General features: G+C 74.8%; 51 protein-coding genes (2 of these 51 cut by a window edge). 28 read left to right on the top strand and 23 right to left on the bottom strand.

Features of this window, described 5'->3' with window-relative positions; translation table 11 throughout:
• From ACIPXM_RS16065 to ACIPXM_RS16055, 3 genes are all read left to right on the top strand, one after another.
• Nucleotides 1-817: the 3' portion of an electron transfer flavoprotein subunit alpha/FixB family protein gene (locus ACIPXM_RS16065; protein ID WP_401655531.1), read on the top strand. Its footprint begins 146 nt before the window's first position; only the last 817 of its 963 coding nucleotides appear in the window; its start codon lies off the left edge, out of view; it ends in the stop codon at nucleotides 815-817.
• Nucleotides 818-969: 152 nt separating this feature from the next.
• The gene (locus ACIPXM_RS16060) at nucleotides 970-2,259 is read left to right on the top strand and encodes a DUF6986 family protein (protein ID WP_401655530.1); all 1,290 of its coding nucleotides are present in this window, start codon (nucleotides 970-972) and stop codon (nucleotides 2,257-2,259) included.
• 103 nt (nucleotides 2,260-2,362) lie between these two features.
• Nucleotides 2,363-4,354: a protein kinase gene (locus tag ACIPXM_RS16055; protein ID WP_401655529.1), complete on the top strand. Its 1,992-nt coding sequence runs from the start codon at nucleotides 2,363-2,365 to the stop codon at nucleotides 4,352-4,354.
• Between the two features lie 6 nt (nucleotides 4,355-4,360).
• Here ACIPXM_RS16055 and ACIPXM_RS16050 read toward each other — a convergent pair whose 3' ends face one another.
• Nucleotides 4,361-5,350, bottom strand: a complete 990-nt coding sequence (locus ACIPXM_RS16050; RefSeq protein WP_401655562.1) for a LacI family DNA-binding transcriptional regulator — start codon at nucleotides 5,348-5,350, stop codon at nucleotides 4,361-4,363.
• Nucleotides 5,351-5,630: 280 nt separating this feature from the next.
• Here ACIPXM_RS16050 and ACIPXM_RS16045 point away from each other — a divergent pair, with 280 nt between their 5' ends.
• Nucleotides 5,631-6,632, top strand: a complete 1,002-nt coding sequence (locus ACIPXM_RS16045) for an ROK family protein (RefSeq protein WP_401655527.1) — start codon at nucleotides 5,631-5,633, stop codon at nucleotides 6,630-6,632.
• An 88-nt stretch (nucleotides 6,633-6,720) separates the two neighbouring features.
• Here the strand turns inward: ACIPXM_RS16045 and ACIPXM_RS16040 are convergent, their stop codons facing one another.
• On the bottom strand, nucleotides 6,721-6,900 hold the full coding sequence (locus tag ACIPXM_RS16040) for a hypothetical protein (protein ID WP_401655526.1): 180 nt from the start codon (nucleotides 6,898-6,900) through the stop codon (nucleotides 6,721-6,723).
• 157 nt (nucleotides 6,901-7,057) lie between these two features.
• Between ACIPXM_RS16040 and ACIPXM_RS16035 the strand changes: the two genes are divergently transcribed.
• Entirely contained in the window at nucleotides 7,058-8,185 is a 1,128-nt protein-coding gene (locus ACIPXM_RS16035) for an NUDIX domain-containing protein (RefSeq protein ID WP_401655525.1), read from the top strand.
• A 15-nt stretch (nucleotides 8,186-8,200) separates the two neighbouring features.
• Here ACIPXM_RS16035 and ACIPXM_RS16030 read toward each other — a convergent pair whose 3' ends face one another.
• The 3 genes from ACIPXM_RS16030 to ACIPXM_RS16020 form a co-directional block, all read right to left on the bottom strand.
• Nucleotides 8,201-8,839 (bottom strand): hypothetical protein, encoded by a 639-nt coding sequence (locus ACIPXM_RS16030; RefSeq protein ID WP_401655524.1) that lies wholly within the window; start codon nucleotides 8,837-8,839, stop codon nucleotides 8,201-8,203.
• 38 nt (nucleotides 8,840-8,877) lie between these two features.
• Entirely contained in the window at nucleotides 8,878-9,582 is a 705-nt protein-coding gene (locus ACIPXM_RS16025; RefSeq protein WP_401655523.1) for an MBL fold metallo-hydrolase, read from the bottom strand.
• Between the two features lie 119 nt (nucleotides 9,583-9,701).
• Entirely contained in the window at nucleotides 9,702-11,069 is a 1,368-nt protein-coding gene (locus ACIPXM_RS16020) for a dipeptidase (protein WP_401655522.1), read from the bottom strand.
• Between the two features lie 202 nt (nucleotides 11,070-11,271).
• Here ACIPXM_RS16020 and ACIPXM_RS16015 point away from each other — a divergent pair, with 202 nt between their 5' ends.
• A complete protein-coding gene (locus ACIPXM_RS16015; RefSeq protein ID WP_401655521.1) occupies nucleotides 11,272-12,705 on the top strand; it encodes a geranylgeranyl reductase family protein in 1,434 nt (477 codons plus the stop codon).
• Between the two features lie 153 nt (nucleotides 12,706-12,858).
• On the opposite strand, the gene ACIPXM_RS16010 is transcribed toward ACIPXM_RS16015, so the two are convergent.
• Complete coding sequence (locus ACIPXM_RS16010; RefSeq protein WP_401655519.1) at nucleotides 12,859-13,368, bottom strand: nitroreductase family deazaflavin-dependent oxidoreductase; 510 nt, start codon at nucleotides 13,366-13,368, stop codon at nucleotides 12,859-12,861.
• A gap of 193 nt (nucleotides 13,369-13,561) precedes the next feature.
• Here ACIPXM_RS16010 and ACIPXM_RS16005 point away from each other — a divergent pair, with 193 nt between their 5' ends.
• From ACIPXM_RS16005 to ACIPXM_RS15995, 3 genes are all read left to right on the top strand, one after another.
• Nucleotides 13,562-14,266, top strand: a complete 705-nt coding sequence (locus ACIPXM_RS16005) for a TetR/AcrR family transcriptional regulator (RefSeq protein WP_401655518.1) — start codon at nucleotides 13,562-13,564, stop codon at nucleotides 14,264-14,266.
• Between the two features lie 164 nt (nucleotides 14,267-14,430).
• Nucleotides 14,431-15,684 (top strand): sensor histidine kinase, encoded by a 1,254-nt coding sequence (locus tag ACIPXM_RS16000; RefSeq protein WP_401655517.1) that lies wholly within the window; start codon nucleotides 14,431-14,433, stop codon nucleotides 15,682-15,684.
• A gap of 53 nt (nucleotides 15,685-15,737) precedes the next feature.
• Nucleotides 15,738-16,418: a response regulator gene (locus ACIPXM_RS15995; RefSeq protein ID WP_401655561.1), complete on the top strand. Its 681-nt coding sequence runs from the start codon at nucleotides 15,738-15,740 to the stop codon at nucleotides 16,416-16,418.
• A gap of 52 nt (nucleotides 16,419-16,470) precedes the next feature.
• Here the strand turns inward: ACIPXM_RS15995 and ACIPXM_RS15990 are convergent, their stop codons facing one another.
• Nucleotides 16,471-17,685, bottom strand: a complete 1,215-nt coding sequence (locus ACIPXM_RS15990; RefSeq protein WP_401655516.1) for an MFS transporter — start codon at nucleotides 17,683-17,685, stop codon at nucleotides 16,471-16,473.
• A gap of 113 nt (nucleotides 17,686-17,798) precedes the next feature.
• Between ACIPXM_RS15990 and ACIPXM_RS15985 the strand changes: the two genes are divergently transcribed.
• The 3 genes from ACIPXM_RS15985 to cpt all read left to right on the top strand — a co-directional run bounded on the left by ACIPXM_RS15985 (nucleotide 17,799) and on the right by cpt (nucleotide 20,490).
• Complete coding sequence (locus tag ACIPXM_RS15985) at nucleotides 17,799-19,031, top strand: ROK family protein (RefSeq protein WP_401655515.1); 1,233 nt, start codon at nucleotides 17,799-17,801, stop codon at nucleotides 19,029-19,031.
• 11 nt (nucleotides 19,032-19,042) lie between these two features.
• Complete coding sequence (locus ACIPXM_RS15980) at nucleotides 19,043-19,876, top strand: SAM-dependent methyltransferase (RefSeq protein ID WP_401655514.1); 834 nt, start codon at nucleotides 19,043-19,045, stop codon at nucleotides 19,874-19,876.
• A gap of 92 nt (nucleotides 19,877-19,968) precedes the next feature.
• Nucleotides 19,969-20,490 carry a chloramphenicol phosphotransferase CPT gene (gene cpt, locus ACIPXM_RS15975; protein WP_401655559.1) on the top strand — a complete coding sequence of 174 codons (522 nt, stop codon included), beginning with the start codon at nucleotides 19,969-19,971 and terminating at the stop codon, nucleotides 20,488-20,490.
• Nucleotide 20,491: 1 nt separating this feature from the next.
• Here the strand turns inward: cpt and ACIPXM_RS15970 are convergent, their stop codons facing one another.
• Nucleotides 20,492-21,112 (bottom strand): DUF4865 family protein, encoded by a 621-nt coding sequence (locus ACIPXM_RS15970; protein WP_401655513.1) that lies wholly within the window; start codon nucleotides 21,110-21,112, stop codon nucleotides 20,492-20,494.
• A 49-nt stretch (nucleotides 21,113-21,161) separates the two neighbouring features.
• Nucleotides 21,162-21,791: a TetR/AcrR family transcriptional regulator gene (locus ACIPXM_RS15965; protein WP_401655511.1), complete on the bottom strand. Its 630-nt coding sequence runs from the start codon at nucleotides 21,789-21,791 to the stop codon at nucleotides 21,162-21,164.
• Between the two features lie 233 nt (nucleotides 21,792-22,024).
• On the opposite strand from ACIPXM_RS15965, the gene ACIPXM_RS15960 reads away from it, so the two are divergent.
• The 3 genes from ACIPXM_RS15960 to ACIPXM_RS15950 are packed head-to-tail and all read left to right on the top strand — an operon-like array spanning nucleotide 22,025 to nucleotide 25,706.
• Nucleotides 22,025-22,372 (top strand): SHOCT domain-containing protein, encoded by a 348-nt coding sequence (locus tag ACIPXM_RS15960; protein WP_401655510.1) that lies wholly within the window; start codon nucleotides 22,025-22,027, stop codon nucleotides 22,370-22,372.
• Nucleotides 22,372-23,145, top strand: coding sequence for an ABC transporter ATP-binding protein (locus ACIPXM_RS15955; RefSeq protein WP_401655509.1), 774 nt, complete (start codon nucleotides 22,372-22,374; stop codon nucleotides 23,143-23,145). Before ACIPXM_RS15960 ends, ACIPXM_RS15955 begins: the two co-directional genes overlap by 1 nt.
• Nucleotides 23,142-25,706 carry an FtsX-like permease family protein gene (locus tag ACIPXM_RS15950; RefSeq protein WP_401655508.1) on the top strand — a complete coding sequence of 855 codons (2,565 nt, stop codon included), beginning with the start codon at nucleotides 23,142-23,144 and terminating at the stop codon, nucleotides 25,704-25,706. Before ACIPXM_RS15955 ends, ACIPXM_RS15950 begins: the two co-directional genes overlap by 4 nt.
• 310 nt (nucleotides 25,707-26,016) lie before the next feature.
• Here the strand turns inward: ACIPXM_RS15950 and ACIPXM_RS15945 are convergent, their stop codons facing one another.
• Nucleotides 26,017-26,538: an ATP-binding protein gene (locus ACIPXM_RS15945; protein WP_401655507.1), complete on the bottom strand. Its 522-nt coding sequence runs from the start codon at nucleotides 26,536-26,538 to the stop codon at nucleotides 26,017-26,019.
• Nucleotides 26,539-26,738: 200 nt separating this feature from the next.
• Complete coding sequence (locus tag ACIPXM_RS15940; protein WP_401655506.1) at nucleotides 26,739-27,017, bottom strand: hypothetical protein; 279 nt, start codon at nucleotides 27,015-27,017, stop codon at nucleotides 26,739-26,741.
• A gap of 210 nt (nucleotides 27,018-27,227) precedes the next feature.
• Between ACIPXM_RS15940 and ACIPXM_RS15935 the strand changes: the two genes are divergently transcribed.
• Nucleotides 27,228-28,346 (top strand): PLP-dependent cysteine synthase family protein, encoded by a 1,119-nt coding sequence (locus ACIPXM_RS15935; protein ID WP_401655505.1) that lies wholly within the window; start codon nucleotides 27,228-27,230, stop codon nucleotides 28,344-28,346.
• Here ACIPXM_RS15935 and ACIPXM_RS15930 read toward each other — a convergent pair.
• The 3 genes from ACIPXM_RS15930 to ACIPXM_RS15920 all read right to left on the bottom strand — a co-directional run bounded on the left by ACIPXM_RS15930 (nucleotide 28,306) and on the right by ACIPXM_RS15920 (nucleotide 30,221).
• Nucleotides 28,306-28,806: an SRPBCC family protein gene (locus ACIPXM_RS15930; RefSeq protein ID WP_401655504.1), complete on the bottom strand. Its 501-nt coding sequence runs from the start codon at nucleotides 28,804-28,806 to the stop codon at nucleotides 28,306-28,308. The genes ACIPXM_RS15935 and ACIPXM_RS15930 overlap by 41 nt on opposite strands.
• A gap of 66 nt (nucleotides 28,807-28,872) precedes the next feature.
• Entirely contained in the window at nucleotides 28,873-29,331 is a 459-nt protein-coding gene (locus ACIPXM_RS15925) for an SRPBCC family protein (RefSeq protein ID WP_401655503.1), read from the bottom strand.
• A complete protein-coding gene (locus ACIPXM_RS15920) occupies nucleotides 29,328-30,221 on the bottom strand; it encodes a DeoR/GlpR family DNA-binding transcription regulator (RefSeq protein WP_401655502.1) in 894 nt (297 codons plus the stop codon). The genes ACIPXM_RS15925 and ACIPXM_RS15920 overlap by 4 nt, the downstream gene beginning before the upstream one ends.
• Before the next feature lie 222 nt (nucleotides 30,222-30,443).
• Here ACIPXM_RS15920 and ACIPXM_RS15915 point away from each other — a divergent pair, with 222 nt between their 5' ends.
• On the top strand, nucleotides 30,444-32,894 hold the full coding sequence (locus ACIPXM_RS15915) for a hypothetical protein (protein WP_401655501.1): 2,451 nt from the start codon (nucleotides 30,444-30,446) through the stop codon (nucleotides 32,892-32,894).
• On the opposite strand, the gene ACIPXM_RS15910 is transcribed toward ACIPXM_RS15915, so the two are convergent.
• The 5 genes from ACIPXM_RS15910 to ACIPXM_RS15890 form a co-directional block, all read right to left on the bottom strand.
• Nucleotides 32,864-35,287: a right-handed parallel beta-helix repeat-containing protein gene (locus ACIPXM_RS15910; RefSeq protein ID WP_401655500.1), complete on the bottom strand. Its 2,424-nt coding sequence runs from the start codon at nucleotides 35,285-35,287 to the stop codon at nucleotides 32,864-32,866. The two genes, ACIPXM_RS15915 and ACIPXM_RS15910, sit on opposite strands and share 31 nt — an antisense overlap.
• 219 nt (nucleotides 35,288-35,506) lie before the next feature.
• Nucleotides 35,507-36,115 (bottom strand): hypothetical protein, encoded by a 609-nt coding sequence (locus tag ACIPXM_RS15905; protein WP_401655499.1) that lies wholly within the window; start codon nucleotides 36,113-36,115, stop codon nucleotides 35,507-35,509.
• A 109-nt stretch (nucleotides 36,116-36,224) separates the two neighbouring features.
• Nucleotides 36,225-37,058: an MOSC domain-containing protein gene (locus ACIPXM_RS15900; RefSeq protein WP_401655497.1), complete on the bottom strand. Its 834-nt coding sequence runs from the start codon at nucleotides 37,056-37,058 to the stop codon at nucleotides 36,225-36,227.
• 37 nt (nucleotides 37,059-37,095) lie between these two features.
• On the bottom strand, nucleotides 37,096-37,659 hold the full coding sequence (locus ACIPXM_RS15895; protein WP_401655496.1) for a DUF6643 family protein: 564 nt from the start codon (nucleotides 37,657-37,659) through the stop codon (nucleotides 37,096-37,098).
• Between the two features lie 205 nt (nucleotides 37,660-37,864).
• A complete protein-coding gene (locus ACIPXM_RS15890) occupies nucleotides 37,865-39,082 on the bottom strand; it encodes a glycosyltransferase (protein ID WP_401655495.1) in 1,218 nt (405 codons plus the stop codon).
• A 67-nt stretch (nucleotides 39,083-39,149) separates the two neighbouring features.
• Here ACIPXM_RS15890 and ACIPXM_RS15885 point away from each other — a divergent pair, with 67 nt between their 5' ends.
• From ACIPXM_RS15885 to ACIPXM_RS15860, 6 genes are all read left to right on the top strand, one after another.
• On the top strand, nucleotides 39,150-39,935 hold the full coding sequence (locus tag ACIPXM_RS15885; RefSeq protein ID WP_401655494.1) for a glutamate racemase: 786 nt from the start codon (nucleotides 39,150-39,152) through the stop codon (nucleotides 39,933-39,935).
• Between the two features lie 59 nt (nucleotides 39,936-39,994).
• Nucleotides 39,995-40,561: a hypothetical protein gene (locus ACIPXM_RS15880; RefSeq protein ID WP_401655493.1), complete on the top strand. Its 567-nt coding sequence runs from the start codon at nucleotides 39,995-39,997 to the stop codon at nucleotides 40,559-40,561.
• 145 nt (nucleotides 40,562-40,706) lie between these two features.
• Nucleotides 40,707-42,371, top strand: coding sequence for an apolipoprotein N-acyltransferase (gene lnt, locus ACIPXM_RS15875; protein WP_401655492.1), 1,665 nt, complete (start codon nucleotides 40,707-40,709; stop codon nucleotides 42,369-42,371).
• A gap of 42 nt (nucleotides 42,372-42,413) precedes the next feature.
• Nucleotides 42,414-42,896, top strand: coding sequence for an NUDIX hydrolase (locus ACIPXM_RS15870; RefSeq protein ID WP_401655490.1), 483 nt, complete (start codon nucleotides 42,414-42,416; stop codon nucleotides 42,894-42,896).
• 56 nt (nucleotides 42,897-42,952) lie between these two features.
• The gene (locus ACIPXM_RS15865; protein ID WP_401655489.1) at nucleotides 42,953-43,756 is read left to right on the top strand and encodes a 3-hydroxybutyrate dehydrogenase; all 804 of its coding nucleotides are present in this window, start codon (nucleotides 42,953-42,955) and stop codon (nucleotides 43,754-43,756) included.
• Nucleotides 43,757-43,852: 96 nt separating this feature from the next.
• A complete protein-coding gene (locus ACIPXM_RS15860) occupies nucleotides 43,853-45,784 on the top strand; it encodes a helix-turn-helix domain-containing protein (protein ID WP_401655488.1) in 1,932 nt (643 codons plus the stop codon).
• Here the strand turns inward: ACIPXM_RS15860 and ACIPXM_RS15855 are convergent.
• Entirely contained in the window at nucleotides 45,762-46,628 is an 867-nt protein-coding gene (locus ACIPXM_RS15855) for a polysaccharide deacetylase family protein (protein ID WP_401655487.1), read from the bottom strand. The two genes, ACIPXM_RS15860 and ACIPXM_RS15855, sit on opposite strands and share 23 nt — an antisense overlap.
• A 228-nt stretch (nucleotides 46,629-46,856) precedes the next feature.
• Between ACIPXM_RS15855 and ACIPXM_RS15850 the strand changes: the two genes are divergently transcribed.
• From ACIPXM_RS15850 to ACIPXM_RS15835, 4 genes are read left to right on the top strand one after another with little or no spacing between them, the layout of a single operon-like run.
• Nucleotides 46,857-47,576: a response regulator gene (locus ACIPXM_RS15850; protein WP_401655486.1), complete on the top strand. Its 720-nt coding sequence runs from the start codon at nucleotides 46,857-46,859 to the stop codon at nucleotides 47,574-47,576.
• Nucleotides 47,573-49,072: an ATP-binding protein gene (locus ACIPXM_RS15845; protein WP_401655485.1), complete on the top strand. Its 1,500-nt coding sequence runs from the start codon at nucleotides 47,573-47,575 to the stop codon at nucleotides 49,070-49,072. The genes ACIPXM_RS15850 and ACIPXM_RS15845 overlap by 4 nt, the downstream gene beginning before the upstream one ends.
• Entirely contained in the window at nucleotides 49,069-49,698 is a 630-nt protein-coding gene (locus ACIPXM_RS15840; protein WP_401655484.1) for a hypothetical protein, read from the top strand. Before ACIPXM_RS15845 ends, ACIPXM_RS15840 begins: the two co-directional genes overlap by 4 nt.
• A gap of 57 nt (nucleotides 49,699-49,755) precedes the next feature.
• On the top strand, nucleotides 49,756-51,033 hold the full coding sequence (locus tag ACIPXM_RS15835; RefSeq protein WP_401655483.1) for a CaiB/BaiF CoA transferase family protein: 1,278 nt from the start codon (nucleotides 49,756-49,758) through the stop codon (nucleotides 51,031-51,033).
• A gap of 67 nt (nucleotides 51,034-51,100) precedes the next feature.
• Here the strand turns inward: ACIPXM_RS15835 and ACIPXM_RS15830 are convergent, their stop codons facing one another.
• Nucleotides 51,101-51,961, bottom strand: coding sequence for a LysR family transcriptional regulator (locus ACIPXM_RS15830; RefSeq protein WP_401655482.1), 861 nt, complete (start codon nucleotides 51,959-51,961; stop codon nucleotides 51,101-51,103).
• A 69-nt stretch (nucleotides 51,962-52,030) separates the two neighbouring features.
• On the opposite strand from ACIPXM_RS15830, the gene ACIPXM_RS15825 reads away from it, so the two are divergent.
• Complete coding sequence (locus ACIPXM_RS15825) at nucleotides 52,031-53,050, top strand: EamA family transporter (RefSeq protein ID WP_401655481.1); 1,020 nt, start codon at nucleotides 52,031-52,033, stop codon at nucleotides 53,048-53,050.
• On the opposite strand, the gene ACIPXM_RS15820 is transcribed toward ACIPXM_RS15825, so the two are convergent.
• Both ACIPXM_RS15820 and ACIPXM_RS15815 read right to left on the bottom strand, forming a co-directional pair.
• The gene (locus ACIPXM_RS15820) at nucleotides 52,967-54,139 is read right to left on the bottom strand and encodes an AI-2E family transporter (protein WP_401655479.1); all 1,173 of its coding nucleotides are present in this window, start codon (nucleotides 54,137-54,139) and stop codon (nucleotides 52,967-52,969) included. The genes ACIPXM_RS15825 and ACIPXM_RS15820 overlap by 84 nt on opposite strands.
• A 133-nt stretch (nucleotides 54,140-54,272) precedes the next feature.
• Nucleotides 54,273-55,089, bottom strand: the 3' portion of a protein-coding gene (locus ACIPXM_RS15815) for a serine/threonine dehydratase (protein ID WP_401655478.1). Its footprint extends 167 nt past the window's final position; the window shows 817 of its 984 coding nt (coding positions 168-984); its start codon lies beyond the right edge, outside the window; it ends in the stop codon at nucleotides 54,273-54,275.

The following is a 55,089-nucleotide window of genomic DNA, read 5'->3' as shown; positions in this document are numbered from 1 at the left end:
CGAGCACGGCGCCACCCGCGTCCTCACCGCCGACGCCCCCGAGTTCGCCGACTACCTGGTCGTCCCGAAGGTGGACGCCCTGCAGGCGGCGTACGAGGCCGTGTCCCCGGCCGCGGTGCTCGTCCCGTCCTCCGCCGAGGGCAAGGAGATCGCCGCCCGCCTCGCCGTCCGCATCGGCTCCGGCATCATCACCGACGCCGTGGACCTGGAGGCCGGTGACGAGGGCCCGGTCGCGACCCAGTCCGCGTTCGCCGCCTCCTTCACCACCAAGTCCCGGGTCTCCCGGGGCACCCCGGTCATCACGGTCAAGCCGAACTCGGCCGCCGTCGAGGCCGCCCCGGCCGCCGGTGCCGTCGAGGCGCTCGCCGTCTCCTTCGGCGCGCTGGCCACCGGCACCAAGGTCGTCGCCCGCACCCCGCGCGAGTCGACCGGCCGCCCCGAGCTGACCGAGGCCGCGATCGTGGTCTCCGGCGGCCGCGGCGTCAACGGCGCCGAGAACTTCGGCATCATCGAGGCGCTCGCCGACTCGCTCGGTGCCGCCGTCGGCGCCTCCCGCGCCGCCGTCGACGCCGGCTGGTACCCGCACTCCAACCAGGTCGGCCAGACCGGCAAGTCGGTCTCGCCGCAGCTGTACATCGCCTCCGGCATCTCCGGCGCGATCCAGCACCGGGCCGGCATGCAGACCTCGAAGACCATCGTGGCCGTCAACAAGGACGCCGAGGCCCCGATCTTCGACCTGGTCGACTACGGCGTCGTCGGCGACCTGTTCGACGTCGTGCCGCAGCTGACCCAGGAGATCCAGGCCCGCAAGGGCTGATCAGCGGGTTCGTCCTGGTCCGGGGGCCGCGCGGTGTTCGCACCGCGCGGCCCCCGGCCGTTTCGGACACCCATTGACGCAGGTCCGAACGGAAGACTAACTTCGCTATACGGATTGTTGATTCCGTGAAGCGGAAAACAGGAGGTTGTCGGATGGGTCAGCAGGAGAAGGTGTCGACGAGTCTCGCCGGAGCCGTCAGCGAGGGCATCAGCGCCTCCCTCGCCGCCGTGGACGCCGAGCTCGACCGGCGCTACCCGGGCGACCCCGGCACCCGCCAGCCCGTCCACACCGTCTACGTCCCCGGCAACCTCTTCGCCGCCGACACCATCCGCACCTGGGGCGACCAGGCCCTCGCCGCGCTCGACGAGCACGCCCCCGACGCCGGGACCTTCGCCCGCGTCCTCGGCCTCGCCGACGGCCTCGCCGAGGACGTCTACGGCCGCGTCCGCGCCAAGCTGGAGCGCGAGCCCATCGAGGACCTCCGGGTCGACTTCGAGGACGGCTACGCGGGCGACGACGAGGACCACGACGCCGCCCGGGCCGCCCGGCTCATCACCGAGGCGTACGCGGACCTCGGCGCCGCCCCGTACATGGGCATCCGGATGAAGTGCATGGAGGCCGCCGTACGCGACCGCGGCATCCGCACCACCGACGTCTTCCTCAGCGGCCTCATGGAGCACGGCGGCCTCCCCGACGGCCTCGTCCTCACCCTGCCGAAGGTCACCTACCCCGAGCAGGTCACCGCCTTCGTCCGGCTCCTGGAGGCGTTCGAGAAGGCCCACGGCCTCGACGAGGGCCGCCTCGGCTTCGAGATCCAGATCGAGACCAGCCAGGCCATCCTCGCCGCCGACGGCACCGCCACCGTCGCCCGCATGATCGACGCAGCCGAGGGCCGCGCCACCGGGCTGCACTACGGCACCTTCGACTACAGCGCCTGCCTCGGCGTCTCCGCCGCCTACCAGGCCAGCGACCACCCCGCCGCCGACCACGCCAAGGCGATCATGCAGGTCGCCGCCGCGGGCACCGGCGTACGCGTCTCCGACGGCTCCACCAACGTGCTGCCGGTCGGCCCCACCGCCCACGTCCACGAGGCGTGGAAGCTCCACTACGGCCTCACCCGGCGCGCCCTCGCCCGCGCCTACTACCAGGGCTGGGACATGCACCCCGGCCACATCCCCACCCGCTACGCCGCCGTCTTCGCCTTCTACCGCGAGGGCTTCGAGACCGCCGCCAAGCGGCTCTCCGCGTACGCCAACCACGCGGGCGGCGACGTCATGGACGAGCCCGCCACCGCCAAGGCGCTCAGCAACTACCTGCTGCGCGGCATCGACTGCGGCGCCCTCGACACCGCCGAGGTCGACGCGCTGACCGGGATGAGCCGGGCCGACCTCGACCGCTTCGCCCGCCCGCGCCGCGGCGACCTCACCGCCACCGCGCAGTAGCCGCCCGACGGTGGGCTCCGGGCGCGGATCCCGCCGTCACCACCGCCCCGTACCCTGTACGCGTCCAGCACAGCAGCAGGGAACGACAGGGAACGGGGCAGCAGTGTCATCGGGGGCATCGGGGGAGAACGAGCGGCTGGCCGGCCGCTACCGGGTCGTGCGCCAACTGGGGCGCGGCGGCATGGGGATCGTGTGGCTCGCGGTCGACGAGGTACTCGGCCGCGAAGTGGCCGTCAAGGAACTGCGGACGTACAACGACGCCTCCGGGCCCGAACTGGCCGACCTGCGGCTGCGCATGCAGCGCGAGGCCCGGGCCGCCGCCCGGGTCCGCCACCAAGGAGTCGTCGCCGTCCATGATGTGACGGAGCATCAGGGCCGTCCCGTCATCGTGATGGAACTCGTCGAAGGGCCCTCCCTCGACGGCGTCCTCACCGCGCGCGGCACCCTGGAACCGCGCGAGGCCGCCGCCGTCGGCGCCGCCGTCCTGGACGCCCTCGCCGCCGCCCACGACGCCGGGGTGCTGCACCGCGACGTCAAGCCGGGCAATGTGCTCCTGGAGGGCTGGACCGCCGACGGCACGCCGGGCCGACCGGGGGCCATCGGCCGGGTGGTCCTCACCGACTTCGGCATCGCCGCCATGGACGACCCCGACGACGGCGCCGCCACCCACCTCACCCGCAGCGGCCAGATCGTCGGCTCCCTCGACTACCTCGCCCCGGAACGCGCCCAGGGCCACGAACCGGGCCCCGCCTCCGACGTCTGGGCGCTCGGCGCCACCCTGTACGCCGCCGTCGAGGGCGGCGCGCCGTTCCGCCGCACCTCCACCTGGTCCACCCTCAACGCGATCGTCGTGGAACCCTTCCCGGAGCCGCGCCGCGCCGGACCGCTCGTCCCCGTGCTCCAGCTCCTCCTCGCCAAGGACCCGGCCCGGCGCCCCGACGCCCGGACGGCGGCGGAACTGCTGCGCGCCGTGGCCGAGGGACGCGACGAGGCCGCGGCGCCGGGGCAGGCGGGGCCCGGGGCCACCGCGCCCCCAGGGGCGTTCGGCCCGCCCGCCGTGTCCGGGCCCGCCGTGTCCGGGCCCGCAGTGTCCGGGCCCTCCGTGTCCGCGCCCGTGCCCGGCGGCACGGTGCCCCCGCCCGTACCGGAGCAGCTCCGCACCCCGACCGAACCCGGCCTCGCCGCCGGGGCGTTCGGGACGTACGGGCCGCCGCCCGGCACCGGGCCGCGGCAGGGGTACGGGCCGCCGGCCCCGGGACCGGCGCCGGTGACGCAGCCCGCGTTCGGCGGCGGGTACGGGGCTCCCGTGCCGCCCGGCCCGGCGGTGACCGGACCGGCCGGTGCGCCGCCCCGGCGCCGCAAGCGCTCCGGCGCCCTGGCCGCCGCCGCGGTCGCGGCCGTCGTCCTGGCCGGTGCCGGAGTCACGTACAGCCTGAGCGGGCGCGACGACGGTACGGGCGGGGACCGGCGCCAGGTGGCGGACGGGACCACCGGTGCCACGCCCGGCGGCGACCCCGGCCGGGCGCTCGACCCGGGTGAGTCCGGCACGGACTCCCCGGGCCCTTCCGGCAGCGCCTCGCCCTCCGCCGCCGCGTCGCGGGACGCCGGGAAGGGCGGCGAGGCACCCACCGGCGACCCGACGGCGGGCGCGGCCCGCCCGACGGGACCGGCCGCCTCCCGGTCCCCGCGGCCCGGCGCCACCAAGGGTGGCAACACCGGGACCGGCAGCGGGAGTTCGGGCGGCACCCGGGGCGCGACCGGCTCGGGCGGCACCGGCGCCGGGGCCACCACGGCGCCCCCGAAGCCCGCCGGACCCGCGTGCACCTCGCGCGGCGGCGGCGCCTACGACTGCCAGGTCTGGCGCACCGAGAAGACCTACCGCCACGACGGCGGCGAGATGGGCATCGTCAACGCGGGCACCAACTACTTCTACTGCCAGGTCGACCTCGGCCGCCGGGAGACCTACGGCCGCTGGACCAACATCTGGTGGGCCAGGACCGACGACGACAGCGGCAACACCAACGTCTACTTCAGCGTCGTCTACATCAAGGGCGGGGAGAACGACAAGCCGGTCCCCGGCCTGCCCATCTGCTGACGGCTGTCAGGCGTCGGTCGCGGCGGGCGGCACCTCGCCCGAGCCGCGCGCGATCAGCCGGGTGTCGATGACGACGGTGGCGGGCGGCAGTTCGGCCCCGTCCAGGCGGCGGAACAGCCGTTCCGCCGCCGTGCGGCCGAGCGCCGCCGCGTCCTGCGCGATGACCGTGATGCCGAGCAGATCGGCCAGCTCGATGTCGTCGAACCCGACGAGCGCGACCGGCCGTTCGTGCCCGGCGAGCACCCGTACCGCCGTCACCGTCACCCGGTTGTTGCCCGCGAACAGCGCCGTCACCGGATCGGGCCCGGACAGCATCGCCAGCGCGGCCCCGGTCACCCGGCCCGGATCGGTCGGGCCGAGCGACACCCACTCCTCGGCCACGTCGAGACCCGCGTCGGCCATCGCCGCCCGGTAGCCGCGCAGCCGCTCGGTCGCGGTGTGGATGCGCGGCCGGTCGCCGATGAAGCCGATCCTGCGGTGGCCGTGGGCGATCAGATGGGCCACGCCGGTGCGCGCGCCGCCGAAGCTGTCGGACAGCACCACGTCGGCGTCGATCCGGCCCGCCGGGCGGTCCACGAACACCGTCGCCACCCCGGCCCTGATCTCCGGCTCCAGATAACGGTGGTCGTCGCCCGCCGGGATGACGATGAGACCGTCCACCCGGCGCGCGCACAGCGCGAGCGCCAGCTCCTGCTCGCGGTCCGGGTCCTCGGCGCTCGACCCGTTGATGAGCAGCGCCCCGTGGGCCCGGGCGACCTCCTCGACGGCGCGGCTCAGCGGGCCGTAGAACGGGTCGGCCAGATCCTCCAGGACCAGTCCGACGGACGCCGTACGGCCCTTGCGCAGCACGCGCGCGCTGTCGTTGCGCCGGAAGCCGAGCGAGTCGATGGCCTCCTGCACCCGGCGCTCGGTGTCGGGGGTGACGCCCGGCTCGCCGTTGACGACACGGGAGACCGTCTTGAGTCCGACGCCCGCCCGCGCGGCCACGTCCTTCATGGTGGGCCGGTTGCCGTAGCGGGGCTCGGGGCGGCGGGCGATGTCGGCCACGGTCTGCGGTTCCTCCGTCGGTCACGGGTCCGGTCCCGGGCCTGGTCCCGGGTCTGGGGGCACGAGGCGCGGCCGCCGGTCCCGCCCGTGGCCGCCGGTCACGGCCGTCAGCGGGTATCGGACGGACGTCTCGATCTCGTTGCTGTCGAGCATAGGGCCTGGACAACGTTGTCAGGCGCGGGAAGACTGTAGCTTCCACCGACTCGCCCCCACGAAAGACGCGGAGCCCATGCGCACTGACCTCGTCATCGCCCTCGACATCGGCGGCACCAAGATCGCCGGCGCCCTTGTCGACGGCGAGGGCCGGATCCGGGTGCGGGCCCAGCGGCCCACCCCCGCGCGCGAGGACGGCGAGACGGTGATGCGCGCGGTCGAGGCTGTGCTCGGCGAACTGGCCGGATCCACGCTGTACTCGGCCGCCGGCGCCGTCGGCATCGGCAGCGCGGGCCCGGTGGACGCCGCCGCGGGCACCGTCAGCCCGGTCAACGTGCCCGGCTGGCGCGACTTCCCGCTGGTCGGGCGGGTCGCCTCGGCGACCGGCGGGCGGCCCGTCACGCTGGTCGGCGACGGGGTCGCGATGACCGCCGCCGAGCACTGGCAGGGCGCCGCGCGCGGCCACGCCAACGCGCTCTGCCTGGTGGTCTCGACGGGCGTCGGTGGAGGTCTCGTCCTCGGCGGCCGACTCCACCCGGGTCCCACCGGCAACGCCGGACACATCGGTCACATCAGCGTGGACCTCGACGGCGAACTCTGCGCCTGCGGCGCCCGCGGCTGTGTCGAACGCCTCGCCAGCGGCCCGCACATCGCCCGCCGCGCCCTGGCCGACGGCTGGCGCCCCGGACCCGACGGCGACACCTCGGCCGCCGCGGTGGCCGCCGCCGCCCGGGCGGGCGACCCGGTCGCCGTCGCCTCCTTCGAGCGGGCCGCGCAGGCCCTCGCGGCGGGCATCGCCGCGACCGCGACCCTGGTGGAGGTCGACATCGCGGTGATCGGCGGGGGAGTGGCGGGCGCGGGCCCGGTCCTCTTCGACCCGCTCCGCCGCAGCCTGCGCTCCTACGCCACGCTGTCGTTCGTCCGGAACCTGACCGTCGTCCCGGCGCTCACCGGCACGGACGCCGGACTCCTCGGCGCGGCCGCCGCGGCGGCGCCCGCGCTGGTCGCGTCGGCCGCGACGGACGGTGCGGGGCCCGGGCACGGTGTGCCGGAAGGTGCCGAGCCGGTACGGGGCTGAGCCCGCGGGCCGGGCGGTGCGGCCGCTGGACCGGGCGTCCGGCGCAGGCCCGGGCGGGCCCCGGCCGGTGCGCGGGCCGGGCGCGGGCTCAGGCCCGTACCGTGCCCGCCGACCGCTGTTCCACGATCACCAGGAAGGCGTCCGCCTCCAGGTCCATCACCACCCGCGCGGGCAGCCCTTCGTCGCGCCGCGCGCTGGCGAACTCCTCCGCGGGCCAGCTGCCGCGCGGCCCGCCCGCCGGGAACCACTCCAGAACCGTACGGTTCATCTCCGCACCCCCTCGTGCTCGCCGTTCCCAACGACGGGCACTCACGAAGTGTTACGCGCGGACGGCGCACCCCGGTTCCCCGGCCCGTCCCGGGCGGGGGTTTCCGTGGCAGGGTGTTGGGGGCACTCCACTGGGGGCACGTCGTAGAGGGGGAAGCGTGATCGTCTGGATCAATGGCGCGTTCGGGGCGGGAAAGACCAGCGCCGCGCGTGAGCTGCTGGACCTGATCCCGAACAGCACGTTGTACGACCCTGAGCTCACCGGCGGTGCGCTGCGGCGGCTGCTCCCGCGCAAGCGCCTCGCCGAGGTCGGCGACTTCCAGGACCTGCCGATCTGGCGCCGACTGGTGGTGGACACGGCGGCGGCGCTGCTCGCCGAGGTGGGCGGGGTGCTGGTGGTGCCGATGACGCTGATCCGGCAGGAGTACCGGGACGAGATCTTCGGTGGGCTCGCGGCCCGCCGGATCGAGGTGCGGCATGTGGTGCTCACCCCCGACGAAACGATCCTGCGCGGCCGGATCGAGGAGCGGGCGGCGTGCGAGGCGGCGCAGGAGCCCGTGCGGGAACCGGTGCGGGTGGCGGTGGGCGCGGGCGGTCGTGGCGCGGCGGCCGGGACCGCCCCGGGCGCCGTCGCCGAGGCCGCCGACCGGGCCCGCCGCTGGTCCCTGGAGCACCTGGCCCCGTTCCGGGACGCCCGCGACGGCTGGCTCGCGGCCGACGCGTACCCGGTCGACAACTCCGCCCTGAGCGCCGCCGAGACGGCCAGGGCGATCGCCGCCGCCGTGACCGGCGGGCAGGCCGCCCCCTGCGACATCGTCCAGACCCCGGCGCCGACCGGCGAGACCACCGCGGCCGGGGTCCTGCTCTTCGACGAGCAGGACCGTTTCCTCCTGGTCGACCCCACGTACAAGCCCGGCTGGGAGTTCCCCGGCGGCGTCGTCGAACCGGGCGAGCCGCCCGCGCGGGCCGGAATGCGCGAGGTCGCCGAGGAACTCGGGCTGCGCCTCGACACCGTCCCCCAACTGCTCCTCGTCGACTGGGAACGCCCCCGCCACCCCGGCTTCGGCGGCCTCCGCCTCCTCTTCGACGGCGGCCGGCTCCCCACCGCCGAGGCCCACCGCCTGCGCCTGCCCGGCGCCGAACTCCGCGCCTGGCGCTTCGTCACCGAACAGGAGGCCGCCGACCTCCTGCCCCCCGTCCGCTACACCCGGCTGCGCTGGGCCCTGCGCGCCCGCGAACGCGGCACGGTCCTGAACCTGGAGGCGGGCGTGCCGGTGGGCGGCTGAGCGGGCGGGGGGCGGCTACGCCCTGTTCGGCGCGGAGCTCGGCGGGGGCATCGGGACGGGCGTTGTCCCGGACTTCGGCGCGGAGGGGGAGACCCCCCGGCGCGCGAGCCGGGCCAGGCCCAGACGGACCTCCTCCGGCATGCCCGTCGGCGACGTCCACACCAACTCGCCGATCAGGGCGCCCTGGTGGTGGACCAGGAGCGCCGTCGGCCGCGGATCCAGGGCGAGCGCTGCGTACGGGTGGCTCCACAACAGCTCGGCGCCCTGCCAGAGTTGCAGATGGCGGGTGGTGGCGCGCAGGTCGCAGGTGTCCGGGTCGGGGGTCAGTGCGGGTCTGCGCGGCGGGGGCGGGGCCGGGCGGACCGGGAAGCTCCACAGGACCGTCTCGGTCGGCTCCAGGGAGTCCTTGCGGATCCGGGCCTCCCGCCCGTAGCACGCGCCCAGCGCACCGCCGAGCACCGTCGCGCCGACGAGTAGCGGGCCGAGCGCCCACCAGGGGAGCAGGGCCCCGAAGGTCTGGTGCACCTGCACCGCCCCCAGGGCCCCGCCCGCCGCCCCGCCGCCGATCATGGCCAGCCGTATCCGCCGTACCCGCCGGGCCTGTTGCCCCCGCAGCGCTGCCGAGTCCGCCGCGCCGTGTGATCCCGCCGCCATGGATCCCCCCCCGTAGCCGTGTCCGGGGAGGACGCCGGTCAGCCCGCCACGGTTGACTCCGCTTCCACCGTCGCCTTCGCCAGCCGCTCCGCCGTGTCCGTCGTCACCGGCTCGCCGTGCCCGCAGCACAGCACCGACGGCCGCAGCGCGGCCAGCGAACGCATCGAGGCGAGCGCCGCCGCGCGGTCCACATGGAACACGCCGAACATCACGTCCGGCATCGACGCCACCGTGTCACCGGTGAACAGCACGTCGTGGCGCGGCAGATGGACCGCGATCGAGCCCGGGGTGTGGCCCGGGGTGTGCAGCACCACCGCGCCGCCGCCGAACGGCAGCTCCTCGCCGCCGCGCAGCTCCCGGTCCACCCGGGTCGGCGGCGCCTCAGGGACGGTCAGGCCGTGCGCGTACAGCGGGATCTCCCAGTCGAGCAACACCGGCTTCGGGACCGGGAGTTCGCCCCGGATCACCGGGGCGTCGGCGGCGTGCGCCAGGATCTCGGCGCCGAACCGGTCCGCCAGCTCGCCCGCCGCGCCGACATGGTCGCGGTGGCAGTGGGTGAGCACGATCCGGGCCAGCCGCGCCGGGTCGAGCCCTGCGCCGCGCAGCGCCTCCTCGAACTCCGGCGCGGAACCGGCCCATCCCGCGTCGATCAGGGTCAGCTCCTCCTCGTCGCGCCACAGGAACGCCTGGCCGATGGAGAAGGGAAGGACATACAGGCGGGGAACGATCTCTACGAGGTCCATGCCCCCGAACGTACGTCGGCCCGGCCGCCGGCGAACGGATCTACGCTCTGGGCGAGTTCCGCCCAGAGCGTGACCGCGTGCGCGGCCGCGTGGTGGACCACCGTCGCCGGCGGCCCCCGTCAGACCTGCTTCGAGCGCGCGTAGTTGACCAGGAAGTGCGCCTCCGCGACGGTCAGCCGCTCCAGCTCCTCCGGCGACACCGACTCGTTCACCGCGTGGATCTGCGCCTGCGGCTCGCTCAGCCCGATCAGCAGGATCTCCGACTCCGGGTACAGCGCCTGCAGCGTGTTGCACAGCGGGATCGAGCCGCCCATGCCCGCGCTCTGCATCTCCTCACCCGGGTACGCCACCGCCATCGCCTCCGCCATCGACGTGTACGCCGGGCTCGACGTGTCCGCCTGGAACGGCTGGCCCTGACCGACCTGCTCCACGCTCACCCGCGCACCCCACGGGGTGTGCTTCTCCAGGTGCGCGAACAGCAGCTCCGTCGCCTCCACCGCGTCCTGGCCCGGCGGGATCCGCAGGCTGACCTGCGCCCGCGCGGTCGACGGGATCGACGGCGTGGCACCGGCCACCGGGTGCGCGTCGATACCGATGACGGTCACCGCGGGACGGGCCCAGATCCGGTCGGCGACCGTGCCCTCGCCCGGAAGACCGACCCCGTCCAGCACCTTCGCGTCCTTGCGGAAGTCCTCCTCCGGGTACTGCAGGCCCTCCCACACCGCGTCCGAACGCAGCCCGTCGACCCGCGTCGAACCGTCCTCCGCGCGCAGCGAGTCGAGCACCCGGATCAGCGCCGCGAGCGCGTCGGGCGCGGCGCCGCCGAACTGCCCCGAGTGCAGATTGCCCGCCAGCGTGTCGACGGTGACCCGCACCATCGTCATGCCGCGCAGCGTCGCCGTCACCGTCGGCAGCCCGAGCCGGAAGTTGCCCGCGTCGCCGATCACGATCGCGTCCGCCGTCAGCAGCTCGGGGTGCGCCTCCGCGTACCGCTCGAGACCGCCGGTGCCCTGCTCCTCCGAGCCCTCCACGATCATCTTGACCGTGACCGGCACCCCGCCGTTCGCCTTCAGCGCGCGCAGCGCCATCAGGTGCATGATCACGGCGCCCTTGCAGTCCGCCGCGCCACGCCCGTACCAGCGGCCGTCCGCCCGCTCGGTCAGCTCGAACGGCGGCGTCAGCCACGCCGACTCCACCAGCATCGGCTGCACGTCGTAGTGCGCGTACAGGAGCACGGTCGGCGCCCCGGCCGGGCCGGGCAGCACGCCGTACACCGACTGCGAACCGTCCGGGGTGTCGAGCAGCGCCACGTCCTGGAACTCCTCCGCGCGCAGCGCGTCGGCCACCCAGTTCGCGGCGGCCTCGCACTCGCTGCGCGGCGCGACGGCCTCGTCCGCGACCGACTGGAAGGCCACCAGCTCCGTCAGCTCCGCCTGGGCGCGGGGCATCAGGGACGCGATGGTCCCGGCGATCGGATCGGCGGTCATGGGCACGCTCCTCGTGGCTGCGACGTTGTCCGGGTGGGACGCGGTCGCGTGGTCGGATGTCAGGCCGTCGCCGTACGTCGGTGGTGACGGCGAACGCATGCCCGATCCTACGGCGCGGGGCGGCGCGGCCGGGCCTCGCTACCGGGCCGTAGGATGCGTCCAGAGCAGGAACCACCGGTCGGATCAGGAGCAGAAGCACATCGTGAGCAGCGAGAACGCAGACGCCGGAGCGGCGGAGACCGGCACGGGTCAGGTGGGCCCGGACGGGGGGCAGCAGGTCTGGGACGTGGTCGTCGTGGGCGCCGGCCCGGCCGGCGCGTCCGCCGCGTACGCGGCGGCGGTCGCGGGCCGCACGGTACTGCTCCTGGAGAAGGCCGAACTGCCCCGCTACAAGACCTGCGGCGGCGGCATCATCGGCCCCTCCCGCGACTCCCTGCCGCCCGGCTTCGAACTCCCCTTCCAGGACCGCGTGCACGCGGTGACCTTCAGCCACAACGGCCGCTTCGCCCGCACCCGGCGCTCCCGCCGGATGCTCTTCGGGCTCATCAACCGGCCCGAGTTCGACGCCCAGCTGGTCGAGCACGCCCAGAAGGCGGGCGCCGAGCTGCGCACCGGAGCGACCGTCAGCCGGGTCGAGCAGCACGGCCCGGCCGTCCCCGACCGCCGCACGGTCGCCGTGGTCCTCGCCGACGGCGAGACCGTGCTCGCCCGCGCCGTGGTCGGCGCCGACGGCAGCGCCGGCCGGATAGGAGCGCACGTCGGGGTCAAGCTCGGCCAGGTCGACCTCGGCCTGGAGGCCGAGATCCCGGTGCCGCCGTCGGTCGCCGAGGACTGGAAGGGCCGGGTGCTCATCGACTGGGGCCCGCTGCCCGGCAGTTACGGCTGGGTGTTCCCCAAGGGCGACACCCTCACCGTCGGCGTCATCTCGGCGCGCGGCGAAGGCGCGGCCACCAAGCGCTATCTGGAGGACTTCATCGCCCGGCTCGGCCTCGCGGGCTTCGAACCGGCGATCTCCTCCGGCCATCTGACCCGCTGCCGCACCGACGACTCGCCGCTCTCCCGCGGCCGGGTGCTCGTCTGCGGCGACGCGGCGGGCCTGCTCGAACCGTGGACCCGCGAGGGCATCTCCTTCGCGCTGCGCTCCGGCCGTCTGGCGGGGGAGTGGGCGGTCCGCATCGCCGAGGCGGGCGACGCCGTCGACGCGCGGCGGCAGGCGCTCAACTACGCCTTCGCCATCAAGGCCGGCCTCGGCGTGGAGATGGCCGTGGGCCGCCGGATGCTCGCCGTGTTCGAGCGCCGCCCCGGCCTGCTGCACGCCACGATCACCGGCCTGCGCCCCGCGTGGAACGCGTTCGCCGACATCACCCGGGGCTCCACCACCCTCGCCGGACTCGTCCGGGGCAACGGGGTCGCCCGCCGGGCGATCGACCTCCTCGACCGCTCGATGGACACCTCGTCCGGCGTCGGCCCGGCGGGCCGCGGTGTGACGGTCCGCGAGGACGCGCGGTCGGCCGAGGAGGCCGAGGGCGCGGAGGGTGCCGAGGTCGAGGCGGGCGCTGACGCGGGTGCCGAGCCGGGCGACGGTACGGGTGAGGGCGGCGGTACGAGTGAGCGGCGGGCCCCGGAGGCTTCCTGAGCCGGACGGGCCGGGCCTGACGGGCGGACACCGGCGGGGCCGGAGGGCTCGCGGTCCGGCTGAGCGCCGTCGGCGAGAGTGCGGTGCCTGAGACCGCGGTACGTGTGAGGGCGGTACGTGAGAGGGCGGTACGGACTCCGGTCCGTGCCGCCCTCACGCGTGGGCGGACTCGGTGATCCGGAAGACGGGGTGCCGGGGCGCGATGGCGCGCAGTTCGGCGTCCGTGGAGTCGGGACCGACCCCGTCGAAGAACACCCCGACCTCGGCCTTCCACCGCTTGAGGTAGGCGCGCAGCAGGGCGGGCTTGTCGTCGTCGGCGATCTCGACGGCGGTGAACGGCTGTGCGTGCCGCCCCAGGTGCAGTTCGCCGCCCCCGGCCGCCCGCATGTTGTGGGTCCACTGGACGTGACCGCGCGGGGCGACGAGGTACTGGGCGCCGTCGAAGGTCAGCAGGTTGACGGGGGTGGTGCGCCACTCGCCGCTCTTGCGGCCACGGACGGCGAGCACCCGCGAGCCCCAGACGCTGATGCCCCGGCGGGTCAGCCAGGCGACCGTCCGGTTCATCACCTGGACGGTGAACCAGCCGGGCTTCTTGACGTGGGCGGCGGGGTCGGTGGGGTGGGTGGCGGGGCGGGCGGCGGCGGAGCTGGTCCTGGCGGTCATCGGAACTCCTGGAGTGCGGGCGGTGCGCGGAGCCGCACACGGGGTGCGGCGCTGACGGGACTCTGGCGTGAGCGCCGCTCCAAAGTGTGAGCACTGCTCTCGCTTGAGAACAGTGTGCACGTTCTCGCGCGCGCAAGCAAGAGCAGTGCTCTCGTTTCAGTGCGGTGCTCTGAAACATGGCACACTGCTCTCCATGACCCCCGTACAAGGAGCCCGCGCCCGCGCCCGCATCGAGATCACCGCCGCCATCAAGGACGAGGCCCGCCGCCAGCTCGCCGCCGAAGGCGCGGCCAAGCTCTCGCTGCGCGCCGTCGCCCGCGAACTCGGCATGGTCTCCTCCGCCCTCTACCGCTACTTCCCGTCCCGCGACGAGCTGCTGACCGCGCTGATCATCGACGCGTACGACGCCGTCGGCGCCGCCGCCGAACAGGCCCACGCCACCGCGCTCACCGCCGCCCCCGGCGACCACCTCGCGCACTGGACCGCCGCCTGCCGGGCCGTACGCACCTGGGCCGTGGCCCATCCGCACGAGTACGCGCTGATCTACGGCTCGCCCGTCCCCGGCTACACCGCGCCCGAGGACACCATCGGCCCCGCCTCCCGGGTCGGCCTGCTGCTCGTCGGCATCGCCAGGGCCGCCTACCAGGACAAGGGCATCGCGCTGCTCCCGCTGCCCGACGTCCTCGCGCCCGAGGCCCGGCGGCTCGCCGAGGACATGGCCCCCGACCTTCCGCCGCCGCTCGCCGTCGCCCTGGTGTCGGCCTGGGCCCAGTTGTTCGGACTCGTGTCGTTCGAGGTGTTCGGCCAGTTCAACAACGTCGTCCAGGCCCGCGACACCTTCTTCGCCGCCGCCGCCGAACGGCTCGGCCGCGAGACCGGGCTGCTCCGCACCTGCTGACCGGCACCGGCACCGGCACCGGCACCGGACGCCCGGTGCCCGGCGGCCGCGCCGGGCCCCACCCGTACCGGCGACCCGGCCCCGCCCCGTACTCCCGTGGGAGTACCCGTGACCGCCCCGCCCGGCGGACGCCCCCGCCGCCCGGTGGCGTCTAGCGTGGCCGCATGGACGCACAGCACGACGGGCCGCCCTGGCGCTGGGCCCGGGGCGAGCCCGGCACCGGCCCGGGCGCCGAGGGCGACGGAGGGGGCGGCGGCCGGGCGGGCGGCCGGGGCGGCATCGCCGGGCTGCCGTGGCGGTCCACCCTCCTGATCACCGCCTTCGTGCTGATCGGCTCAGGCTTCGCCGCCCGCAACCAGCCCGACCGGGTCGCCCTCGACGCCCTCGGCCGCGGACTGCTCGTGTTCGGCGGCGCGCTGTTGCTGCTGCGGCACCGCTTCCCCGTGCCCGTGGTGTTCGCCGCAGCGGCAGTGACCCTCGGCTACCTGGCGGCGGGATACGCGTACGGCCCGGTGTTCGCCGTCGTCGCCGTCGCCTGCTTCGCCGCCGTCGTGCACGGCCACCGGCACGCCGCCTGGTGGGCGCTCGGCCTGCTGTGGACCGGGCATCTGCTGCTCGCCCACTGGCTCTACCGCTTCCTGCCGCCCGACGGCGACGGCCCCGCCCCCTGGGGCCAGGAACTCCCGGTCGCCGCCTTCGCCGTCGCCATCCTCGCCGCCTCCGAACTCGTCAGGACCCGCCGCGAACAGTGGGCCAAGGAGCGCGCCGAACGGGCCGCCGCCGAGCGCCGCAGGGCCGACGAGGAGCGGCTGCGGATCGCCCGCGAACTCCACGACGTCCTCGCCCACTCGCTGTCCGTGATCAACGTCCAGGCCGGGGTCGGCCTCGCCCTCCTGGACGCCGACCCGGCCCAGGCCCGTACCGCGCTCACCACCATCAAGGCGGCCAGCAAGGAGGCGTTGGGCGAGGTACGGCAGGTGCTCGACACCCTCCGTACCCCCGGCGACGCGCCCCGCGCGCCCGCCCCCGGCCTCGACCGGCTCCCCGAACTCGCCGAACAGGCCGCCGCGGCCGGACTCACCGTCCGCACCGAGACCGAGGGGGAGCCGCGCCGACTGCCGCCGGGCACCGAACTCGCCGCGTTCCGGATCGTGCAGGAGGCGCTCACCAACATCGTCCGCCACTCGGGCTCGCGCACCGCGCGGGTCGTCGTCGGCTACCGGCCGGACGCCCTCGACCTGCGGATCGACGACGAAGGACCGGCCACCGGCGGCGACGCGGGCGGCAGCGGCAACGGACTCGCCGGGATGCGGGAGCGCGCCGCCGGGCTCGGTGGCACCATCGAGGCGGGCACCCGGGCCGACGGCGGCTTCCGGGTGCGCGCCCGTCTGCCGCTCCACCCCGAGGAGTCCCCGTGAGCACCGCACACCCCGCGCCCCCGGAGCCTCCGGAGCGCCCCGAGCCGAGGCCGCTGCCCGGCGCCGCGCCGGTCCGGGTGGTGCTCGCGGACGACCAGTCGCTGGTACGGGCCGGGTTCCGGGCGCTGCTCGACGCGCAGCCGGACATCGAGGTGGCGGGCGAGGCCGCCGACGGCGAGGAGGCGGTGGCGCTGGTGCGCGAACGGCGCCCGGACGTCGTCCTGATGGACATCCGGATGCCCCGGCTCGACGGTCTCGCCGCCACCCGCGCGATCACCGGGGACCCGGCGCTCGGCGCGGTGAAGGTGGTCATGCTGACCACCTTCGAACTCGACGAGTACGTCTTCGAGGCGCTGCGCTCGGGCGCCTCCGGGTTCCTGGTGAAGGACACCGAACCGGAGGAACTGCTGCGCGCGGTGAGGGCGGTGACCGGCGGCGACGCGCTGCTCTCGCCGGGTGTGACCCGGCGCCTGATCGAGGAGTTCGCGGCCCGCTCCAAACAACCCGCTCGGGTGGCCGGACTTGACGAACTCACCGAACGGGAACGGGAGGTGATGGCGCTGGTCGGACTCGGCCTGACCAACGACGAGATCGCCCGCCGCCTGGTGGTCAGCCCGCTCACCGCCAAGACCCATGTGAGCCGCACCATGGTGAAGCTCGGCGCCCGCGACCGGGCCCAACTCGTCGTGCTCGCCTATGAGTCGGGCCTGGTGCGGCCCGGCTGGCTCGGCTGACGCAGGGCCGGGTACGGGTACGGGTACGGGTCGGGGCGGCCGTCGCGTGGGCTCAGCGCTCCCGTGAGGCGTAGCCCATCGCGGCGGCCCCGGCGGCCAGCAGCGCGACCGTGGTCAGGGCGAGCGGCAGAGAGGACCATTCGGCGAGGAAGCCGATGGCGGGCGGGCCGAGGAGCATCCCGCCGTAGCCGAGGGTGGACGCGGTCGCGACCCCGCTCGGTCCGGCGAGCGCGCCCGCCCGGGCGACGGCGACGGGGAAGATGTTGGCCAGGCCGAGGCCGGTGACCGCGAAGCCGAGCAGCGCGAGCCACACGGTCGGCGCGAGCGAGCCGAGCACCATGCCCGCGGCGGCGGTCAGGCCGCCCGCGACCAGCGTCCTGGTCTGCCCGAGCCGTTCGAGCAGCGCGGTGCCGGTGAGCCGCCCGGCGGTCATGGCGAGCGCGAACAGCGAGTAGCCCGCCGCCGCGACACCCGGGTGCGCGCCCAGGTCCTGCGCCAGGTGCAGGGCGCCCCAGTCGGCGAGGGCACCCTCCCCGTACGCCGTGCAGAGCGCGATCACCCCGAGCACCAGCACCGCCCGCCGGGTCCCGGAGGCCGGGCCCCCGGAGCCACCGGGCCGGCCGGCGGGCAGTGACTCGGGTGGCGGGGCGGGCGCCGGATGACGCAGCAGTACGGGTCCGGCGACGGCGGTCAGGACAAGCCCGAGGCCCGTCAGGCCGAGCAGATGCGCGGTGGGGGACAGGCTCCCGGCGACCAGCCCGCCGAGTCCGGCGCCGAGCATCCCGCCCAGGCTGAAGGCGGCGTGGAAGCTCGGCATCACCGGGCGGCGGAGCGCCGCGACCAGATCGACGGCGGCGCTGTTCATGGCCACGTTGATGCCGCCGTACGCGGCCCCGAACACCAGCAGGACCAGGCCGAGGGCGAGCGGGGAGCGGGTGAGCGGCGGCAGGGCGATCGACAGTGAGAGCAGGACGGCGGTGACGACGGTGACCGGGTGGCTGCCGTACCTGCGGCAGAGCCGCCCGGTCAGCGTCATGGTCACCACGGCCCCGGCGGACACACCGAGCAGGGCGAGCCCGAGGGTCCCGGCGGAGGCGCCGGTCTGCTCCTTGACGGCGGGGATGCGGACCACCCAGCCGGCGAACAGGAAGCCGTCGAGGGCGAAGAACAGGGTCAGGGCGACGCGGAGGCGGGTCAGGGAGCTGCGCGCGGTGTCTCCGCCGGGTCCCCCTGAGTGGCGCGTCCGCACTTTGTTTAGTAGCGGCACAAACTCAGGATAGGGTGGGACACGGGCCGCCGACAAGCCGTGCGGCCCCGGCGGACACCCGACGAGGACGCGGCCCGGCGTCCCCGCGGCTCGATCATGGGAGACTCGGGGCCATGAACGGCAAGGCGACGACGACGCGGACTCGGCTGGACAGGGGGCGCAGCGCCCTCGGACCCGCGCTGGAACTCGTGCACACGGGACGGGCCCCCACCCGCGCGGTCCTCACCGCCGAACTGGGCGTCACCCGCGCCACCGCCGGAGCCGTCGCCGCCGAACTCGAAGCCCTCGGCCTGATCCGGGTCGACTCCAACCCGGGCGCCGCCGCCGGTTCCCAGGGCCGCCCCTCGCACCGGCTCCTGGTCGACGAGAAGGGCCCCGTCGCGCTCGCCGCACAGGTCCACTCCGACGGCTTCCGCGCCGCCCTCGTCGGCCTCGGCGGCACCATCGAGGCCACCGCGCCCGGCTGCGTCACCGTCTCCGCCGACCCCGCCCAGGTGCTCGGCGAGGTCGTCGCCGCCGGGGCCGCGCTGCTGCGGGCCAGCGGACGCCGCTGCGTCGGCGCCGGACTCGCCGCCCCCTCCGCCGTCGCCGAACCCGAGGGCACCGCCCTCAACCCGCTGCACCTCGCCTGGCCCGCCGGGGCCCAGGTCCGGGAGATCTTCGCCGAACAGGTGCGCGCCGCCGGGATCGACGGCCCCGCCTTCACCGGCAACGACGTCAACCTCGCCGCCCTCGCCGAACACCGGCACGGCGCCGGACGCGGCGCCAAGGACCTGCTGTGCGTGGCCACCGGGCACCGCGGCGTCGGCGGCGCGCTCGTCCTCGACGGCCGTCTGCACACCGGCAGTTCGGGCCTCGCCCTGGAGGTCGGCCACCTCACCGTGAACCCCGAGGGCCGGCCCTGCCACTGCGGCTCCCGCGGCTGCCTCGACGTGGAGACCGACCCGCTCGCCTTCCTCACCGTCGCGGGCCGCGCGCCCGGCCCCGAGGTCTCGCTGCTCCAGCAGGCCCGCGACCTCCTCAGGGACCACCCCGACGACCCCGGAGTACGGGCCGCCACCGAGGAGTTGATCGACCGGCTCGGCCTCGGCCTCGCCGGGCTCGTCAACATCCTCAACCCGGACCGGATCATCCTCGGCGGCCTGCACCGCTCGCTGCTCGACGCCGACCCGGGGCGGCTGCGCGCCGTGGTCGCGGACCGCAGCCTGTGGGGACGCAGCGGCGGGGTGCCGATCCTGCCGTGCACGCTCGACCACAACAGCCTGGTCGGCGCCGCCGAACTCGCCTGGCAGCCGGTGCTCGACGACCCCCTTAATGCGCTGGTCGGAGCGCCCGACGCCGACTAGGGTTCGCGGCGATGACCGAGAACACTGCCGCCGCCGCTGCCCCGACCGCCTCCGGTGCCTCTGGCGCCACCGATGTGCCGCACGCCGACGTGCCGCCGCCGCCCCATCGCGGGGCCGGCCTCACCTTCCACGGCCCGCTCTCCGAGGCCCGCGCGGCCCGGATCGTCGACCGCGTCGCCGCCATCGGGCCCGCCACCGTGCTCGACATCGGCTGCGGCTGGGGCGAGCTGCTCCTTAGGGTGCTCGCCGCCGCGCCCGAAGCCCAGGGCACCGGCATCGACATCGACGCCACCGACCTCGCCCTCGGCCGCCGCATCGCCGAGGAGCGCGGCCTCGACGGACGAGTCCGGTACGTCGAGGAATCGGCGCTCGGCACCCCGCACGGCCCCGCCGACGTGGTCCTCTGCCTCGGCTCCGGCCAGGCGCTCATCGAGCCCGACGCCCCGTACGACGTGGCCGTCGTGCTGCGCGAACTGCGCGCCCTGGTCCGGCCGGGCGGCCGGGTCGTGCTCGGCGAGGGCTTCTGGGAGCGGGTCCCGGCCGAGCCGGAGCTCGCCCGGATGTGGCCGGGCGCCCGCGCCGACGACCACCCGGTCCTGGAACGGCTCGTCGACCTCGCGATCGAGGCCGGGTTCCGGCCCGCCTGGGTCGAGACCGCGGGCCGGGAGGAGTGGGAGGAGTTCGAGTCGGGCTACCGCCACGCCACCGAACTCTGGCTCGCCGCCCACCCGGACCACCCGCTCGCCGAGGAGACCCGCGCCAGGACCGACCGCCAGCGCGGCCAGTGGTTCGGCTACCGCTCACTGCTCGGGATCGCCTATCTGACCCTGGTGCCGGTCGGGTGACCGCGGTCGTCGCCGGGTGACCGTGGCCGGGCGAAATCCGTTGGGGAGCGGGGCCGAGTCGTTCTAGGGTGCCCGGTGTGACGAGCACGCGGATGATCATCCTCAACGGCGGTTCCAGCGCGGGCAAGACCGGCCTGGTGCGCTGCCTGCAGGCCGTACTCCCCGATCCCTGGCTGGCGTTCGGCGTCGACGACTTCGTCGACGCGCTCCCGCCCACCCTCGACGGCGCGCCCGGCGGCATCGAGTACGGCCCCGACGGCGAGGTCACCGTGGGGCCCCGGTTCCGCGCCCTGGAGGCCGCCTGGACCACCGGCATCGTCGCCATGGCCAGGGCCGGGGCCCGGATCGTCGTCGACGACGTCTTCCTCGGCGGCGCCGCCTCCCAGGGCCGCTGGCGGGCCGCCACCGAGGGCGTCGAGGTGCTGTGGGTCGGTGTCCGCTGCGCCCCCGAGGTGGCCGCCGCACGCGAGATCGCGCGCGGCGACCGCACTCCCGGCATGGCCGCCAAGCAGGCCGGACTGGTCCACCAGGGCGTCCACTACGACCTCGAGGTCGACACCACCCGCACCGAGTCCCTGGACTGCGCCCGGACCGTCGCCGCCCGCGTGCGCTGACTCACCACAGCCGCCCCGGGCCGAGTCCGGACCGGCCAGGCGCCGACAGGTGCAGCACCTGGAAGCGGTCGGTGTCCGGAGCGGCCTGACCGGCCGGACCGGCGGCATCGGCCGGGAGGTCCGGCGCGTCCGCCGCCCACAGCGTGAACGTCAGCAGCTCCCAGTGCCGCGGATCGACCGCGACCGCCCGCGCCACCACCCCGTCCGCCGCCGACTCGTGCTCATGGAGCGCCAGTTCCGCCGCCACCGTGTCGGCGGGCGGGACGCCGTCCGGCATCCGGCGACGCCGCCGGGTCGCGGTGCGGGGCGGCGCGGCGGACGCCGGACCCTCGTCGTACGCGAGACCGGTCCAGTGCCGCACCACCGGCCGCCCGAAGTCGTCGACGATGCCCTGGAATCCTGGCCCCCACAGGAACGCGCTCATCCCGGCCGGGTCGGTCCAGAGGTAGAAGGGTGCGTACTGGTTCACCGGCGACCCGTCGGCCCGTTCCCGGATGAGATACGCCTTGAGCCCCAACCCGGGGAAGGCGTCGAGGAGATGGCCCCGGGAGGCGACCCGGTCGCGGATGATCCGCATGTCGTAGTCCGCGGGCAGCGTGATGTCGTACTGCATGGCGTGCATGGGGAGTTCGCTCCTCGGGTCGCGGCAGGCTGCGGTTCGTGCGCGGCGCTCAGTCGGTGGCGGCGGGCGGGGCCAGCAGGGCGAGCAGTCCGCGTACGGCGGTGTCGAAGGCGTCGGGGGAGCCGGTCGCGCGGGCCAGCACATAGCCGCCCTGGAGCGTCGCCACGACGGTCGCGGCGATCTGCTCGGGGTCGAGGGACGCGGCGAACTCGCCGCCGTCCACGCCCTCCTGGACGATCCCGGCGATCCGCCCGCGCAGCCAGGCGAGCGTCTCGTCGACCGGCGCGCGCAGCTCGGGGCTCGCCATCACCTCGGGGTCCATGGTCAGCCGCCCCACCGGGCAGCCGCGCAGCACGTCCCGCTCGCGCAGCAGATACGCCTCGATCCGCCGGTACGCCGTGGTGTCGCCGTCACCACCGTTGTCGCCGCCGCCGTCGACGCCGTCGCCGTCGAGCGCCCGCTCGGCCGCCGCGCGCAGTTCCTCGGCGGTGCGCCGGATCGCGGCGAGGGCGAGCGCGGGCTTGCCGCTGAAGTGGTGGTACATGCTGCCCTGCCCGGCCCCGGCGGCCTGCTGGACGGCCCGGGGGCTGGTGCCGACGTAGCCGCGTTCCCAGAGCAGTTCCCGGGTGGCCTCGATCAGACGCTCGGACGTGTTCGCGCTCATGACTCCACTGTACATACCAGTAGGTACAGAAGTCCTGGCGGGCGCCGTACGCGTGCCGGGGGAGCCGCCGGGAGCAGTCGCCGGACGCGCTCTACTCCCGCCGGGGTACGGACGAAGCCGCTGGTCGTACGACGACCCGGGCCCCCTCCGCGCGCCAGTCTCGAAGCATCACCAGACATCACCAGACAGACATCACCAGGCATCACCCGACAGCACGAGACACCGTCCGTGCGAGGAGCTGACCGACGATGAACACCCTCGCCCACGCGGGCCCCGGCCCGTGGATCCTTTTCTTCCCGCTCGTCTGGGCCGCCGTGATCGTCACGGCCGTCACCCTGCTGCGCCGGTTCGGCCCGCGCCGCGGTCCCTGGGGCCGCTTCGGCGGACCCTGGGGCCCCGCGGGTCCCGGCGGCTTCCGTACCGGCGGCGGGGGAGCGCGGGACGACGAGCAGTCGCCGATCGCGCGGCTCGGCAACCGGTTCGCCGCCGGTGAGATCGACGAGGAGGAGTACTGGCGCAGGCTGACCGTCCTGGAGGAGCAGTTCGGCCGCTTCGGCGCCGACCGGGACGGCCGCCAGGGCAAGGGGCGCCGGTGATGACCACCACGACCCCGCCGCGTACCGCCGCCCGCCCCGCGGCCGCGCGTGTCGTCGACGCCGTGAAGGTCTACGGCGGCGGCGACACCCAGGTCCGGGCCCTGGACGGGGTGAGCGTCGACTTCCCGGCCGGCCGCTTCACCGCGATCATGGGCCCCTCGGGGTCCGGCAAGTCCACCCTGATGCACTGCGCCGCCGGACTGGACACGCTCAGCTCCGGCTCCGCCCTCATCGGCGACACCGACCTGTCCGCCCTGGACGACCGGCGGCTCACGCTGCTGCGCCGGGAACGGATCGGCTTCGTCTTCCAGGCGTTCAACCTGCTGCCGACGCTCACCGTGGCCGAGAACATCACCCTGCCCCTCGACCTCGCGGGCACCGCCCCCGACCGGGCCTGGCTGGACACCCTGATCGACACGGTGGGGCTGCGCGACCGGCTGCACCACCGGCCGAGCCAGCTGTCCGGCGGCCAGCAGCAGCGGGTCGCGGTGGCCCGCGCGTTCGCCGGGAGCCCCGACGTCGTCTTCGCCGACGAACCCACCGGCAACCTGGACTCCCGCTCCGGCGAGGAGGTGCTGCGGCTGCTTGGCGACACCGTACGGAACACCGGACGCACCGTCGTCATGGTCACCCACGACCCGGGCGCCGCCGCCCACGCCGACGAGGTGGTCTTCCTCGCCGACGGACGGCTGGTCGACCGGATCCAGGATCCGACATCCGATCTGGTCCTCGACCGGATGAAGTCCCTCGACGGCAGAGGAGCGGTGACATGACCTCCCCCACCCTGCGCACCCTCCGGCTCAGCCTGGCCTCGCTGCGCGCCCACCGCCGCCGCTTCCTCGGCACCTTCGCGGCCGTCCTGCTCGGCGTCGCCTTCCTCACCGGCACCCTCGTCATGGGCGACACCCTGCGCGCCGGTTTCGACACCCTCTTCGGCAACGCCAACAGCGGCACCGACGCCGTCGTCCGCAGTACGAGCGTGGTCACCGCCGCCGGTCAGACCCAGGGCACCCGCAGCCCGGTCGACGCCGGTCTGGCCGCCCGGCTCTCCGGCGTTCCCGGCGTGGCGGCGGCCGAACCCCGGATCGAGGGCGCCGGACAGCTCGTCGGCGCCGACGGCAAGCCGATCGGCGGCCAGGGCCCGCCCACCCTCGCCGGAAACTGGATCCAGGATCCAAAACTCAATCCGTACGCCCTCGCCGAGGGCCGCGCCCCGCAGCGCGACGGCGAAGTCGTCGTCAACAAAGGGGCCGCGAAAACCGGCCACCTCGCCATCGGATCCACCACCACCCTGCGCACCCCGGACCCGGTACGCGTCACCGTCGTCGGACTCGCCACCTTCGGCGGCGAGGACGGCATGGGGCAGGTCACCTACACCGGCATGACCCGCGCCGACGCCGAACGGCACCTCGCCCCCAAACCGGGCCAGGCCACCGACATCCTCGTCAGGGCAGGTCCCGGCACCTCGCAGCAAGCCCTCGTCGACGACCTCGCGCGCGTGCTCCCCGACGGCACCGAGGCCATCACCGGGCAGCAGGCCACCGACGAGAGCAACGAGATGATCTCCGGCCGCTTCCTCACCCTCTTCACCAGCCTCCTGCTGGTGTTCAGCGGGGTCGCGCTGCTCGTCTCCGTCTTCTCCATCCACAACACCTTCGCCATCGTCGTCGCGCAGCGCACCCGGGAGAACGCCCTGCTCAGGGCGCTCGGCGCGGCCCGCGGCCAGGTCGTGGGCATGACCCTCACGGAAGCGCTCGCCGTCGCGGTGCTCGCCTCCGGGGCCGGGCTGCTCGGCGGCATCGGCATCGCGGCCGGACTCCAGGCGCTGTTCCCGGCCGTCGGCTTCCCGTTCCCCGAGGGCGACCTGGTGATCGGGCCGGTGTCCCTGCTGCTGCCGTTCGGCGTCGGGGTCGCCGTCTGCATCGGCTCGGCCCTGCTGCCCGCCCTGCGGGCCGGACGCACCGCCCCGCTCGCAGCGCTGCGCGAGACCGCCGTCGACGACCCGGCCGCCTCCCGCGCCCGCACCGTCACCGGCGCCGCCCTGCTCACGCTCGCCGTGGGCCTGGTCCTCACCGGCGTCCTCGCCACGCCCTCGCTGTGGCTCGCCGGAGCCGGCGCGGTGCTCGCGCTCGCCGGGTTCGTCGTGCTCGGCCCGGTGGCCTCCTCGTACGCGATCCGGATCCTCGGCGCCCCGCTGCGCGGCACCAGCCGCGCGCTGGCCCGCCGCAACGCGCTGCGCAGCCCGCGGCGGACCGCCGCCACCGCCACCGCCCTGATGATCGGCGTGGCCGTGGTCTCGCTGTTCACCGTGTTCGGCGCGTCCCTGAAGGCCACCATGGACGACACCGTGGCGCGCTCCTTCGCGGGCGACGTGGCCGTGTCCGCACCCTCGTTCGGGGCGGGCGGCAGCGGTCTCAGCCCCGGTCTCGCGCCCGCCGTCGCCGCGCTGCCCGAGGTGGCGACCGCCGTCGGACTCGGCCAGGGCGTCGCCGAGGTGGACGGCCGGGGCCGCGCCCTGACCGTCACCGACCCGGCCGCGCTGGGCCGCGTGCTCGACCTCGGCAGGGTCGACGGATCCCTCGGCGGACTCGGTACGGACGGCCTCGCCGTCGCCGCCGACGAAGCCCGGAAGCACGGGCTCACGCCCGGCCGCACCACCGAACTCGCCTTCACCGACGGCACCCGGCACACCTTCACCGTACGGGCCGTGTACGAGCGCGCCGACCTGGCCGGGGACTATCTGCTCACCCGTCAGGCATGGGCCCCGCACCACGGGCGCGACGCCGACCGGCTGGTCGCCGTCACGTTCAAGGACGGTGTCTCCACCGACACCGGCAAGGCGGCGGTCGAGCAGGTGGCCGCCCGGTACGGCAACCCCGACGTGCAGACCCGCGACGCCTACGCCGAGTCCTCGGCGGGCGGCATCGACATGATGCTGACCCTGGTCTACGCGCTGCTCGCGCTCGCCGTCCTGATCGCGCTGCTCGGCATCGCCAACACCCTGACCCTCGCGGTCCACGAACGCACCCGCGAACTGGGCCTGCTGCGCGCGGTCGGCCAGACCAGGACCCAACTGCGGGCCATGGTCCGCTGGGAGTCCGTCCTGGTCGCCGCCTTCGGCACGGCCGGCGGGCTGCTGCTGGGCGGCTTCCTCGGCTGGATCCTGGTGACGGCGTCCGACGGCGCGTCCGACTCCGCCTTCACCTTCGCCCTGCCGGTGACCCGGCTCGCCGTGGTGGCCCTGATCGGCCTCGCGGCGGGCGCGGTCGCGGCGTGGCGCCCGGCCCGCAGGGCGGCACGGCTCGACGTACTGAGGGCGATCGCCACGGAGTGAGCGAGCGACAGGAAAGCTGACGGGATATCGGATCCAACGTGTGGATCCAACATCCTGGATCCAACATCCTGGATCCAACATCCTGGATCCAACATCCTGGATCCAACATCCGAAATCCGAAATCCGACACCCGAGATCCTGGAGATTGGATACGGGATATCGGATCCAACCACCGGGCTTTGGACACCGGATCCAGCCTCCGGGGTCCCGGATGTTGGATCCGGCATCCGGTATCCGCAGTTTCGGATCCAACGTCCTGGATCCGGCGGGGCCTGGATCCAACATCCCGGATCCGGAATCCGATGTCCCGTCAGCTCGCCAGCGAGTCCACCAGCGCCCCGCCCACCCGTCCCGCCGCCACCAGCGGCCCCGCCGTCGTCGCCCCGTACACCGTCTCGGTGCGGGGCGGTGCGGCGATCGGTGTGGGCGGGGCCTGGAGGGTGAACCAGACGGCCTTGCCGGTGTTCCCGTGCGGCCGCACGCCCCAGCTCTCGCTGAGCGCCTCGATGATGGCGAGACCACGGCCCGAGGTCGCGAACTCGTCCTCCTCCGCGCCCGGTTCGCGCAGCCCGGGCACGCGCGGATCGTTGTCGCGGACGGAGACGGTGAGCCGGTCGAGCAGCAGCTCGACCTCGACGACGCACCTCTTGTCCGGCTGCGCGTGCCGGTGAACATTGGTCAGGAGCTCGGTGACACCGAGCGCCGCATGGTCGATCAACGCGTCCAGCTGCCATTGGCGTAGCTGCGCGGAAACGATTCTGCGGACCTGGCCTATCCGCGACGGCATGGCATGAAGCTCCACCGTGCAGTACCTGCTGGGCTCGCTGATCACGGCTGCGACTCCCCGAAGTAGTCCGGAAGAAGACGAAGATTCGGATCTGTCCTGCGGTGTGGCGCGGCGGTGGCCGGATCCGCTGGATCACAGCGTCACCGCCGGTAAACCCTCGGTGAGGTGGTTCCAGCCTGAACCAGTGGTGACCGCCCCGCAACTCGCGGCGATCCGTCGCAGGTCAGCGAGCCCGCCCGGACGGCTCAGCCGTGTCCGGTGGCCTTCTTCAGGGCGTCGAGCAGGCGGCCCGAGCCGGAGAGCCGGTAGCGGGTGCCATTGACCGTCGCCACCGCCTCGTCGGACTTCGCGAACCACGGCCGGCCGGCCCGGACCTTGCCCAGCGGGGCGCTGTCGATCTCGCTGCCGTAACTGGTCAGCAAGGACAGCCGTCCGTCCTCGATGCGGACCTCACCCGCCCGGGTCAGCGACCGTGGCCAGCGGTCGATCCGTACTCCCGTGGCGGTGAACTCGGGATCCGACATGGTGCTCCGCCCCCTTCGCGCAGACTGCCTCCATCCCAGTGTGCCCGGGCCCCCGCCCGCGACACCAGCAGGCCGTCGCAAAGCCACGTCCGAGGCACTCCCAAAGCCCCTCCTATGGACCCCCAAAGCCAACGTTTGCCCAGGTGAGAGGGGTATTGTCGGTCAGTGGGCAACCCCCGACCGCGGGCCACGTGAGAAGAGGCAGGACCCATGACCAGCACCACAAGCCCCATGGCCACCGTCGACGTCGACCGCAGCGACGCCGACTACCGGACCTGGCTCAAGGAAGCCGTCCGCAAGGTGCACGCCGACGCCAACCGCTCCGCCGACACCCACCTGCTGCGCTTCCCGCTCCCCGAGAGCTGGGGCATCGACCTCTACCTCAAGGACGAGTCGACCCACCCCACCGGCAGCCTCAAGCACCGACTGGCGCGCTCGCTCTTCCTCTACGGCCTGTGCAACGGCTGGATCCGGCCCGGTGCACCCGTGATCGAGGCGTCCAGCGGCTCGACCGCCGTCTCCGAGGCGTACTTCGCCAAGCTGATCGGCGTGCCCTTCATCGCCGTCATGCCGCGCACCACCAGCCCCGAGAAGTGCCGCCTGATCGAGTTCCACGGCGGCCAGTGCCACTTCGTGGACGACTCGCGGACCATGTACGAGGAGGCCGCCGCGCTCGCCACCCGTACCGGCGGCCACTACATGGACCAGTTCACGTACGCCGAGCGGGCCACCGACTGGCGCGGCAACAACAACATCGCCGAGTCGATGTACCAGCAGCTGCGTCTTGAGCGGTACCCCGAACCGGCCTGGATCGTCGCCACCGCCGGGACCGGCGGCACCTCGGCGACCATCGCCCGCTATGTGCACTACATGCAGCACGACACCCGGATCTGCGTCGCCGACCCGGAGAACTCCTGCTTCTTCGACGGCTGGGTGCACGACAACCTGGACGCCACCGCCGACTGCGGCTCCCGGATCGAGGGCATCGGCCGCCCCCGGATGGAGCCCAGCTTCGTGCCCGGCGCCGTCGACCGGATGATGAAGGTGCCGGACGCGGCCAGCGTCGCCGCCGTCCGCGCCCTGGAGACCGCGATCGGCCGCAAGGCGGGCGGCTCCACCGGCACCGGCCTGTGGAGCGCGCTGAAGATCGTCGCCGAGATGGTCGCCGAGGGGCGCACCGGCAGCGTCGTGACGCTGATCTGCGACGGCGGCGAGCGCTACCTCGACAAGTACTACTCGGACGAGTGGCTGGCCGCCCAGGGCCTCGACATCGCGCCGTACACCTTCGCTATCGACCGGTTCCTGGCGACGGGTGCCTGGCCGGAGTAAGCCTGCGGTCCAGGCGGCGGACGGCGTCCCGGAAGGACTTCCCGACGCCCGGCCCGGCGAGCCGCAGGCCCAGGGCGAAGGCCCGGCCGCCGTCCGCCGCCATGGTCCAGCGGATCCGGGTGCCGCCCGCGGTGGGGGAGAGCGACCACTCCTCCAGGAGCGCGGTGGCACCCGGCACGTTGGTGGTGTCGACCCGGTACGCGTACCGCACGTCCGGGTCGGCCGCCATGATCGTCTCCTCGAACCACACCCCGCCGCGCAGCCGGACCGTCCGCCCGGCACCCTCGTCGGTGGCCGTCGCCGACCGCAACGCGGAGAACCAGGCGGGCCAACTGCCCACCTCCACCGCGAGCGAGCGGTACACGGCCGCGGGCGGGGCCGCCGCCTCCGCCGTGAACACCAGCCGCACCGGGGCGGACGCGACGAAGTCGAGCTCCACCGGCCTCAGTCGGCGTGCCATGCCGTACCTCCCGTGGGTGCCGCTCGCAGGGGCGTGCGAGGAGCGCACACCTTAGCTGACGATCGTTCAGTTGCCCAGCAGACCGTCGAGGGCCCTGGCGAACAACCGCCGCCCCACCGCCGCCAGGACCGGGTCGCACCATCCGGGTACGCCCCGTAGCCGCAGCTCCTCGGTCCACACCACCCGGCTCGCCGCCGGTCCGCCGGACCCGCCGGGCACCTCGTACACCTCGAACACGGCCGAACCCCGCACCGCGCGGCCGAGCTTGACGATCCCGCACACCCCGGTCCCGGGCCCGGACCCGGGCGGTTCGAAGCGGACGACCTCCATCGGGTCGTCGAAGCCGAGCCGCCGCCCGAGGCCGGTGCGCGCGGTGAAGCGGGTGCCGACGCCGGACGGGTCCGGGGTCAGGACGGTCGTCGAGGTGAACGGGATCCGGGCGCCGTGCGCGGGCCAGTCGGTGATCCGCCGCCACACCTCGGCGGGCGGCAGCGCCACCGTCCGCTCGATCCGGAACCGGCTCACCCGGCCGCCCCGCCGTCCGCGTCCTCCGGGACGCCGTCGGCCTCCGTCGCGGGCGTGTCCGACGGTCCCTCGCCCTCGCCCGCGATCACCAGGCCCGGCAGCCGCTCCGCCATCTCCTCGCGCACCTCCGGCGACACCCCGGCGTCCGTCACCAGGACGTCCACCTCGTCGAGCCGGGCGAACGAACTCAGGCCCATCGTCCCCCACTTGGTGTGGTCGGCGACCACCACCACCCGGCGCGCCGAGCGCACCAGGCGGCGGTTGGTCTCGGCCTCCGCCAGGTTCGGCGTCGACAGGCCCGCCGCCACCGAGATGCCGTGCACCCCGAGGAACAGCGCGTCGAAGTGCAGCGAGCGGATCGCCTGGTCGGCGACGGGACCCACCAGCGCGTCCGACGGGGTCCGCACCCCGCCGGTGAGCACCACCGTCGCCGCCCCCGGCCGCGACTCGCCGCCCGGCACCGCGTACCGGGCCTCGTGGAACACGTCCGCCACCCGCACCGAGTTGGTCACCACCGTCAGGTCCGGCACGTCGAGCAGCTGCCGGGCGAGCGCGAAGGTGGTGGTGCCACCCGAAAGGGCGATCGCCGTGCCGGGGCGCACCATCCGGGCCGCCGCCCGGGCGATCTCCTCCTTGGCGCCCAGTTCGAGCGCCGACTTCGCCTCGAAGCCCGGCTCGTGGGTGCTCGCGTCGGTGACCGGCACCGCCCCGCCGTGCACCTTGGCCACCATGCCCTGCCGGGCCAGCGCGTCCAGGTCACGGCGGACCGTCATGTCGGACACGTTGAGCCGTCTGGTCAGCTCGTTGACCCGGACACCGCCGCGTCGGCGCACCTCGTCGAGAATCAGGGCGCGCCGCTGCTCCGCGAGAAGGTTCTGGTTGTCGCTCACCGCCGGGGCCGGTCCTTTCCAGAGGTCGGGAGGTAACTCCCGCTTGAGGAGCGGGAATAACGAGCAGAACGAGAAGAGGGACGTCGGATTCGGTGAGGGCCGTCCCCCGGGCCGCGACCGTCCGCGATCCTGGTTCCGTCCCGCCGCACCGAGCCCCGCGGCTCCGCTCCGCCCCCTGATCCTGCCACCCCGTTCCCCGCGCGCAGAGAGCGAGTCCCCCCAGTGACCCCTGCCCCGCCCGACCCGCAGAACGGGGGTGCGGCGCTCGAACTCCTCGTCCACGGCGTGGGCGGAGCCACCCCGGCCGACATGCTGGACGACCCGCGTACGGTGCGGGTCACCGGCGACCGGACGGCGGCGATGTTCCGGCGCCGCGACGACGTGGACGCCGAGGACCACCCCGAGCGGCACGCCGACGGGCCCGTCCCCGAGGCGTACTGCTGGTCCAACCTGACCTCGGGCAACGGCACGCGCGCGTTGTGGCTGCTGCTCCTGCCGTTCATGGTGGCCAATCTGGCGCACTGGATGCGCCCGCCGGCCGAGGGCCGGGCCCGTCTGGTGCGGCTCTACGGCGTCCTGGTCCGGCTCATCGCGCTCACCCTGACCGTGCTCCTGACGGCGGCGGCCTGCGAGGTGGCGCTCGACCTGACCGCCTGGCAGTGCGCGGGCTCCGGCGCCTGCGCCGCGCAGCGCTCCTGGCTGGGCTTCCTGTCCGCCGACCGCGGCGGCTGGTGGTCGCAGCCCGGCCGCCGTCTCGCGCTCGCCGCCGTCGTCCCGGCCGCCCTCGTCGGCCTGCTCTGGTACCTGTCCAACCGGACCTGGAGCGCGTACGAGGCCCAGCGGCCGCCCACGGGGTACGACGCCGACACCGCCGGAAGCTCCGGCGCGGGCCCGGACGGCGTGGGCCCGACCGGCCTGGGCCCGGTGGATCCCGGTCCGACCGGCCCCGGCCCGGCCGCCGCCGCGCCCGCCGTCGCCCCGGTCGTGCTGCGGCCCGCGCTCGGCCGCCCCGGCTTCTGGTTCGGGCGCCGCCTCGTCGCCCGGCTGCGCGCCGCCCACACCGCCGCCGGATTCCTCACCGTCGCCGCCGCCCTGGCCGGGGCCGCCGAGGGCTACGACCACGCCGCCGCCCCCGACGGCGGCCAGGAACTCCTCGACCGGCTGCTCCAGGGCGCCATCGGGCTCGGCGCGCTCCTCGTGCTCACCGTGGTGTGCCGCCGCGGCCGCAGCGAGAAACGGCTCGACCTGCGGCTCGAACGCGCCCTGGTCTCCTGGCTGCCGGGCGCCGCCCTGCTGCTCCTCACGCTCACCGCCCTGCACACCGGCTGGTCCCGCCCCGGCTGGACATCCACCGGCACCCTGCCCGGCAACACCGTCTTCGGCGCGGTCACCCTCGCCCAGGGCGGCCTCGTCGTCGCCCTCGGCACGGTCGCCCTGCTCCTTCACCGGCCGCGCCGCGACCCCAGGACGGCCCTGCACGGCCTCGGCGGCCCGGCCACCGCCATGCTCGCCTGCGCGCTCGGCGGCGTCATGTCCGGCGGTGTCGCCCAGCGGGTCGCCGACTGGCTCGACGGCTCCGGCACCCCCGGCACCGGCGACGGCCTCATCACCGGACCGCCCGTGCTGCTCAGCTGGCAGGCGTCCGTCATCCCGGTGCTCCTGCTGCTGCTCCTGCTGCCCGTCGGGCTGCTCACTGTCCGGACCGTGCTCGCCTCCCGCCGCCTTCGCCCGGTCGTCGACGCCGACTACGGGGCCGCCGACCCCGACCGGCTGCGCACCGACCAGATCGCCGCAGGCCGGGCCCGCGCCGCCCTCACCGACTCCGCGCCGCTCCTGATCGGCGTGGTCTCCGGCGCCACCCTGCTGCTCGGCGCCGCCTCCGTCGTCGGGGCCTGGGCCAGCGGCAACGTCCCGGGCCGCGCCTTCGACGGCGCCACCCCCGCGCTCGCCTCGGCCGCCACCGCCGCCCAGGCGCTCGGCTCCTGGATGATCGGCTTCGGCTTCCTGCTGTTCGTGACCATGGGCCGCCGCGCCTACAAGGACGCCTCCGCGCGCCGCACCATCGGCATCCTGTGGGACGTCGGCACGTTCTGGCCGCGCGCCGCCCACCCCTTCGCCCCGCCGTGCTACGCCGAGCGGGCCGTGCCCGACCTGACCTGGCGGATGAGCTCCTGGACCCGCCGCACCGGCGGACGGCTCGTCATCTCCGGGCACTCCCAGGGCAGTGTGCTCGCCGCCGCCGCGGTCTGGCAGTTGCCGCCCGCCACCCGGAGCCGGGTCGCCCTGCTCACCTACGGCTCGCCGCTGGAACGGCTCTACGGGCGATGGTTCCCGGCCTACTTCGGGCCCCGGGCGCTGCGCGGCCTGCACCGTACGGTGCACTGCTGGAGCAACCTCTACCGGGCCACCGACCCGATCGGCGGGCCGGTGCGGGTACCGGCCGAGGGCCACCGGCCGGCCGTCGACCGTCCCGAGCTCCTTGACCCGGTCGCGTACGGCCGGACCCGCGAACACCCGCTGCCCGAACCGATCCTGGGCCACTCCGACTACCAGGCGGACCCGGCCTTCGCCGCCGCCAGGTCCGAGCTGCTCGACCGGCTGCCGCCCGCGCTGCCCCGGCAGCGCGACAACGAGCCGACGGATCAGGGGAGTTCGGGCAGGTCCTCGGGGTAGAGCAGGGTCAGGTCGTCGGTGCTCGGCGCGGTGAGCGAGGCGACCCGGCCCGCGTGCCGCTCCACCATCGCCTCGAACGTCTGGCGCGCGGTACGGCCGTTGCCGAAGGTGGGGCCCTTCGGCAACTCGGCGAAGTACTTCACCAGCGCCTCGTCGCAGCCCGGCGCCAGCCGGTACTCGTGCTCCTCGGCCTGCTGCTCCACGATCCGCAGCAGCTCCTCCGGCACATAGTCGGAGAAGTTGATGGTCCGTGAGAAACGGGACGCCACACCGGGGTTGACGGTCAGGAAGCGTTCCATCTCGGCGGTGTAGCCGGCCGCGATGACGACCACCGCGTCCCGGTGGTCCTCCATCAGCTTGACCAGCGTGTCGATCGCCTCCTTGCCGAAGTCGCGGCCGGAGTCCTCGGGGGCGAGGGCGTACGCCTCGTCCACGAACAGCACCCCGCCGCGGGCCCGGTCGAACGCCTCCTGGGTGCGGATGGCGGTCGAGCCGATGTGCTCGCCGACCAGGTCGACCCGGGACACCTCGACCAGGTGGCCGCGTTCCAGGACGCCGAGTGAGTGCAGCACCTCGCCGTACAGCCGGGCCACGGTGGTCTTGCCGGTGCCTGGGTTGCCGGTGAAGACGAGATGGCGGCGGGCGGAGACCGCCTTGAGCCCGGCCTCCTGACGGCGGCGGCCCACCTCGATCATGTTGGTGAGGGTGCGCACCTCGTGCTTGACACTCTCCAGGCCGACGAGCGTGTCGAGTTCGCCGAGGACCTCGACCGACGACCGGGCCGCCGCCTCGGGTTCGGCCGCGGCGGCGGGCGCCGTCGTGGCGGTGGCGGAGCGGGGCGGCGGTACGGTGCCGAGCAGGCCGCCCGCCGGGGGTGCCTGGGTCGCCGTCAGGAGGCTGCCCTCGGTCCCGGCGGGGGTGCGCAGCTGGCTCTCGTCGCTGGTGCAGTCCTCGGCGAGCGGGCCGTCCTCGGGGAACTCGTACCCGCCGCGCGCGCACCGCTCGGTGCGGCACTTGCGCAGGGTGGTGCGGCAGCCGTCCATCACATGGAAGCCGTAGCCGCCGCTGCCGGTGACCCGGCAGCCGTGGAACGAGCCGCGGCCCTCGGCCGACACGTAGAAACCGGCCTCGGCGGGCGAGGTGACCGTGCACCGCTCGATCGTCGGGTCGGCGCCCTTGGTGACGATCACGCCGGTCTGCACGGCGTCGATGGTGCAGCCGCCGAGGGTGCCGCCGCTGCCGTGGTCGCGGAACCAGGCGCCGGTGGACGCCTCCCGGATCCGGCAGTCGTCGAGCTGGGCGGTGGCGCCGTCGCTGACCGAGACGGCCGTGTTGCGGACCTGCGAGAGGTCGCTGTCGACGACGTCGACGCGGGAGCCGCGGTCGAGCACGAACAGGGCGTCGGGCACGTCGTGCACCCGGCACGCCTCCAGGACGGCGGTGGCGCCGTCACTCACCCAGACGGCCGGGTAGTCGCCGGTGCTGTCGTGGATCTCGCACCGGTTGGCGTCCACCCGGGTGCCCGGGTCCCAGACGGAGAGCCCGTTGCGGCCGAAGCGGCGAACGGTCGACCGGGTGAGCGTGAGGACCGCGCGGGAGCGCAGGTCGACGGCGTTCTCCGGGATGTCGTGGATGTCGCAGTCGGAGAGCGTGAGCACGGCGTCGGTGTCGAGGGTGACGCCGTCGGCGGAGGTGCGGTGCACGCGGGAGTCGCTGAGGTGGGCGGTGGCCCGGGCGGCGAGCTGCAGGCCGGTGCCCTTGATCTCGTACACCTCGCAGCCGATGCCCTCCAGGGCGCTGCCCTCGCCGGTGACGGTGATCCCGGCGCCGGAGGCGTGGTGCACCCGGCAGCGCTCAAGGCGGGGGTGGGCGCCGCCGCGCACCGAGATGCCGGACTGACCGGCGGCGACGATCTCGCACTCCTCGAAGACCCCGCCCGCGCCGTCGATGACGGCGATGCCGACCCCGGCCGGGTTGTCGACGGTGGTGCGGCGCACGGTGGGCCGGGCGGCGCCGCGCACCTCCAGACCCGCCGCCGACCGGGTCACGATGCGCAGGTCGAGCAGCTCGGGGGTGCCGTCCTCGACGAGCAGCGCGGGCGCGGCGGCGTCCTGGCCCTCGATGTGGAGGTCCTGGAGGGTGGCGGCGGCCCGTACGGTCAGCGGCACCCCGTCGGCGGGCGCGATCCGCACCGAGCCGAGGGAGCCGTCGCCGCCCCGGAGGGTGACGGCCCGCTCGACCACGAGGTTCTCCCGGTAGGTGCCGGGGGCCACGGTGAGCACGTCACCGTCGCCCGCGGCCTCCAGGGCGGCGGCGAGGGAGGCGTACTCGCCCGTGCGGCGCCGCCACCGCGACGTGCCGGTGTGCGTCACCTGGACCGTGCCCTGTGCCATGGGTGTGCTCTGCCCCCACCTCGTGCGTCGACGACGGTTGGATTCTGGATTTCGGATCCAATGTCCTGGATCCAACATCCATTATCCGGGATCCGGAATAACTTTTCCGGGATCCAGAATCCGATATCCAAAATCCAAAATCCCCCGCCATCCGGGATCTCGGATCCGATGCCCCACCGTAGCGCGCGCCGCGCCCCCAGGGCGCCGCGTCGCCGCGGCTCAGCTGCCCGTCCCCGTCCGTCCCCAGTCGGGACCGACCTGGGCCCATGCCCGGTCCAGACGCGCGTACCGCCGCCGGGTCAGCCGGTGTACGACGAGCCGTCGGCCCGACTCCACCAGAAGTCCGGCGAGCAGTGCCACCGTGAGCCCCGCCACCAGCGCGTGCGCCCGGGCGGTCTCCGCGTGCATCGGGGCGGACACCGCACGCCCGGCGCGGTCGGTCCACAGCGGGAACAGGTCACCCGGGTGACTGTGCTCCCGGGTGGTGGTCACCGTGCCCGTCCTGGTCGAGCCGTCCGGCGCCGTCCAGTTCGCCACCACCGAGGGCCGCAGCCGCTGCTCACCGGCCGACTCGGAGATCCGCTCGGGGGTGCTGCTCCGCCCGGCCGCCCGCACCACCCGGGCCACCGTCGGCACCCGGTCCTGCTGCTGGAGCCGTACCGAACGCTGCAAGGAGCCGTTGGCGGCGGCGCCCGCCGCCCAGCCCACCAGCGGCACGCCCAGGAAGAGCAGCGCCGCGGCCGCCAGGGCCACCCATGCCTCGATCAGGTCCGTGGTCCTGCGCAGGGGATTGTGCCGCCAGTGCCAGAGCCCGGTGGCTGCGCGCACGCTCCGTACCCCCTCGTCTCGTCGACGGCCCGCGACGGGCCACTCGGCGGTTGCCGCTCTCTCAACGAGTCTGCCCCGGGGGTGGGTTCCGCGCCTCCTGGGAGGTTTTTCAGTCGAGGATCTTGACGAGGTCCCCGATCCTGATGACACCGCGGTGCTCCGGCACCAGATTCTGGCCGAAGATCAGCCTGCTGCCGTCCTTGCGGTGCTTGGCCAGGGTGCGCAGCGGCTCCTTGCCGCGCTCGCCGGTCCACTGGTCGGTGGTGGTGACCACGCACCGGCCGCACGACCGGGCCACCCGGAAGGCGACATCGCCGATGGACAGCCGCCGCCAGCCGTCCTCGGCCCACGGCCCGGTGCCGTCGACGACGACGTTCGGCCGGAAGCGCTCCATCGGCAGCGGGCCCTCGTCGGGGTGATCGCCCTGCGCGATGAGCGAGTTGAGGGCGTCGAGCGACGCCGTGGTGGTGACGAGCAGCGGATAGGCGTCGGCGAAGCTCACCGTCTCGCCCGGCAGCGCGTACTCCGGATCGACCGGCCGCCGGGTGGCCGGGTCGTCCATGTGCAGCAGCCTGACCTCGGCGCCCAGATACGCGCTGAACCAGGCGTCGGCCGCCGGTCCGGCGGGCACCGCCACCACCGTCGTGCCGAAGACCTCGACCGGGACCGTGCCGTCAGGGCCGGAGAGCTCCGGCACCTCCACCGTCAGCGCCTCGCGGCCCGGCCCGGTGAGCGTGATCCCGCCGTCCGGCAGCGGCACCGCCGACGCCAACGCCAGCCGGGCGTGCTGGCGTTGGGTCACCACCTTCCCCGCGGCGTCCACCAGTGCCCAGCGGCGGTCGTCGGCCAGTCCCCACGGCTGGACCTCCGCCTCCGCGGGGGACAGCCCGCGCAGTGCTTTGACCGGATAGACGTGGACGGAGCGCAAGACAGAAATCGGCATGCGCTCATCCTGCCAGCCGCCCCGCCAGGTCCGAACGTCAGTATCCGCGGCCCTGGTAGGGGCGGTTGTACGGGTCCTCGTACGGTGCGGGCGCGGGCGCCGGAGCGGGTCGCGGGGCGGCCGGGCGCATCGACTCGTACCCCGTGGCCATCGGGCGCGGCTGCTGCGGCGCCTGCGGACCCGGGTAACCGCCGCGCTGCGCGGCCGGCTGCTGCGGGATGTACGGCGTCGGCGCGGGCGGCACCGGGGCCATCAGCTGCGTCACGGGCGCCATCTGGGGCGCGGGCTGCGGATAGCCGTACCCGTGACCGCCGTGACCGCCGGGGTTGCCGCCGTAGCCGCCGCTGTGCTGGTTGCCGCCGTAGCCCGGCGCGGGCTGCGGGGACGGCGCCGCCGGGAGCGCGGGCAGCGCGGCCGGCAGCGCCGGGAGGTAGCCGCCGCCACCGGAGTAACCGGTCCCGGTTTCGTAAGCGGAGGGCACTCGGATCGGGGCGATCTGAGGCGTGCCCCGCTCTGCGACGAGGGAGTCGTAGATCGGGGTGTCGGGGAACGACGGCGCGGTGTAGTAACCGCCTCCGTAGGTGGAGCGCGGGGAGGTCATGGCCATAAGTTAAGCCCACGATGTGCGGATTGGGGAGTCCCCAATCCCCGGTCATCCGATTTAGACGGTTTGCTACCGCCTGACCTGCCGAAACATCGATAAAGAAGCCGTTAACAAACGGGGTTTTCCGTGGTGCGACATTCACGGGAGACACACAGGGCGACTCGATTCGACGGCCGTCGGGAAACGCAGAAGGACCATCGCATTACTCAAAGTAGCCACTGCCTTCAGGGGGGCGGTTCGGCTGGGGCTCGGGGCGCGCGTACGTACGGCCCTTCCAGGCCGCGCCCCGGCCCCGGTGGTGCAGGACCGCCGAGTCCACCGTCATCAGCAGATAGAGGAGAGCGGTGAACGGCAGCAGCGGCGCGAGCCAGGCGGGCTGCCGGTAGTAGCGGAGCATCGGCAGGTACGTGCCCGCCATCACCGCCCAGGCGAGAGCGCCCGCCCAGGCGGCCCGGGGATCGCCGACGGCGAGCCCGGCGGCCAGGGCGACCGGCGGCACCAGATAGACGAGCGCCAGGCCGCCGACCGTGCCCGCAAGCAGCAGCGGGCTGTGCCGGAGCTGGGTGTAGGCGCTGCGCGAGACCATCCGCCACAGGTCGCCGAGCCGCGGATAGGGCCGGACGCTGTCCACCCGGTCGGCGAGCCCCAGCCAGACCCGGCCGCCGGACCTCCGTACCGCGCGGGCCAGCGACACATCGTCGATCACCGCCTGCCGGATCACCTCCGGCACCCCCGCCCGGCGCGCGGTCTCCGCGCGCAGCAGCACACAGCCGCCCGCCGCCGCCGTCGCCAGCGGGCGGCGCCGGTTGATCCAGCGGAACGGGTAGAGCTGGCAGAAGAAGTAGACGAAGGCCGGGACGATCAGCCGCTCCCAGCCGCTCGTCACCCGCAGCCGCGCCATCTGCGACACCAGGTCGAGCCGGTGCCCCTCGGCCGCCTCGACGAGCACCCGCAGACTCGTCGGCTCGTGCGCGATGTCGGCGTCGGTCAGCAGCAGGAACCCGGGCTCCCGCGCGTGCGCGAGCGCCATGCCGTGCCGCAGCGCCCACAGCTTGCCGGTCCAGCCCGGCGCGGGCTCACCCGGCCGGACCACGGTCAGCGGCAGGCCGCCCGGCCGCGCCGCCGCCAGCTCGGCGGCGGTCCGGCCGGTGCCGTCGGTGCTGCCGTCGTCGACCAGGATCACCTCGGCCCGGCCCGGGTACTCCTGGGCGAGCAGCGACGGCAGGCTCAGCGGCAGCACCTCGGCCTCGTCACGGGCCGGGACCACCACCACGACCGCCGGCCACCGCCCGGACGCCGGGCCCGCCGCCGGCCGGGGGGCGGGCAGGCGCTGGTCGGTGCGCCAGAAGAAGCCCTGGCCCAGGAGCAGCCACCCCCAGACGGCCAGCGAAACGGTCGCGGTCCACGCAAGCGGGCTCATCCGCCGCAGTCTGCCCCAGAAGGACCGGATCGAACGGGAAAAGAGGGGGGTCGGCTAGGGTGACCGGGTGAAGATCGCCCTGATGGACTCCGGAATCGGCCTGCTCCCGGCGGCGGCGGCGGTCCGTCGGCTGCGGCCAGACGCGGACCTGGTGCTCTCCTCCGACCCGGACGGCATGCCGTGGGGCCCGCGCACCCCCGAGGACCTCACCGGGCGCGCCCTCGCCGTCGCCCGGGCGGCCGCCGCGCACGACCCGGCCGCCCTCATCGTCGGCTGCAACACCGCGACCGTCCACGCCCTGCCCGCGCTCCGCGCCGAGCTGGAGCCCCGGATCCCGGTCATCGGCACCGTGCCCGCGATCAAACCGGCCGCGGTCGGCGGCGGCAAGGTCGCCATCTGGGCCACCCCCGCCACCACCGGCAGCGCCTACCAGCGCGGCCTGATCCGCGACTTCGCGCACGGCGCCGAGGTCACCGAGGTGCCCTGCCCCGGACTCGCCGACGCAGTCGAGCACGACGACGCCGACGGCGTGCGCCGGGCGGTCGCCGCCGCGGCGGCGCTCACACCCCCCGACGTCCGCGCCGTCGTCCTCGGCTGCACCCACTACGAGCTGGTCGGCGACCAGATCCGGGCCGCCCTCGGCCGCGACGGCGACTCCTCCCTCGTGCTGCACGGCTCCGCCGAGGCGGTCGCCGCCCAGGCGCTGCGCCGGATCGGCGCCCAGCCCGCCCCCGCCGCGCCGCCCACCGGCGGCCTCGCCGTGCTGCTCAGCGGCCGCCCGGGGGTCCTTCCGGCGGCCGCGCTCAGCTACGCCGAGGGCCGGGCCCTCGAAGCGGCGCCCGCCACCCACTGAGCGTGTCCCTACGGCTCCGCTGAGGAGCCGCCCGGGCGGAACGTGCGTACGCTGGCCCCATGAGGGACGACGCCCCGCACCCGGGTCCCGAGGGACCCGCGGCACCGGTCTGGACCGGCCGCGCGACCAACCGCATGCAATGGCTGCCGGCGGTCGGCGGCTTCGCCTGCATGGCCCTCGGCGTGCTGCTCGCCGTCGAGTCGTCTTGGACCTCCGGCATCGCCCCGCTCCTGATGGCGGTCGTCGGCTGCCTCGCCGCCGGACTGCTCGTGCTGTTCGGCACGCTCGCCTTCGTGCAGGTCGCCGTCCGCGTCGACGACCGGGGCATGGAGGTGCGCTGCGGCCACATCGGCCTGCCGCGCCGCCGCATCCCGCTCTCCCACGTGGTCGACGCCGACTTCGCGCCCTCCGTCACCCCGCGCCAGTGGGGCGGCTGGGGCTACCGCTGGCGGCCCGAGAAGGGCACCGCGGTCGTCGTCCGGCGCGGTGAGGGCCTGGTGCTGCGGCTCGGCGACGGACGCACCTTCACCGTCACCGTCGACGACGCCGAGTCGGCCGTACGGGCCATCCGCGCGCTGCTGCACCCGGCGGGGCCGCCCACCGCACCGGCCGGACCGGCCCTCTGACCCGCCCGCCGGCCGGCCCTCTCACCGGTGGCGGCCCGCGCCGCCCGCACGCCGCCCGGCGCACGGTGCGGTACCGGCCATCGCGGGGGAGTACGGCACGGCCCGCACTCCTGCCGGACGCGCCCCGCGCCGTACACTCCGCCAGGTGAGCACCACCATCGTCCCCGCCGACGCGCCCGAGTCCACCCCCGCCCCCGAGCGGGTGCGTGGCCCACGGCGGCTGCTGCGCCCCGGCGCGGCCCTGCTGTCCGGACTGCTGCTCTACCTGAGCTTCCCGCCCCGGCCCCTGTGGTGGCTCGCGCTGCCCGCGTTCGCGCTGTTGGGCTGGGCGCTGTACGGGCGCCGGGCGCGGGCCGGATTCGGCCTCGGCTACCTCGCCGGGCTCGGCTTCCTGCTCCCGCTGCTGATCTGGACCGGCGAGGAGGTCGGACCGCTGCCGTGGGTGGCGCTCGCCGCCGTCGAGGCGCTGTTCGTCGCCGCCGTCGGACTCGGCGTCGCACTGGTCTCCCGGCTGCCCGCCTGGCCGCTGTTCGCCGCCGCCGTCTGGGTCCTCGGCGAAGCGGCACGCGCGCGCGTGCCGTTCGGCGGCTTCCCCTGGGGCAAGATCGCCTTCGGCCAGGCGGACGGCGTCTTCCTGCCGCTGGCCGCCGTCGGCGGCACCCCGGTGCTCGGCTTCGCGGTCGCCCTGTGCGGCTTCGGCCTGTACGAGCTGGTCCGCCAGCTGCGGGCCCGCCGCGCCGCCACCGCCGCGGCGAGCACGGACACCGAGGCGGACACCGAGACGGCCACTGCCACCGAGACGGCCACCGCGACGGCGCCCCGCGCGCGCGGGCCGCTGCTCGCCGCCGCGCTCGCCGTGCTCGTCCCGGTCACCGGCGCCCTCGCCGCGCTCCCGCTGGTCTCCGACGCGGCCGAGGACGGCACGGCCACCGTCGCCGCCGTCCAGGGCAACGTGCCCCGGCTCGGTCTCGACTTCAACTCCCAGCGCCGTGCCGTCCTCGACAACCACGCCAACCGCACCAAGGAGCTCGCCGCCGAGGTCAAGGCCGGCCGCGAACCGCAGCCCGACCTGGTGCTGTGGCCGGAGAACTCCTCCGACATCGACCCGTACGCCAACCCCGACGCCTACGCGGTGATCGACCAGGCGGTACGGGAGATCGGCGCGCCGACCGTGATCGGCGCCGTCATCGCGCCCGAGACCGGCAAGCTCCGCAACACCCTCATCCAGTGGGACCCGAAGAAGGGCCCGGTCGCCGAGTACGACAAGCGGCACGTCCAGCCCTTCGGCGAGTACATCCCGATGCGGTCCTTCGTCCGGCTGTTCAGCAGCGACGTCGACCGGGTCCGCCGCGACTTCGGCGCGGGCACCAAGGTGGGCGTCTTCGACCTCGCAGGGACCAAGGTCGGCCTCGCCACCTGCTACGAGGCGGCCTTCGACTGGGCGGTCCGGGACACCGTCACCGACGGCGCCCAGCTGATCACCGTGCCCAGCAACAACGCCACCTTCGGGCGCAGCGAGATGACCTACCAGCAGCTCGCCATGTCCCGGGTGCGCGCCGTCGAGCACAGCCGCAGCGTCGTCGTCCCGGTGACCAGCGGCGTCAGCGCCGTGATCCAGCCCGACGGGAAGATCGTCGCCAAGACGAAGATGTTCACCCCCGACGTGCTCGTCGAAAAGGTGCCGCTGCGCTCCTCGCTCACCCCGGCGACCCGCATGGGCACCCTGCCCGAGGCGCTGCTCGTCGCGGTCGCGCTCGGCGGTCTCGGCTGGTCGGTGACCCGCGCGGTCCGCGCCCGCGGCCGGAAGTGATCTCCGGAAGTCAGACTCCGGAAGTGATCTAGGGTCGGGGGTATGGGCACTCCCGATTTCATCCGTGACATCCGCGTCTCCGCCGGGCATCAGCTGCTGTTCCTGCCGGGCGTCTCCGCCGTCGTCTTCGACGACCGGGGGCGGGTGCTGCTCGGCCGCCGGGCCGACAACGGGATGTGGGCCGTCGTCGGCGGCATCGTCGAGCCCGGCGAGCAGCCCGCCGCCTGCGCGGTGCGCGAGGTGTACGAGGAGACCGGGGTGCGCTGCGAGGTCGAGCGGGTGGTGCTCGTCCAGACGCTCCGCAAGCCGGTCGTCTACCCCAACGGCGACCACTGCCAGTTCATGGACGTCTCGTTCCGCTGCCGGGCCGTCGGCGGCGAGGCCCGGGTGAACGACGAGGAGTCGACCGAGGTCGGCTGGTTCGCGCTCGACGCGCTCCCCGAGATGAAGCGCTTCTCCCACTTCCGGATCGAGCAGGCCCTGAAGAACGAACCGACATGGTTCGACCCCACACCCATGGGCTGAACTATGTGCCGGGCACCCATCGGTCGGGGGGTGGCGGCCTTCGTAGGGTGCGGGACATGAGCGCCCCCACCCCCTCGGGACCCGCACCCGGGTCCGTCAGCCTCGATCTCTCCGGGCGCACCGCGCTCGTCACCGGCGCGGCCGGCGGCATCGGCCGCGCCTGCGCGCTGCGGCTCGCCGCCGCCGGGGCGCGGGTCAGAGCCGTCGACCGGGATGCCGCCGGACTCGACGCGCTGGCCGGGGCGGCCGCCGCGCTGCCCGGCACGGTCGAGCCGCAGCTGCTCGACCTCACCGACCTCGACGCCGCGGAGGCCGCCGCGGCCGGCGCCGACATCCTGGTCAACAACGCCGGACTCCAGCTGGTCCGCCCCCTCCAGGACTTCCCGCCGGACGTCTTCCACACCGTCCTCACCGTGATGCTGGAGGCACCGTTCCGGCTGATCAGGGGCGCCCTGCCGGAGATGTACGCGCGCGGGTGGGGCCGGATCGTGAACATCTCCTCCGTGCACGGGCTGCGCGCCTCCGCCTTCAAATCGGCGTACGTCGCCGCCAAGCACGGCCTGGAGGGCCTGTCCAAGACCGCCGCCCTCGAAGGCGCCCCGCACGGCGTCACCTCCAACTGCGTCAACCCCGGCTACGTCCGCACCCCGCTCGTCGAACGCCAGATAGCCGACCAGGCCGCCGCCCACGGCATCCCCGCCGCCCGCGTCCTGACCGAGGTGCTGCTCAAGGACACCGCGGTCAAGCGGCTCATCGAACCCGAGGAGGTCGCCGAGGCCGTGCTCTACCTCTGCGCCCCCGAGGCGTCCTTCCTCACCGGCACCTCCCTCGCCCTCGACGGCGGCTGGACCGCCCACTGAGGGCCGTCCGGCGGTGTCGCCCCACCCCTCCGTTGTCCACAGGCGGTTGTCCACAGGGCTGGTGCGACCCCACGTCCGACAGGTATCCCTGTGACCATGACCCACGAACAGGCCGTCTACCTGGAGCTCCTCGCCCGCGGCGCCGCCACCGAGGCGTACGACCGCCCCGTGCTGCTCGCCCGCGCGAGCGGCGCGGGGCCCGCGGAGCTGGCCGAGCTCGAACAGGCCAAGCAGCTCGCGCTGCGGGTGCGCGCCGACCTGGAGGGCCGACGGCGCCGCGAGGCCGAGCTGTCGGCGCTGTTCGAGACCGCGCACGACCTCGCGGGGCTCCGCGACCTCGACGACGTGCTGCGCGCCATCGTGCAGCGCGCCCGCTCCCTGCTCGGCACCGAGGTCGCCTACCTCAGCCTCAACGACCCCGCCGCGGGCGACACCTACATGCGGGTCACCGAAGGCTCCGTCTCCGCGAAGTTCCAGCAGCTGCGCCTCGGCATGGGCGAAGGACTCGGCGGGCTCGTCGCCCAGACCGCCCGGCCCTACGTCACCGACGACTACATGAAGGACAGCCGCTTCCAGCACACCCGCACCATCGACACCGCCGTCGGGGACGAGGGCCTGACCGCCATCCTCGGCGTGCCGCTCACCCTCGGCAGCCAGGTCATCGGCGTGCTCTTCGCCGCCGACCGGCGCGCCCGCGTCTTCGAACGCGAACAGGTCGCCCTGCTCGGCTCCTTCGCCGCGCATGCCGCCGTCGCCATCGACACCGCCCATCTGCTCGCCGAGACCCGCACCGCCCTCGCCGAGCTGGAACGGGCCAACGACATCATCCGCGAGCACAGCGGGGTCATCGAGCGCGCCTCCGAGGTCCACGACCGGCTCACCGAACTCGTGCTGCGCGGCGGCGGGGTGACCGACGTCGCCGCCGCCGTCTCCGAAGTCCTCGGCGGCGCCGTCGAGTTCGTCGCGGAGCGGCCCGGGACGGGACCGGCGCCCGACGGGCACGCGGTCCGCGACGGCGACGACTGGATCGCCGAAGTGTCCGCGGGCGGCGAGAGCTTCGGCGCCCTGGTGCTGCGCGACCGGCCCGGACTCGACCCGGTCGACCTGCGCACCCTGGAGCGGGCCGCGCTCGTCACCTCGCTGCTGCTGCTCGCCCGGCGCTCCGCCGGGGAGGCCGAGCAGCGGGTCCGCGGCGAGCTCCTCGACGACCTGCTCGACGCGCCCGACCGCGACCCGCGGCTGCTGCGCGACCGGGCCGCCCGGCTCCGTACCGACGCGGACGCACCCCATGTGGTGCTCGCCGCCCGCATCGACCGCGCGGGCACCGGGGGAGCACCCGGGGGAGGGGCCGACGAGAACGGGCGGGCCGAGGACGGGGCGCGCGCCAGCGCCGACCGGCAGCGGCTCCGCTCCGCCGCCTCCCATCTGGCCGCCACCCGGCACGGCCTGGCGTCCGCCCGGGACGGCGGCACCGTCCTGCTGCTGCCGCTCGGCCCCGGCGAGAGCGCCGCCGAGCTGGCCCGGCAGACCGCCCGCCACCTCGGCGGGGCGCTGCGCGAACCCGTCACCGTCGGCGCCTCCGCGCCCGTCCCCGCGCCGCTCGCCCACCCCGACCGGGTCGCCCCCGCCTACCAGGAGGCCCGCCGCTGCCTGGAGGCACTGCGGCTGCTGCACCGCCAGGGCCAGGGCGCCGCCGCCGAGGACCTCGGCTTCCTCGGGCTGCTGCTCGCCGACACCCGCGACATCGAGGGCTTCGTCGAGCGGACCATCGGCCAGGTCGTCGCCTACGACACCCGTCGCGGCACCGACCTGGTCCGCACCATGGACGCCTACTTCGCCAGCGGCATGAGCCCGGCCCGTACCAAGGACGATCTGCACGTCCATGTGAACACCGTGGCCCAGCGGATCGAGCGGATAGGGCGCCTCCTCGGCCAGGACTGGCAATCGCCGTCCCGGGCCCTGGAGATACAGCTCGCGCTGCGCCTGCACGCCCTTTCCGCGGCCGTCAGCCCGCCTTCGGGAAACTGAACGCATAACCCTGTTCCTTGAACCACGGAAGGAGTTGCTCCAGCGCCTCCATCGTCTGGGCGCGATTTCCTCCGCCGTCGTGCATCAGCACCGTCGGGCCTTTCGCCAGCTGGTTCTTGACGGCTTTCACGATCCGTTCGGTGCCCGGCTGTTCGTAATCGCTCGGGTCGACGTTCCAGCCCAGATTGCGCATGCCCTCCGACGCGGCGATCTGACGGCTCTCCGGGGTGAAGGCACCGCCGGGCGCGCGGTAGTACCAGATCCGTTCGCCGCCCGACGCGGCGTCGATCATCGCCTTGGCGTCGAGTATCTCCTTGCGCTGGTGGTCGACCGGCTTCTTGTCCATCGCCGTGTCATGGCTGATCGAGTGGTCGCACAGCCGGTGCCCCTCCGCGATCACCCGCCTCACCAGCTCCGGATGCGCGGCGGCGTTCGGCCCCGTCATGCAGAACACCGCCTTGGCCTGGTACTTCTTCAGGAGCTCCAGGGCCTTCGGGGTCCAGCGGGGGTCCGGTCCGTCGTCCAGGGTGAGGTTCACCGTGCGGCCCTCGTCCTCCGAGCCGCGGACGATCGCCATGTCGACCTTCGGCGCCGGAAGGTCCGGCGAACCGCCGCGCACCGGACTTTCAGCACCCGGCTCGCCGCCCGCCCCGCTGGCCGTGGGATCGGTGCCACCGGACGAGTCCGCCGCCCCGGCCGGGCCGCCGATGGCCCCCGGCACGACGAACGCGGCGGCCAGCACGACCCCGGCGGCGGCCGCGACACCGAGCGTCCGGCCCTTTCCGCCCGCCGCCCGCCACACGGCGGCACGGCGCGCCGCCCGGTGTTCCGTACGGGAACGCACGACGCTTCCTTCGATGATCCGGTGACCGGTTTCCTCGGGCATTTCGTGGTTGTCGTTCATGTCACCGACGCGAACACGCCGGAGCGGCGGAACCGGGCCCCGTCATCGATCCATCACACAACACGAAAAGGCTCATCATTCGCGTCGAGCACACTGGTGACGAAAGGCGAGCGGAGATCCGGTGCACGATGGTTCCGGACCGACGGAAAAGCGGAGTCGCGAGGACCCATGACACGAGTGCTGCTGATCGAGGACGACCCCGCCGTGCGCAAGGGTGTCGAGCTGGCCCTGCGCCGCCGGGGCCACGAGATCGAGAGCGCGGCCAGCGGCGAGACCGGACTGCTCGCCCTGGACCGGGCCCAGCCCGAGCTCGTCCTGCTCGATCTGATGCTGCCCGGTATGAGCGGCCTTGAGGTCTGCCGCAGGATCCGGGAGACCCGGCAGATCCCGATCATCATCCTCTCGGCCAGAGGCGACGACATCGACATGGTCGTGGGCCTGGAGGCCGGGGCCGACGACTACATCGTGAAACCCGCGAGCGGCGAGGTCCTGGAGGCCCGGATGAAGGCCGTGCTCCGCCGCGTCGTCCCCCCGGCGCCGCTCGGCCCGGACGGCACGCCCGCCGCCGGAGGCACCCCGGCCACCGGCCCCGAGACCCACGGCGCGCTCACCGTCGACCGGGCCGCGCTGCTCGTCGCCAAGAACGGCACCGAACTGGTCCTCGCCCCCTCCGAGCTGAAACTGCTGCTCTTCCTCAGCGCCACCCCCGGCCAGGTCTTCAGCCGCCAGCAGCTCCTCGAACAGGTCTGGGAGCACAGCTTCTACGGCGACGCCCGGCTCGTCGACGCCTGTGTGATGCGGCTGCGCGGCAAGGTCGAGGACGACCCCCGCCACCCGCTGTACGTGCAGACCGTACGCGGTTTCGGCTACCGGTTCGGCCCGCTGTGACCACCCCCGGCCGCCGCCGGTCCCGGTTCCGGTTTCGGTTCCGGCGCCGTCCCGGCCTGCGCAGCCGTCTCGTCATCGCCTTCCTCGGGGTGTCCGCGCTCAGCGCCCTGATCACCGCCGCGCTCACCTTCCGGCAGGCCAGGGCCGCCATCCTCGACCGGGCCCAGGAGACCGCCGTACGCGACCTGCGCGCCCAGGCGTCGTCCCTCGCGCCCGACGTGCCGATCCCGCCGACCACCGCCGACCTGCGCAACGTGGTGCTCCAGCTCGACCGGGCCGGTGCCTCGCGCGGCTGGCACACCGAGGCCGCGTACGACGACGGCGAAGCGGTCGCCGGACAGCCCGAAGGACCCGGCCTGCCCGACGGCCTGCGCGGCGCCGTCGAGGACCGCGACGAGGCCGTCTACCAGCGCTACGAGCGGTACGGCGAGCCCTGGCTCGCGGTCGGCGTGCCCGTACGCTTCGCCGACAGCGCCGCACCCTCGGGACTCACCGTCTACACCACCTTCCCGCTCGACGAGCAGCGCGCCGACATCGCCGCCCTGGTCACCGCCGCCGAGGCGGGCGCGATCCCGGCCCTGGTGCTCGCCGTGGTGCCCGCGCTGCTCGCCGGACGCCGGGTGCTGCGCCCGGTGCGCGAACTGCGCGGCGCCGCCGAGCGGATCACCGACGGCGCCCTCGACACCCGCCTCGACGCCACCGGCGGCGACGAACTCGCCGACCTCGGCCGCACCTTCAACACCATGGCCGCGACCCTCGAACGCGACGACGCCGAACTGCGCCGCCTGGAGGCGGGCGCCCGCCGGTTCGCCGCCGACGTCTCCCACGAACTGCGCACCCCGCTGGCCGCGATGAGCGCCGTCACCGAGGTCCTCGACGAGGACGCCGCATCCGGCCGGCTCGACCCCGACACCGCCGAGGCGGTCCAGCTGATCAGCGACGAGACCCGCAAACTGGCCCGGATGGTCGAGGACCTGATGGAGATCTCCCGCTTCGACGCGGGCGCCGCCGCCCTCCACCTCGACGAGGTGGACGTCGCCGAGGCCGTCCGCAAGACCGTCCAGCTGCGCGGCTGGACCGGCGACCAGGTACGCGTCGACGTGCCCGCGGGACTGCGCGCCGGGCTCGACCCGCGCCGCGTCGACGTCGTCCTCGCCAACCTCGTCGGCAACGCCCTGCGGCACGGCGGCGCGCCCGTCGACGTCCGGGCCCGGGCCGAGGGCGCCGGGACCCGCCTGGTGATCGAGGTCGCCGACCACGGGCCCGGCATCCCCGACGAGGTGCTGCCGCACGTCTTCGACCGCTTCTACAAGGCCGACTCGGCCCGTACCCGCTCCGAGGGCAGCGGACTCGGCCTCGCCATCGCCCGGGAGAACGTCCGGCTGCACGGCGGCACCCTCACCGCCGCCAACGCCCCCGGCGGCGGCGCGGTGTTCACCCTCGACCTGCCGCTCGCCGCACGACCGGAGACCGAGCCGGAGGAGGGCGCCGGATGACCGCCACCCACCGCCCGGCGCGGGCCCGCCGCGCCGCCGCCGCGGCCCTCGGCGCCCTCCTCTCCCTCGCCGCGCTCGCCGGCTGCGGGATCTCCACCACGGGCCCGGTGTCGGCCGGGGCGCCCGCCGTCGGCGCCAACCGGCCCGGCACCGCCATCGACGACGCCCATCTGCTGTTCGTCGGCCCGTACGGGCTGCGCTACGCGGCCCGTACGGTGTCCCCGTCGGCCGGCCCGCAGGAGGCCGTCGACCTGCTCCTGGAAGGACCCACCGCGGCGGAGCGGGAACGCGGCCTGGTCACTCTGGTGCCCGCGAGGTTGAAGGGCGCGGTCACCGCCGCCCGTACCGGCGAGCACCAGGTCGACCTGCATCTGCCGGTGAGCGTCGCGCGGCTGGAGCAGGCGGCGGTCAGCCAGCTCGCCTGCACGGCGGCGAAGGCCGTCGACGTCGATCAGACCAAGGTCCTGGTCCGGGTGCGCGAGCCGGAGGTCGCCGGGGTCTGGCCGCTGCGCTGCGACGCCTCCGGCAGTGCCTACCCGGCCGAGGCCGACAAGCGGACGTCCGGCGCGACCCCGACCCCGACCCCGGCCCCGGGTGCGGCCCCGGCCGCCGGTGGGGGCGCGTAGGGTCGAGGAGCCCGCCCCTGCCCGCCTCGCCCGCGCCCGTACGCCCCTGGAGACCGTATGACGGACCGCCCGCACCGCGACGAGATCCGCACCGGCGCGAGCCCCACCGGACCGGCCACCGGCCAGCGCGGACCGGCCGCCGACCAGGACGGGGCGCTGCCGCTCGCGGGCATCACCGTCGTCAGCCTCGAACAGGCGGTGGCCGCGCCCTTCGCCACCCGCCAGCTCGCCGACCTCGGCGCCCGGGTGATCAAGATCGAGCGGCCGGGGGAAGGGGACTTCGCCCGGCGGTACGACACGACCGTGCACGGCGAGTCCAGCTATTTCGTCTGGCTCAACCGGTCGAAGGAGTCGCTCACCCTCGACCTGAAGACCGACGCGGGCCGGGCCGTCATGGAACGGCTGCTCGCCGGGGCCGACGTGTTCGTGCAGAACCTGGCCCCCGGCGCCGCCGCCCGCCTCGGCCTCGGCCCCGAGGCACTGGCGGAACGATTCCCCACGCTGATCACGGCCGGGCTCTCCGGGTACGGCACCACCGGACCGTGGGCCGAGCGCAAGGCGTACGACCTGCTCGTGCAGTGCCAGACCGGCCTGGTCTCGCTCACCGGCAACGAACACGGCACCGCACGCGCCGGGATCTCGGTCGCCGACATCGCCGCGGGCATGTACCTGCACACCGGCATCCTCACCGCGCTGTTCACCCGCGCCACCACCGGGGTGGCCCGCGCGGTCGAGGTCTCGCTCTTCGAGGCGCTCGCCGAGTGGATGCACCAGCCCGCCTACTACACCCGGTTCGGCGGCACCCAGCCGCCGCGCATCGGCACCCGGCACGCCACCATCGCCCCGTACGGCGCGTTCACCGCCGCCGACGGCCACGACGTGCTGTTCTCGATCCAGAACGAACGCGAATGGGCCGCCCTGTGCGAACGGTTCCTGGGCAGGCCCGACCTCACCGCCGACCCGCGCTTCGCCACCGGCGCCGCCCGGGTCGCCCACCGCGCGGAGCTCGACGCGCTGGTCGCCGCGCGGTTCGCGGACCTCGACGCCGCCGAGGCGGGCCGGATCCTGGACGCGGCCGGGATCGCCAACGCCGGGGTCAACGACATGGCGGCCTTCCTCGACCACCCGGTGCTCGCCGCCCGCGACCGCTGGCGCGAGGTCCCGCTCCCCGGCGGCCCGACCGTCCCCGCCCTGCTGCCGCCGGTCGACCTCGCCGGGACCCGGCCCCGGATGGATCCGGTGCCCGCCGTCGGCGAGCACACCGAACGGATCCTCGCGGAACTGGGGTACGGGGCGCGGGACATCGCGGACCTGCGCGCCGGGCACGCCGTCTGACCCGTGCGCACGCCGTCTGACCGGTACGCACGCCGTCTGACCGGTACGCACACCGGTCACGGCGCCGTCAGCCCTCCCGGTACAGCGCCGTGAGCAGTTCGATCACCGCCTGCGTCGCCGGGTGCGGGTCGTCGCGCCACCACACGAGCCGGACCGCGACCGGCTCGGCGTCGCGCACCGGGCGGTAGACCACGCCCGGCCTGCGGTACTGACTGGCCGTCGCCTCCGCGCTCATCCCGATCCGGCGGCCGGTGGAGATCGCGGTGAGCCAGTCGTCCACGTCGTACGTCTCCTCCGTCGCCGGGCGCGCGTCCGGCGGCCACAGCTCCGGCGTCGTGCTGCCGGTGCGCCGGTCGACCAGCAGGGTGTGCCCGCTGAGGTCCGCGAGCCGTACCGAGCGGCGCCCGGCCAGCGGGTCGTCGGCGGCCATCGCGCAGACCCGCCGCTCCAGACCGACGATCGCCGTGTCGAACCGCCGGTCCCGGTCGGGCAGCGGCGCCCGCAGCACGGCCAGATCGCTGGAGCCCTCGGCGAGCCCCGCGGTCGGCGAGTTCACCCGGACCAGCTGGAGTTCCGTATCGGGCCGGGCGGCGGCCCAGCGGCGCTGGAACGCCGGGGTGTGGCGGCCGAGCGCCGACCACGCGTACCCGATCCGCAGCGCGCCCTCCCCGGCCACCGCCACCCGCACCAGCTCGTCGGCCTCGCCGAGCACCCGGCGCGCCTGCGCCACCACCCGGGCGCCGGTGGCCGTCGGGGTCACCGAGCGCGAGGTGCGGCGCAGCAGCCGCACGCCCAGGGCCCGTTCCAGAGCGGCCAGGGTGCGCGAGACGGCCGCCTGGGACACCCCGAGGACATGGGCGGCGTCCGTGAAGCCGCCCTCGTCGACGATCGCCACGAGGAAGCGGAGCTGGCGCAGTTCCATGTCCATACGCTCAGCGTATCGATCGCTTCCGGCCATGCATTTTGTGCAAGCGACCCCGGGGAGGAGCATCGGGCCATGCCTGCTGCCGCCCCCACCCCGCCCTCGTCGTCCGCCTCTTCGTCGTCGTCGGTCGCCGCCCCCGCTCCCGCTCCCGCTCCCGCTCCCGCCGCCGTGCCTGCGCCGGCACGCCGGACCTCGGCGGCCGGGGTCGCCGCCATGCTCGGCAGCGGTCTGTCCAACCAGATCGGCGCCGCGACCGGCTCCCTCGCGTTCCCCGTGCTCGGCCCGGTGGGCGTGGTGGCGGTCCGTCAGTACGTCGCCGCGGTCGTGCTGTGCGCGGTCGGGCGGCCCCGGCTCCGCTCCTTCACCCGGCACCAGTGGTGGCCGGTGCTCCTGCTCGGCGTGGTGTTCGGCACCATGAACCTCTGCCTCTACACGGCCATCGACCGGATCGGTCTCGGCCTCGCGGTGACCCTGGAGTTCCTCGGCCCGCTCACCATCGCGCTCGCCGCCGCCCGCCGCCGGGTCGACGCCTGCTGCGCGCTGCTCGCGCTGGCCGGGGTGGTCGTCCTGATGCGCCCGCAGCCGCTCGCGGACTACGCGGGGATGGGCTTCGGCCTGCTCGGGGCCGCGTCCTGGGCCGCGTACATCCTGCTCAACCGCACCATAGGCACCCGGATCCCCGGCGCGCAGGGCGCCGCCGCGGCGGCCCTGGTCTCCGCCCTCGCGTTCGTCCCGATCGGCGCCCTGACCATGGCCCACCACCGGCCGACGCCCGCCACGCTCGGCTACGCGGTGGCGGCGGGCGTGCTGTCCTCGGCCGTGCCCTACCTGGTCGACCTGCTGACCCTGCGCCAGGTGCCGGCGGCGGCCTTCGGTCTGTTCATGAGCGTCAATCCGGTGCTCGCGGCGTTCGTCGGGTGGACCGGTCTCGGCCAGCGGCTCGGCTGGGCGGACGCGGCGGCGATCGGCGCGGTCGTCACGGCCAACGCCGTGAGCATCCTCAGCTCCTCACGCGCCAGGACCACCGCCGGGGCCGTCACCGCTCCCGTCGCCCCCGCTGCCCCCGCCGGTCCGGTCGGTCCCGTCGGCTGACGCGCCGCCGGGCGGTGCCGGAGCCGGGCCGGCCGTGGTCGTACGGGCCGCCCGCAGCGCCGTGTACACCGACCACACCACCGACACCAGCGGCACCGCCGTCACCGCGCCCACGATGCCCGCCGCGATCGAGCCCGCGATCACCGAGATCGCCACCACCAGCGGATGCAGCCGCACCGCCCAGCTCATCACCAGCGGGTGCAGGAGATGCCCCTCGATCTGGCCGATCACCACGATCAGCGCGATCACCACCGCCGCCACCCACGGCCCCTTGGCCGCGAGCGCCACCACGGCCGCGACCGCGAGCGCGACCGGCGAACCGATCAGCGGGACGAACGCCGCCCCGAACTCCAGCAGTGCGAGCGGCACCGCCAACGGCACCCCGAGCAGCCACAGCGCGATCCCCACCAGGACCGCGTTCGTCGCCGCCACCAGCACGATGCCGTGGGTGTAGCCGGTGAAGGTCCGCCACGCCGCCCGGCCGCCGATCCGCGCCCGCTCCCGTACCGACGCGGGCAACTGCTCCCGGAACCAGGCCCACTGCCGGTCGCCCGAGTGGATGAAGAACACCGCGCAGAACAGTGCCAGGGCGAGCGTGGTGAGCACCGCGACCAGCCGCCCCGCACCGCTCACCGCCTGGCTCACCAGCGTCGAGCGGTGACTGGAGAGGAACTCCCCGATCCGGGACTGCACATCGGACAGCGCCTTCGGATTCAGCCGGAACGGCGGCTGCTCCAGCCAGTGCTCGATCCGGCCCACGCCGTCCCGGAACTCCCGCACCAGCGTCGTCCGCTCGCCCGCCACCGCCTCCCCGACCAGCGCGAGCACGCCGAGGACCAGCAGGATGCTGCCGAGCAGCGTGACCGCCACGGCGAGCGGCCGGGGCAGCACCCGGGCGACCAGATCCGCGACCGGCCGGAGCAGCGCGGTGAGCACCAGGCCCAGGAACACCGCCACCGCGATCTCGTGGAACCGCCCGAGCACCGCGAACAGCGCGTACACGAACGCGGCGACGACGAGCAGCCGCCACGCGTAGGCGGCGGCCGTACGGAGGAAGGGGGCGACCGCGGGGGGCGAGCCTGGCTGCATGGCCAACGAGGTACCACCCCACCGCACCCCGGCAACGCCCCGGCCCGCACATTCCCCCGACCGTGGCCGCCGGGTGCCCGACCCCGGATCCCCGTTCGACCCGGTCGGCCCCGTCGACCCGCTCGGCCATGTCCTAGTCCACGAGGTCGCCCGGGTCCGTGTTCGCGCCGCACAGCACCACGCACACCTTCTCGCCGGGCTCCGGCCGGTAGCCCGGCTCCCCGGACCCGGACCCGGCCGGGGCCGGGGCGAGGGCCGCCAGAGCGGTCGCGGCGGCGTGCTCGACGGCAAGGCGGTGGGACTGCCACAGGGCGCGGCGGGCCGCGACGATCGCGGTGTCCGGGACCAGCAGGGTGCGGACGTCCGGGTGGCGGGCGGCGGCGAGGGCGGCCGCGGAGACCCGGCGGGCGCCGAGCGAGTCGGCGGCGACCGAGTCGACCGTGACGTCCACCGGGGCGCCCGCGACGAGGGCCGCGTCGAGGGCCCGGCAGTTCTCGGGTTCCACCGCCACCACCCGGATGCCGTGCTCCCGGGCGGCCGCCGCGACCCCGGCGAACAGCCCGCCGCCGCCGACCGACACCACCACCGTGCCGAGCCCCGGCACCCGCTCCCTGAGCTCCTCCAGGAGGGTGCCCGCACCGGCCGCGATCAGCGGATGGTCGTACGCGTGCGAGGCCAGCGCCCCGCTGTGCGCGGCGAACTCCTCGCAGGCCGCGAGCGCCTCCGCGTACTCCGCACCGGCGAGCCGCACCTCGGCCCCGTAGCCGCGCAGCCGCTCGACCTTCACCCGGGGCGCCGTCTCCGGCAGGAACACCGTGGCCCGCACCCCCTGCCGCCGCGCCGCCCAGGCGCAGGCGAGGCCCGCGTTGCCGCCGGAGGCGATGGTCACCCCGGCCGGGGGCAGCGTGCCCGCCTCGGCGTGCGCCCGGAGGAAGTTGGTCGCGCCGCGC

Source organism: Streptomyces sp. NPDC090025 (assembly GCF_044748125.1).
Lineage (GTDB): Bacteria > Actinomycetota > Actinomycetes > Streptomycetales > Streptomycetaceae > Streptomyces.
Note: the sequence above shows the minus strand (reverse complement) of the source record. Positions and strands in the feature narration are given on the sequence as shown.

What these genes read in the sequence shown, in the direction of transcription:
- ACIPXM_RS16060 (WP_401655530.1), top strand. Translation starts at nt 970, where the DNA reads ATGGGTCAGCAGGAGAAGGTGTCGACGAGTCTCGCCGGAGCCGTCAGC.
- ACIPXM_RS16050 (WP_401655562.1), bottom strand. Translation starts at nt 5,350, where the DNA reads ATGAAGGACGTGGCCGCGCGGGCGGGCGTCGGACTCAAGACGGTCTCC.
- ACIPXM_RS16045 (WP_401655527.1), top strand. Translation starts at nt 5,631, where the DNA reads ATGCGCACTGACCTCGTCATCGCCCTCGACATCGGCGGCACCAAGATC.
- ACIPXM_RS16040 (WP_401655526.1), bottom strand. Translation starts at nt 6,900, where the DNA reads ATGAACCGTACGGTTCTGGAGTGGTTCCCGGCGGGCGGGCCGCGCGGC.
- ACIPXM_RS16030 (WP_401655524.1), bottom strand. Translation starts at nt 8,839, where the DNA reads ATGGCGGCGGGATCACACGGCGCGGCGGACTCGGCAGCGCTGCGGGGG.
- ACIPXM_RS16025 (WP_401655523.1), bottom strand. Translation starts at nt 9,582, where the DNA reads ATGGACCTCGTAGAGATCGTTCCCCGCCTGTATGTCCTTCCCTTCTCC.
- ACIPXM_RS16020 (WP_401655522.1), bottom strand. Translation starts at nt 11,069, where the DNA reads ATGACCGCCGATCCGATCGCCGGGACCATCGCGTCCCTGATGCCCCGC.
- ACIPXM_RS16010 (WP_401655519.1), bottom strand. Translation starts at nt 13,368, where the DNA reads ATGACCGCCAGGACCAGCTCCGCCGCCGCCCGCCCCGCCACCCACCCC.
- ACIPXM_RS16005 (WP_401655518.1), top strand. Translation starts at nt 13,562, where the DNA reads ATGACCCCCGTACAAGGAGCCCGCGCCCGCGCCCGCATCGAGATCACC.
- ACIPXM_RS16000 (WP_401655517.1), top strand. Translation starts at nt 14,431, where the DNA reads ATGGACGCACAGCACGACGGGCCGCCCTGGCGCTGGGCCCGGGGCGAG.
- ACIPXM_RS15985 (WP_401655515.1), top strand. Translation starts at nt 17,799, where the DNA reads ATGAACGGCAAGGCGACGACGACGCGGACTCGGCTGGACAGGGGGCGC.
- ACIPXM_RS15980 (WP_401655514.1), top strand. Translation starts at nt 19,043, where the DNA reads ATGACCGAGAACACTGCCGCCGCCGCTGCCCCGACCGCCTCCGGTGCC.
- cpt (WP_401655559.1), top strand. Translation starts at nt 19,969, where the DNA reads ATGATCATCCTCAACGGCGGTTCCAGCGCGGGCAAGACCGGCCTGGTG.
- ACIPXM_RS15970 (WP_401655513.1), bottom strand. Translation starts at nt 21,112, where the DNA reads ATGCACGCCATGCAGTACGACATCACGCTGCCCGCGGACTACGACATG.
- ACIPXM_RS15965 (WP_401655511.1), bottom strand. Translation starts at nt 21,791, where the DNA reads ATGTACAGTGGAGTCATGAGCGCGAACACGTCCGAGCGTCTGATCGAG.
- ACIPXM_RS15960 (WP_401655510.1), top strand. Translation starts at nt 22,025, where the DNA reads ATGAACACCCTCGCCCACGCGGGCCCCGGCCCGTGGATCCTTTTCTTC.
- ACIPXM_RS15955 (WP_401655509.1), top strand. Translation starts at nt 22,372, where the DNA reads ATGACCACCACGACCCCGCCGCGTACCGCCGCCCGCCCCGCGGCCGCG.
- ACIPXM_RS15950 (WP_401655508.1), top strand. Translation starts at nt 23,142, where the DNA reads ATGACCTCCCCCACCCTGCGCACCCTCCGGCTCAGCCTGGCCTCGCTG.
- ACIPXM_RS15940 (WP_401655506.1), bottom strand. Translation starts at nt 27,017, where the DNA reads ATGTCGGATCCCGAGTTCACCGCCACGGGAGTACGGATCGACCGCTGG.
- ACIPXM_RS15935 (WP_401655505.1), top strand. Translation starts at nt 27,228, where the DNA reads ATGACCAGCACCACAAGCCCCATGGCCACCGTCGACGTCGACCGCAGC.
- ACIPXM_RS15930 (WP_401655504.1), bottom strand. Translation starts at nt 28,806, where the DNA reads ATGGCACGCCGACTGAGGCCGGTGGAGCTCGACTTCGTCGCGTCCGCC.
- ACIPXM_RS15910 (WP_401655500.1), bottom strand. Translation starts at nt 35,287, where the DNA reads ATGGCACAGGGCACGGTCCAGGTGACGCACACCGGCACGTCGCGGTGG.
- ACIPXM_RS15900 (WP_401655497.1), bottom strand. Translation starts at nt 37,058, where the DNA reads ATGCCGATTTCTGTCTTGCGCTCCGTCCACGTCTATCCGGTCAAAGCA.
- ACIPXM_RS15895 (WP_401655496.1), bottom strand. Translation starts at nt 37,659, where the DNA reads ATGACCTCCCCGCGCTCCACCTACGGAGGCGGTTACTACACCGCGCCG.
- ACIPXM_RS15890 (WP_401655495.1), bottom strand. Translation starts at nt 39,082, where the DNA reads ATGAGCCCGCTTGCGTGGACCGCGACCGTTTCGCTGGCCGTCTGGGGG.
- ACIPXM_RS15880 (WP_401655493.1), top strand. Translation starts at nt 39,995, where the DNA reads ATGAGGGACGACGCCCCGCACCCGGGTCCCGAGGGACCCGCGGCACCG.
- ACIPXM_RS15870 (WP_401655490.1), top strand. Translation starts at nt 42,414, where the DNA reads ATGGGCACTCCCGATTTCATCCGTGACATCCGCGTCTCCGCCGGGCAT.
- ACIPXM_RS15865 (WP_401655489.1), top strand. Translation starts at nt 42,953, where the DNA reads ATGAGCGCCCCCACCCCCTCGGGACCCGCACCCGGGTCCGTCAGCCTC.
- ACIPXM_RS15860 (WP_401655488.1), top strand. Translation starts at nt 43,853, where the DNA reads ATGACCCACGAACAGGCCGTCTACCTGGAGCTCCTCGCCCGCGGCGCC.
- ACIPXM_RS15850 (WP_401655486.1), top strand. Translation starts at nt 46,857, where the DNA reads ATGACACGAGTGCTGCTGATCGAGGACGACCCCGCCGTGCGCAAGGGT.
- ACIPXM_RS15840 (WP_401655484.1), top strand. Translation starts at nt 49,069, where the DNA reads ATGACCGCCACCCACCGCCCGGCGCGGGCCCGCCGCGCCGCCGCCGCG.
- ACIPXM_RS15835 (WP_401655483.1), top strand. Translation starts at nt 49,756, where the DNA reads ATGACGGACCGCCCGCACCGCGACGAGATCCGCACCGGCGCGAGCCCC.
- ACIPXM_RS15830 (WP_401655482.1), bottom strand. Translation starts at nt 51,961, where the DNA reads ATGGACATGGAACTGCGCCAGCTCCGCTTCCTCGTGGCGATCGTCGAC.
- ACIPXM_RS15825 (WP_401655481.1), top strand. Translation starts at nt 52,031, where the DNA reads ATGCCTGCTGCCGCCCCCACCCCGCCCTCGTCGTCCGCCTCTTCGTCG.
- ACIPXM_RS15820 (WP_401655479.1), bottom strand. Translation starts at nt 54,139, where the DNA reads ATGCAGCCAGGCTCGCCCCCCGCGGTCGCCCCCTTCCTCCGTACGGCC.